The 57,671-nt window shown below is 60.7% G+C and carries 47 protein-coding genes and 1 pseudogene (1 of these 48 only partly in view); 19 read left to right on the plus strand and 29 right to left on the minus strand.

The window, feature by feature from the left end; all coding sequences use genetic code 11:
* Positions 1-108: 108 nt before the first annotated feature.
* A complete protein-coding gene (locus AAEZ10_RS11540) occupies positions 109-357 on the plus strand; it encodes a helix-turn-helix domain-containing protein (RefSeq protein WP_016772238.1) in 249 nt (82 codons plus the stop codon).
* Entirely contained in the window at positions 350-1,573 is a 1,224-nt protein-coding gene (locus AAEZ10_RS11545) for a type II toxin-antitoxin system HipA family toxin (RefSeq protein ID WP_350569264.1), read from the plus strand. The genes AAEZ10_RS11540 and AAEZ10_RS11545 overlap by 8 nt, the downstream gene beginning before the upstream one ends.
* Before the next feature lie 3 nt (positions 1,574-1,576).
* On the opposite strand, the gene AAEZ10_RS11550 is transcribed toward AAEZ10_RS11545, so the two are convergent.
* Positions 1,577-2,581 carry an AraC family transcriptional regulator gene (locus AAEZ10_RS11550; protein ID WP_350569266.1) on the minus strand — a complete coding sequence of 335 codons (1,005 nt, stop codon included), beginning with the start codon at positions 2,579-2,581 and terminating at the stop codon, positions 1,577-1,579.
* Between the two features lie 100 nt (positions 2,582-2,681).
* On the opposite strand from AAEZ10_RS11550, the gene AAEZ10_RS11555 reads away from it, so the two are divergent.
* Entirely contained in the window at positions 2,682-3,752 is a 1,071-nt protein-coding gene (locus AAEZ10_RS11555) for a fatty acid desaturase (protein WP_350569268.1), read from the plus strand.
* Between the two features lie 178 nt (positions 3,753-3,930).
* Here AAEZ10_RS11555 and AAEZ10_RS11560 read toward each other — a convergent pair whose 3' ends face one another.
* Genes AAEZ10_RS11560 through AAEZ10_RS11570 form a run of 3 tightly spaced genes read right to left on the minus strand, consistent with a single transcriptional unit; the run spans position 3,931 to position 7,966 of the window.
* Positions 3,931-5,541 carry an arylsulfatase gene (locus AAEZ10_RS11560; protein ID WP_073471494.1) on the minus strand — a complete coding sequence of 537 codons (1,611 nt, stop codon included), beginning with the start codon at positions 5,539-5,541 and terminating at the stop codon, positions 3,931-3,933.
* A 14-nt stretch (positions 5,542-5,555) separates the two neighbouring features.
* Entirely contained in the window at positions 5,556-6,371 is an 816-nt protein-coding gene (locus AAEZ10_RS11565) for an ABC transporter ATP-binding protein (protein WP_071174032.1), read from the minus strand.
* Complete coding sequence (locus tag AAEZ10_RS11570; RefSeq protein WP_130929099.1) at positions 6,368-7,966, minus strand: ABC transporter permease; 1,599 nt, start codon at positions 7,964-7,966, stop codon at positions 6,368-6,370. The genes AAEZ10_RS11565 and AAEZ10_RS11570 overlap by 4 nt, the downstream gene beginning before the upstream one ends.
* A 396-nt stretch (positions 7,967-8,362) precedes the next feature.
* Here AAEZ10_RS11570 and AAEZ10_RS11575 point away from each other — a divergent pair, with 396 nt between their 5' ends.
* Positions 8,363-9,376 carry an ABC transporter substrate-binding protein gene (locus AAEZ10_RS11575; RefSeq protein WP_350569271.1) on the plus strand — a complete coding sequence of 338 codons (1,014 nt, stop codon included), beginning with the start codon at positions 8,363-8,365 and terminating at the stop codon, positions 9,374-9,376.
* Between the two features lie 131 nt (positions 9,377-9,507).
* Here the strand turns inward: AAEZ10_RS11575 and AAEZ10_RS11580 are convergent, their stop codons facing one another.
* Positions 9,508-10,428: a LysR family transcriptional regulator gene (locus tag AAEZ10_RS11580; RefSeq protein ID WP_350569273.1), complete on the minus strand. Its 921-nt coding sequence runs from the start codon at positions 10,426-10,428 to the stop codon at positions 9,508-9,510.
* 182 nt (positions 10,429-10,610) lie between these two features.
* On the opposite strand from AAEZ10_RS11580, the gene AAEZ10_RS11585 reads away from it, so the two are divergent.
* Positions 10,611-11,531: a TauD/TfdA dioxygenase family protein gene (locus AAEZ10_RS11585; RefSeq protein WP_071174035.1), complete on the plus strand. Its 921-nt coding sequence runs from the start codon at positions 10,611-10,613 to the stop codon at positions 11,529-11,531.
* Between the two features lie 154 nt (positions 11,532-11,685).
* Here the strand turns inward: AAEZ10_RS11585 and AAEZ10_RS11590 are convergent, their stop codons facing one another.
* Both AAEZ10_RS11590 and AAEZ10_RS11595 read right to left on the minus strand, forming a co-directional pair.
* A complete protein-coding gene (locus AAEZ10_RS11590; protein WP_350569275.1) occupies positions 11,686-13,302 on the minus strand; it encodes an alkaline phosphatase family protein in 1,617 nt (538 codons plus the stop codon).
* A 178-nt stretch (positions 13,303-13,480) separates the two neighbouring features.
* A complete protein-coding gene (locus AAEZ10_RS11595; protein WP_350569277.1) occupies positions 13,481-14,425 on the minus strand; it encodes a LysR family transcriptional regulator in 945 nt (314 codons plus the stop codon).
* 165 nt (positions 14,426-14,590) lie between these two features.
* Here AAEZ10_RS11595 and AAEZ10_RS11600 point away from each other — a divergent pair, with 165 nt between their 5' ends.
* The 7 genes from AAEZ10_RS11600 to AAEZ10_RS11630 all read left to right on the plus strand — a co-directional run bounded on the left by AAEZ10_RS11600 (position 14,591) and on the right by AAEZ10_RS11630 (position 22,246).
* Positions 14,591-16,951, plus strand: a complete 2,361-nt coding sequence (locus AAEZ10_RS11600) for a TonB-dependent receptor (protein ID WP_350569279.1) — start codon at positions 14,591-14,593, stop codon at positions 16,949-16,951.
* Positions 16,952-17,359: 408 nt separating this feature from the next.
* Complete coding sequence (locus AAEZ10_RS11605) at positions 17,360-18,175, plus strand: energy transducer TonB (RefSeq protein WP_122508389.1); 816 nt, start codon at positions 17,360-17,362, stop codon at positions 18,173-18,175.
* A gap of 45 nt (positions 18,176-18,220) precedes the next feature.
* On the plus strand, positions 18,221-18,946 hold the full coding sequence (locus tag AAEZ10_RS11610) for a MotA/TolQ/ExbB proton channel family protein (RefSeq protein WP_041477454.1): 726 nt from the start codon (positions 18,221-18,223) through the stop codon (positions 18,944-18,946).
* 1 nt (position 18,947) lies between these two features.
* The gene (locus AAEZ10_RS11615) at positions 18,948-19,349 is read left to right on the plus strand and encodes an ExbD/TolR family protein (protein ID WP_008045412.1); all 402 of its coding nucleotides are present in this window, start codon (positions 18,948-18,950) and stop codon (positions 19,347-19,349) included.
* A gap of 366 nt (positions 19,350-19,715) precedes the next feature.
* Positions 19,716-20,297, plus strand: coding sequence for an alpha/beta hydrolase (locus AAEZ10_RS11620; protein ID WP_122508391.1), 582 nt, complete (start codon positions 19,716-19,718; stop codon positions 20,295-20,297).
* 51 nt (positions 20,298-20,348) lie between these two features.
* The gene (locus tag AAEZ10_RS11625; protein ID WP_016772223.1) at positions 20,349-21,281 is read left to right on the plus strand and encodes a sigma 54-interacting transcriptional regulator; all 933 of its coding nucleotides are present in this window, start codon (positions 20,349-20,351) and stop codon (positions 21,279-21,281) included.
* A gap of 167 nt (positions 21,282-21,448) precedes the next feature.
* Positions 21,449-22,246, plus strand: coding sequence for a MetQ/NlpA family ABC transporter substrate-binding protein (locus AAEZ10_RS11630; RefSeq protein ID WP_016772222.1), 798 nt, complete (start codon positions 21,449-21,451; stop codon positions 22,244-22,246).
* 775 nt (positions 22,247-23,021) lie between these two features.
* Here the strand turns inward: AAEZ10_RS11630 and AAEZ10_RS11635 are convergent.
* Positions 23,022-24,182 carry an AAA family ATPase gene (locus tag AAEZ10_RS11635; protein ID WP_350569283.1) on the minus strand — a complete coding sequence of 387 codons (1,161 nt, stop codon included), beginning with the start codon at positions 24,180-24,182 and terminating at the stop codon, positions 23,022-23,024.
* Positions 24,183-24,328: 146 nt separating this feature from the next.
* On the opposite strand from AAEZ10_RS11635, the gene AAEZ10_RS11640 reads away from it, so the two are divergent.
* From AAEZ10_RS11640 to AAEZ10_RS11655, 4 genes are all read left to right on the plus strand, one after another.
* Positions 24,329-25,432 carry an efflux RND transporter periplasmic adaptor subunit gene (locus tag AAEZ10_RS11640; RefSeq protein WP_024011162.1) on the plus strand — a complete coding sequence of 368 codons (1,104 nt, stop codon included), beginning with the start codon at positions 24,329-24,331 and terminating at the stop codon, positions 25,430-25,432.
* Complete coding sequence (locus AAEZ10_RS11645; RefSeq protein WP_243241535.1) at positions 25,429-26,493, plus strand: efflux RND transporter periplasmic adaptor subunit; 1,065 nt, start codon at positions 25,429-25,431, stop codon at positions 26,491-26,493. Before AAEZ10_RS11640 ends, AAEZ10_RS11645 begins: the two co-directional genes overlap by 4 nt.
* The gene (locus AAEZ10_RS11650) at positions 26,490-29,552 is read left to right on the plus strand and encodes an efflux RND transporter permease subunit (protein WP_071174048.1); all 3,063 of its coding nucleotides are present in this window, start codon (positions 26,490-26,492) and stop codon (positions 29,550-29,552) included. The genes AAEZ10_RS11645 and AAEZ10_RS11650 overlap by 4 nt, the downstream gene beginning before the upstream one ends.
* A gap of 89 nt (positions 29,553-29,641) precedes the next feature.
* Positions 29,642-31,894, plus strand: coding sequence for a glycoside hydrolase (locus tag AAEZ10_RS11655; RefSeq protein WP_350569285.1), 2,253 nt, complete (start codon positions 29,642-29,644; stop codon positions 31,892-31,894).
* A gap of 1 nt (position 31,895) precedes the next feature.
* Here AAEZ10_RS11655 and AAEZ10_RS11660 read toward each other — a convergent pair whose 3' ends face one another.
* From AAEZ10_RS11660 to AAEZ10_RS11720, 13 genes are all read right to left on the minus strand, one after another.
* Entirely contained in the window at positions 31,896-32,522 is a 627-nt protein-coding gene (locus AAEZ10_RS11660) for a class I SAM-dependent methyltransferase (protein ID WP_039756397.1), read from the minus strand.
* 104 nt (positions 32,523-32,626) lie between these two features.
* Complete coding sequence (locus AAEZ10_RS11665) at positions 32,627-32,983, minus strand: DUF6124 family protein (RefSeq protein ID WP_016772210.1); 357 nt, start codon at positions 32,981-32,983, stop codon at positions 32,627-32,629.
* Positions 32,984-33,296: 313 nt separating this feature from the next.
* Positions 33,297-33,941, minus strand: a complete 645-nt coding sequence (locus AAEZ10_RS11670) for a methionine ABC transporter permease (RefSeq protein WP_122611154.1) — start codon at positions 33,939-33,941, stop codon at positions 33,297-33,299.
* Entirely contained in the window at positions 33,931-35,052 is a 1,122-nt protein-coding gene (locus AAEZ10_RS11675) for a methionine ABC transporter ATP-binding protein (protein ID WP_350569288.1), read from the minus strand. The genes AAEZ10_RS11670 and AAEZ10_RS11675 overlap by 11 nt, the downstream gene beginning before the upstream one ends.
* A 2-nt stretch (positions 35,053-35,054) precedes the next feature.
* Positions 35,055-35,864 (minus strand): MetQ/NlpA family ABC transporter substrate-binding protein, encoded by an 810-nt coding sequence (locus tag AAEZ10_RS11680; protein WP_110644773.1) that lies wholly within the window; start codon positions 35,862-35,864, stop codon positions 35,055-35,057.
* A 126-nt stretch (positions 35,865-35,990) separates the two neighbouring features.
* Positions 35,991-37,349: an LLM class flavin-dependent oxidoreductase gene (locus tag AAEZ10_RS11685; protein ID WP_350569290.1), complete on the minus strand. Its 1,359-nt coding sequence runs from the start codon at positions 37,347-37,349 to the stop codon at positions 35,991-35,993.
* Positions 37,349-38,542 carry an SfnB family sulfur acquisition oxidoreductase gene (locus AAEZ10_RS11690; protein ID WP_350569292.1) on the minus strand — a complete coding sequence of 398 codons (1,194 nt, stop codon included), beginning with the start codon at positions 38,540-38,542 and terminating at the stop codon, positions 37,349-37,351. Before AAEZ10_RS11690 ends, AAEZ10_RS11685 begins: the two co-directional genes overlap by 1 nt.
* Positions 38,543-38,569: 27 nt before the next feature.
* Positions 38,570-39,811: an SfnB family sulfur acquisition oxidoreductase gene (locus AAEZ10_RS11695; RefSeq protein ID WP_350569294.1), complete on the minus strand. Its 1,242-nt coding sequence runs from the start codon at positions 39,809-39,811 to the stop codon at positions 38,570-38,572.
* Positions 39,812-40,075: 264 nt separating this feature from the next.
* Complete coding sequence (locus AAEZ10_RS11700) at positions 40,076-40,840, minus strand: hypothetical protein (RefSeq protein WP_243241528.1); 765 nt, start codon at positions 40,838-40,840, stop codon at positions 40,076-40,078.
* A 462-nt stretch (positions 40,841-41,302) separates the two neighbouring features.
* Positions 41,303-42,052, minus strand: a complete 750-nt coding sequence (gene tcyN, locus AAEZ10_RS11705) for an L-cystine ABC transporter ATP-binding protein TcyN (RefSeq protein ID WP_071174057.1) — start codon at positions 42,050-42,052, stop codon at positions 41,303-41,305.
* A gap of 4 nt (positions 42,053-42,056) precedes the next feature.
* Complete coding sequence (tcyL, locus tag AAEZ10_RS11710; RefSeq protein ID WP_016772200.1) at positions 42,057-42,722, minus strand: cystine ABC transporter permease; 666 nt, start codon at positions 42,720-42,722, stop codon at positions 42,057-42,059.
* Entirely contained in the window at positions 42,722-43,522 is an 801-nt protein-coding gene (tcyJ, locus tag AAEZ10_RS11715) for a cystine ABC transporter substrate-binding protein (RefSeq protein WP_016772199.1), read from the minus strand. The genes tcyL and tcyJ overlap by 1 nt, the downstream gene beginning before the upstream one ends.
* Positions 43,523-43,869: 347 nt before the next feature.
* Positions 43,870-44,868: a D-cysteine desulfhydrase gene (locus tag AAEZ10_RS11720; protein WP_350569297.1), complete on the minus strand. Its 999-nt coding sequence runs from the start codon at positions 44,866-44,868 to the stop codon at positions 43,870-43,872.
* Positions 44,869-45,059: 191 nt separating this feature from the next.
* Between AAEZ10_RS11720 and epsC the strand changes: the two genes are divergently transcribed.
* Together epsC and betT are read left to right on the plus strand one after the other, a co-directional pair.
* A complete protein-coding gene (epsC, locus tag AAEZ10_RS11725) occupies positions 45,060-45,986 on the plus strand; it encodes a serine O-acetyltransferase EpsC (RefSeq protein WP_073471516.1) in 927 nt (308 codons plus the stop codon).
* Positions 45,987-46,459: 473 nt separating this feature from the next.
* Positions 46,460-48,421, plus strand: coding sequence for a choline transporter BetT (gene betT, locus AAEZ10_RS11730; protein ID WP_160768576.1), 1,962 nt, complete (start codon positions 46,460-46,462; stop codon positions 48,419-48,421).
* A 24-nt stretch (positions 48,422-48,445) separates the two neighbouring features.
* Here the strand turns inward: betT and AAEZ10_RS11735 are convergent.
* A pseudogene (locus AAEZ10_RS11735) lies at positions 48,446-48,705 on the minus strand (hypothetical protein).
* A gap of 540 nt (positions 48,706-49,245) precedes the next feature.
* On the opposite strand from AAEZ10_RS11735, the gene mgrA reads away from it, so the two are divergent.
* Positions 49,246-50,283, plus strand: a complete 1,038-nt coding sequence (gene mgrA / locus AAEZ10_RS11740; protein WP_016772192.1) for an L-glyceraldehyde 3-phosphate reductase — start codon at positions 49,246-49,248, stop codon at positions 50,281-50,283.
* A gap of 130 nt (positions 50,284-50,413) precedes the next feature.
* Here the strand turns inward: mgrA and tauD are convergent, their stop codons facing one another.
* The 7 genes from tauD to AAEZ10_RS11775 all read right to left on the minus strand — a co-directional run.
* On the minus strand, positions 50,414-51,256 hold the full coding sequence (gene tauD / locus AAEZ10_RS11745; RefSeq protein ID WP_323167887.1) for a taurine dioxygenase: 843 nt from the start codon (positions 51,254-51,256) through the stop codon (positions 50,414-50,416).
* Positions 51,257-51,400: 144 nt separating this feature from the next.
* A complete protein-coding gene (gene tauC / locus AAEZ10_RS11750) occupies positions 51,401-52,234 on the minus strand; it encodes a taurine ABC transporter permease TauC (protein WP_350569300.1) in 834 nt (277 codons plus the stop codon).
* The gene (gene tauB, locus AAEZ10_RS11755) at positions 52,231-53,025 is read right to left on the minus strand and encodes a taurine ABC transporter ATP-binding subunit (protein ID WP_350569302.1); all 795 of its coding nucleotides are present in this window, start codon (positions 53,023-53,025) and stop codon (positions 52,231-52,233) included. Before tauB ends, tauC begins: the two co-directional genes overlap by 4 nt.
* 15 nt (positions 53,026-53,040) lie before the next feature.
* Entirely contained in the window at positions 53,041-54,018 is a 978-nt protein-coding gene (gene tauA / locus AAEZ10_RS11760) for a taurine ABC transporter substrate-binding protein (protein WP_350569304.1), read from the minus strand.
* Positions 54,019-54,347: 329 nt separating this feature from the next.
* Complete coding sequence (gene gshA, locus AAEZ10_RS11765; protein ID WP_073471520.1) at positions 54,348-55,931, minus strand: glutamate--cysteine ligase; 1,584 nt, start codon at positions 55,929-55,931, stop codon at positions 54,348-54,350.
* 304 nt (positions 55,932-56,235) lie between these two features.
* The gene (locus tag AAEZ10_RS11770; RefSeq protein ID WP_071174065.1) at positions 56,236-56,619 is read right to left on the minus strand and encodes a PaaI family thioesterase; all 384 of its coding nucleotides are present in this window, start codon (positions 56,617-56,619) and stop codon (positions 56,236-56,238) included.
* On the minus strand, positions 56,619-57,671 hold the final stretch of the coding sequence (locus tag AAEZ10_RS11775) for a Tex family protein (RefSeq protein WP_110644785.1). It continues 1,272 nt past the right edge of the window; the window shows 1,053 of its 2,325 coding nt (coding positions 1,273-2,325); its start codon lies beyond the right edge, outside the window; its stop codon occupies positions 56,619-56,621. The genes AAEZ10_RS11770 and AAEZ10_RS11775 overlap by 1 nt, the downstream gene beginning before the upstream one ends.

Consider the following 57,671-nt stretch of genomic DNA (forward strand, 5'->3'; position numbering starts at 1 on the left):
GTTAGCGATGGCTGACCATCTACGCTAAGCTCATTCAATTGCATTGTTTATAATGCAATTAATTTTTTTTGGTGGATTTGCATTGTAAAAAATGCATTTGGGGCGGTGATGGAAAAAATCGGCGAGTTGATCAGAAGCTTGCGTAAGGCTGAAAAGCTGTCCCAGCAAGCTTTGGCGCAGCAATACGGCATGAGCCGCGCAACAATCTCGGGGATTGAAAACAACACAATCTCGGAAATCGGTTTGCGCAAAGTCGAAGCCATTCTTAACGGATTCGGCTACGAATTGGCCGCAATCCCCCGCGCCTCTCGACGGCCGACACTCGACACGCTGCGCAAGGTGAACTTCCATGACTGAGGCATTGGACCGCTTGCAGGTCTGCGTCGGCGGCCATGAGGTTGGAAGATTGGGGCGCGGGCAAGCAGATGTCGACAGCGTGTTCAGCTATCGGGACGATGCGATTGATGAAAATGCCGTTTCGCTGACCATGCCGACACGCCTGGAAAGTTATGGTTGTGAACGCGGCATTCATCCGATATTCGAGATGAATCTTCCTGAAGGTGCGTTGCGCGATGAGTTGGTCCGGCGTTTCAGCAAAGCCGTGCGCGGCTTCGATGACTTCGCTTTACTAAGTATCGTCGGCCCGCATCAACTGGGGCGTCTTTCGATCGCGAGCGCATCGACAACTGATCGTCCACCTGAAACCTCGCTCGCTGAGTTGTTGGTTCATGACGGTGCGCAAGGTTTGTTCGAGGATCTTTTGCAGACTTACGGGCAGTATTCCGGAGTTTCAGGCGTGCAGCCCAAAGTGTTGGTGCGTGACAGTGCCGCTGCAATAGACCGACTGACGCACCGAGGCTCGACTCATCTGGTCAAAGCCTTCCGTGCCGAAGAGTATCCCGAGCTGGCAACCAACGAATATTTCTGCATGCGCGCTGCGCAACTTTGTGGCCTCGACGTGCCGCATTTCGAACTCAGCGAGCATGGCAAATTTCTCGTCATCGAGCGTTTTGACTTGAGCGACACCGGATACCTCGGTTTCGAAGACTTTTGCGTGCTCAACGGCTGGCCGTCGAAGGCCAAATACGATGGGTCTTACGAAGGAGTCGCACGGCAGATCAAGGCGTTTGTTTCGCCCTCATTACTCAAGCACGCACTGGAAGCTTTCTTCAAGATTGTCGCTTTATCGGCGGCATTGAAAAACGGCGATGCCCACCTGAAAAACTTTGGCGTGCTCTATGAGGATTGTGGCGAGCACTCATTGATCAGGCTGGCTCCGGCGTACGACATCATCACCACGTCGGTGTACATCAAGAGCGATAGCATGGCACTGCAGTTGGGCGGTTCGAAGGCGTGGCCCAAGCATAAAATGCTTACCAGGTTTGGTCGTACGGCCTGCAATCTAAGTGAAGCGCGTTGCAACCAGTTACTGCAAATGGTCGCGCAGGGTGTACAGCAAGCGCTGGGCGAAATGGCGGAGTACAGCGCAAATCATCCTGCCTTCGCAGAGGTGGGCGCTGCAATGATCGAACAATGGTCGGCCGGTCTGGCGCGCAGCCTGCGCAACAGTTGAAACTCAGCGCAACTGATCCCGAAACTGCCCCGGCGTCATCCCTGTCCAGCGCTTGAACGCGCGGCTGAAGCTGCTGGTGTCGGCGAATCCCAGCAGATAGCTGACTTCACTCAACGAGCACTGCGGGTCACGCAGGTGCAGCAGCGCGAGATTTTCGCGGCTTTCGTTGAGCAGGGTGTCGAAGCGACAACCCTCATCCGCCAGATGCCGTTGCAGGCTGCGCAGGCTCAAGTGCAAGGCCTGGGCGATGCGTTCGGCGCTCGGTTCGCCTTCGGGCAGTTGTTCTTCAATGGCATCGCGCACCTTGCGCTCCCAGGTCAGCGGTTTGAGCTGGGCGAGGGTGCGTTTGAGTACGGCTTCGTTGTGTTCGGCCAGTTCCGGGTTGGCGTCGTCGAGGTGGCTGTCGAAGTCGCCGAGGGCGAATTCCAGGCGGTCTTCGGTGGCGGAAAAATACACTGGCGCGCGGAAGACTTTGTGCCATTGCTGGGCATCGCTCGGTTCGGGGCGGCGCAAGTACACCGCCAGCGGTGCGTAGTCACGGCCGAGGCGATTGCGGCAGGTGCGCACGTAGATCGCCGCGAAGGCGTCGATGGCTTCGACGGCCGGTGCCGGGTTGCCGGGCGGGATTTTCAGGCGGAATTGATAGCGGTCTTCGCTGCGGCTCAGCTCCAGTTCCAGCGCATCGCTGACCACCGGGTGATAGCGCACGATGCGCTCGAACACCTCGCGCAAGCTGCCGCTGGCCACCAATGCATAACCGAGCGCGTGGAAGGTGGTCGGGCTGACGAAACGCGACACGCGCAAGCCCAGCGCCGGGTCGCCGCTGGCCTGCACGGCGAGCGCCCACAAGCGCGTGGTGCCGGACAGCGGATAGCGCGCGTTGGGGTCGTCCATCAACGTCGGGTCGAGCCCGGCCTGTTGGCACAAGGCAAGGCTGTCCAGCCCGAGCGCGTCGAGTTGTTTGCGCAAGGCGCGGGTCCAGCTGGCGAGGGAGGTCGGTTCCTTCATGCGGATTGGCGCGTCCGGTCAACAGGTTGGCGTTCTTGGCTAGCGCGGATCGAACCCCGGCAAGGCACGATGCATTCATCTTAGACCCGAGGATGGAAGCATGGACGGTACTTCTGCAAGCCCTGAACGACTGAATGCGGCGCAGCGCTCGGCACATATTCGCCAAGTGGTGCTGGCCAAAGGTGCGCAATTGCGTGAGCGCTACCCGATTCTTCAGCATCAGGATGCCCTCGGTGCGGGGATTCTGGCGTTCGCGCTGGCCGGGATGATCGGCTCGGCGGCGCTGTACATCACTGGCCATATGGCTTGGTGGGTGTGCCTGCTGATCAATGCTTTTTTCGCCTCGCTGACCCATGAGCTGGAGCACGACCTGATCCACAGCATGTACTTCCGCAAACAGCGCGTACCGCACAACCTGATGATGGGCCTGGTCTGGCTGGCGCGGCCGAGCACGATCAATCCGTGGATCCGTCGTCATCTGCACCTCAACCATCACAAGGTTTCCGGCACTGAAGCCGACATGGAAGAGCGCGCAATCACCAACGGCGAGCCGTGGGGTTTTGCCCGTCTGCTGATGGTTGGCGATAACGTCATGTCGGCGTTTATCCGCCTGCTCCGCGCCAGGACCTGGGCACACAAGTGGAGCATCGGCAAGCGCGTGCTCAAGGTCTACGCACCGCTGGCGCTGCTGCATTGGGGCGCGTGGTATGTGTTTCTCGGCTTTCACGCGGCCAACGGCATCGCGCATTTGCTCGGCTCGCCCATCGAGTGGTCGGCCACCACGCTTTCGGTGATGCAGGTGATCGATATCGCCGCCGTGGTGATCATCGGGCCCAACGTACTGCGCACTTTTTGCCTGCACTTCATCAGCTCGAACATGCATTACTACGGCGACGTCGAACCGGGCAATGTGCTGCAGCAATGTCAGGTGCTGAACCCTTGGTGGCTGTGGCCGTTGCAAGCGTTCTGCTTCAACTTCGGCAGCAGTCACGGGATTCATCATTTCGTGGTCAAGGAGCCGTTTTACATTCGTCAGATGACTGTGCCGGTGGCGCACAAGGTCATGCGCGAGATGGGTGTGCGCTTCAATGACTTCGGCACGTTTGGCCGGGCGAACCGGTTTGTGCGCGGAGATGAGGAAGTGGTGTCCGGGGAGGCGGTGGAGGCCTGACAGATGCCCCTCACCCTAACCCTCTCCCAGGGGAGAGGGGACTGATCTAGCTGTTTATGCTGGATACATCGACCTGAAATTTCGAGCCGACCTCAGGTTGGAAAAGCATGAAGATCTGCTCCCTTTCCCCCTCTCCCTCAGGGAGAGGGCTGGGGTGAGGGGGGCTTTTGATCTTGGTTCAATCAGGCTGAAACGGCGAAGCACTGAGGATCACCCCGGTCTCTTCCACATACCGCTGCCAATGTCCGATCAAGTCAGTGAGTTTCTGCGGCTGACTCAACGCCAGATCATGAATCTCCCCTGGATCGCTCGCCAGATCATAAAGCTGCCAGGTCGCTGGCCCTACCGGTCCGGGAATCCACACCGCCTTCCACGAGCCCTGGCGAATCGCCCGGCGTCCGAACAATTCCCACCCTGTCACGGTGTGCTCGTCATGCACCTGCGCGGTTTCGCCGGACAGGAAGCCCAGCCACGACTTGCCGCGCAGTGGCGCCACCGCTTTGCCTTTCCACTGTTTGCCCGGATGCCGCACGCCAGCCAGATCGAGAATGGTCGGGGTGATGTCCATCACCGTGCCGAAACCATGGCTGATCTGCCCTTTGAGCGGCAGTTGCGGATAGTGCAGCAGCGCCGGCACGCGGATCCCGCCCTCGGTGGTGAAAGCCTTGAACAAGCGTGACGGCGCGGTTGCCACTTGCGCCCAGTTCGGCCCGTACCAGACATAGGAATTGGCCCGGCCGATGTTGTTGAGGCTGTTGTCGTAATGCTGGTTGAGGTAGGTCATCAGCTCCGGGCCGAACTTGGGGAACGCTTCCAGCAGCGCGCCTTCGGCCCCGTTGTCGGACATGAACAGGATAAACGTGTTGTCGAGCTGTCCCTGCTGGCGCAGGTAATCGACGACCCGGCCGATGTTCCAGTCCATGCGCTCGACCATCGCCGCGTAGACCTCCATGGCTCGTGCGGAAATCTGCTTTTGCTCATCGCTCAAGGCGTCCCACTGCGCGCTGAGCTGAATCAGCGGGTGCGGCTCGACGTCCGCGTCGATCAGGCCCAGCGCCTTGAGTTTTTCCAGGCGTTCGAGGCGCAGCACTTGCGGGCCGGCGTCATAACGGCCACGGTATTTCTCGACGATCTCGGCCGGTGCCTGCAGCGGCCAGTGCGGCGCGGAGAAGGGCAGGTAAGCGAAGAACGGCCGGGTCTGATCGCGTTCCTTGAGGTACTGCAGCAGCTTGTCGCCGAAGGCATCGGAGGAATAGAAGTCCTTCGGCAACTCGTCAACAAACTGATCGTCCTCGATGTACAGCGCCGGGGTGGATTTCAGCAGGCCCGGCGTTTGCTCATCGTAGGTCGGCTCGAAACCATAGTGGTTGGCAGCGCCCGGCAACAGTGAAAACGAGCGCTCGAAACCGCGCGCATGGGGCGCCAGTTCAGCCTTCAGACCCAAGTGCCATTTGCCGCTCATCAACGTTTGATAGCCGGCCTCGCGCAGCAGTTCGGGCAGGGCGACGACGCGGTCGTTGAGGTAGCCCTCGTAGCCGGGTTTGCCGATCAGTTCCGGGGTCAACGCTTCGGCCATTGTGCCGATGCCGGCGATGTGGTGATCGGTGCCGGTCAGCAGCATCGAGCGCGTCGGCGAGCAGGTCGGTGCGGTGTGGAAATCGGTCAGACGCAGACCGTTGTGGGCCAGCGCATCGAGGTTCGGCGTAGCGATTTCGCCGCCGAACGCACCGATGTCGGAAAAGCCTAGGTCGTCGGCCAGAATCACTAGAAAGTTGGGACGTTGCGGCATCGCGAAACTCCTGTTCAGCAGGCAATGAACGTCAGCGGCAGATCGCGGATCTGCACCGCTGCGCTCGGTTGGTAATGGTCATCACTGGTCAGCTCGTGCAGCAGTTCTTCGCGCAGCTGATGAAAGTCGTAACTGCTGCGCTGGCGTGGGTGCGGCAGGGCGATGTCGACCACTTGCTTGATCCGCCCCGGACGCGGCTCCATCACCACCACGCGATCGGCCAGAAAAATCGCTTCCTCGACATCGTGGGTCACCAGAATCGTGGTGATCTGTGCCCGCTCGCGGATCGCCAGCAGCTCGTCCTGCATTTGCTGGCGGGTCAGTGCGTCGAGGGCGCCGAAGGGTTCGTCGAGCAACAGGATTCGCGGGCTGGCGACGAGACCGCGAGCAATCGCCACGCGCTGCGCCATGCCGCCGGAGAGTTGATGCGGATAGGCCGCGGTGAAATCGCTGAGGCCGACCAGCTCGATAAAGTCTTTGATGCGTTGTTGCTTCTGCGCTCCGCTCAGCGGTTCATTGACCAGACCCAGGCCGATGTTGTCGGCGACCGTCAGCCACGGAAACAGACGATGTTCCTGAAAGACGATGCCGCGCTCGCCGCCGATGCCGCTGACGGCCTTGCCATCGACACTGATCTGTCCGCGAAACTCGGTGTCGAGGCCGACCAGCAAACGCAGCAAAGTGGATTTGCCGCAGCCGCTGGAGCCGACGATGGCGACGAATTCGCCCTCGGCAATGTCCAGGTTGAATTCGCGAATCGCCTCCAGTTCGAAACCGTTGACGGCGAAGGATTTGCCTACGTGGTTGAAGCTGACAATCGGTGCGTTCATGCGTGTCTCCAGCGGGTCGCGCGAATTTCCAGGCGTTGGCCGATCAGGTTGAGCAGGGCGCCGGTGAGGCCGACCAGCAGCATGCCGGCCATGATCAGATCCATGCGCAGCAGCTGCTGCGCGCCGATCATCTGACTGCCGATGCCGCCATTGGACGGCATGAAATATTCAGCGCCGATAGTGCCGAGCCAGGCGTAGATCAGGCTCAATCGCAGCCCGGCGAAGATCCCCGGCGCAGCGCCGGGCAGGACCAGTCGACGCAGGCGCTGGCCGAGGCTCAGGCGCAGCACTTGCGCGGCTTCGTTGAGTTGCGGCGAGAGGTTGGCGACGCTGCGCTGGGTGGCGATGAACAGCGGGAAGAAGGCGGCGAGAGCGACGAACACCCACTTGGCCAGTTCGCCGAGACCGAACCACGCGGTGAGCAGCGGCACCCAGGCGAAAATCGCAATCTGCCGCAGTGCGGCGAGTGTCGGGCCGAGCAGGCGTTCGCTGAAACGCGACAGGCCGAGGAGCAAGCCCAGGGCGAAACCGAGGCCGCCACCGATCAGCAAGCCGCCCAGGGTGCGGCTCAGGCTCAGCGTCATGCCGTTGACCAGCGTGCCGTCGAGCAGTCCGTCCCATGTCGTGCTCAGCACAGCCGCAGGGCTGATCAGAATATTCGCGTCGACCCACTGCTGATCATTGGCCGTTTGCCAAAGCGCCAACAAGCCCAGCGGCAACAGCCACGGTTGCAGGCGTTGCCAGCCCTGATAGCGCGGGCCGCGAGTGATGTGCGCGGTGGCCGGGTGCGGCCAGTGCAAGAGTCTGCGGTCGAGCAGACCGATGCCGCGATCCATCGCCACACCGATCACACCGATCACCACGATGCACACGAACACGATGTCGAGCATGAACAGCTGCCGCGCCCAGACCATCAGATAGCCGATGCCTTCACTGGAGGCCAGCAGCTCGACCGCCAGCAACGAGGTCCAGCCGGCGGCGAGTGCCAGGCGCACGCCAGCCATGAACGCCGGCAGCGCAGCGGGAAGCACCAGACGACGAATCAGCAGATGCGGCGGCAGGCGCAACACGGCGGCGGCTTCGCGCAGTTTCGGTTGCGCATCGCGCACACCGACCAGTGTGTGCAAGGTCACCGGCACCACAATGGCCTTGATCAGCACCACCAGTTTCAGCAGTTCGCCGATGCCGAAGAACACCATGAACAGCGGAATCCACGCCAGCGTCGGCACCTGCGCCAATCCAGCGAATGTCGGAAAAACCAGGCGCTCCAGACGTCGACTGAAACCCAGTGCGGCGCCAAGCACCGCGCCGGTCGAAACGCCTGCCAACAAACCCCAGATCAACCGTTGCAGGCTGATCCACAAATGACTCCACAACTCGCCTTGGGCCAGTTCCACAGCGCTGCTCCACACCAGCGATGGCGCCGGCAGAATCTGCTCGCTCATCCACTGATTGCGCGCGGCCAGCCACCACAGGACGAACAGGCTGACGGGCAACAGCCAAGGCAGCAGGCGTTGATTCAGGCTCGGCCAGGTGCGACGGCTTTTCAGCGGCGGCGCGGCCAGCGGCAGGCTGAGCAGAGATTGACGGGCCATGGGTGACCTCCGTTGTCGGGTTGCATGGCGAACCGCTTTTCATGTGGCAGCGAGCCTGCTCGCGAAATGGCTGTTTAAGGCAGCATCGATGGCGGCTGGCATGGCCTCTTCGCGAGCAGGCTCGCTTCCACATTGGGTTTCGTCATATATGAAACTGATCTAACAAACTTGCGTTAGATGCTATCGGGAAATAAGCGAATCCATTTAAGGCTTGCCTGCTGACGCGCATCCAATGCATTCGAAGAATATTTTCGATGCTGTTAATGCATATCGCGCTGCAAGCCGCACACGCCCTCACTTAGGTCATATAGATATAAAAATGTGCATTTATAGTATTTAAGTGAAGGTATGCATCCAGCCTACTTTCGGCTCCTCAGCGATCAAGGAGCCGCACCCATGAACCTTCCCTTCAAACGAATCATCAGCCTGCTGGCCGCCCCGGCGCTTGCAGGCTTTCTTGCGCTTGGCGCCCAAGCCGAAGAACTCAAGGAAATCCGCATCGCCGTGCCTGACCTCAGCGCCGGCACTCAACACAGCGGCGGCGGCATCGTCGATGTGCTGCGCGATCAGCAGATCTTCGAAAAGGCCTTCGCCGAGCAGGGCATCAAGATCCAGTGGAGTTTTTTCAAGGGCGCCGGGCCGGTGATCAATGAGGCGTTTGCCAATGGGCAGGTCGATCTGGCCTATCTTGGCGATCTGGCCGCGATCATCGGCAAATCCAATGGTCTGGACACGCGCCTGCTCAGCGCCACGGCGCGTGGGGTCAAGCAATACCTCGGCGTGGTGCCCGGCTCGGGAATCAAGACCCTGCAGGATCTCAAGGGCAAACGCGTGGCGATCTTTCGCGGAACGGCAACGCAACTGTCGTTCGATGCGGCGCTGGCCAGTCAGGGCCTGAGCGAGAAGGATCTGAAGGTGATCAATCTGGATTTCAACGCGGCGGTCTCGGCGCTCGCGGCCAAGCAGATTGATGCCTCGTGGGGCAGCTCCGCGCTGAGTGCGTTGCAAGCCAAAGGCCTGGCGGAATTGCCGCTCAACACCAAGGACCTTGGCGGCGCTGGCAGCGTGCAGGCGATGTTGCTGGGTAGTGGCAAGTTTGTCGACGCCCACCCTGAGGTCATTGCGAAACTGCTCAAGGCGCAGCAGCAAGCGGTCGAGTGGCTGACTCAGGACAGCAACAAGGATGCGTATGTGCAGCTGGTATCAGGGCTGGCCAGTTATCCGCCGGTGATTCTGGCTCAGGATCTGAAGGACCAGAATCTCAGCGAGATTTTCCCGTCGACACTGGATCCGGTGTTCTTGAGCGGCCTGCAGGACAAGGTCGACCTGGCGGCGCAGCAGAAGCTGATTCGCAAGCCGTTCAAGGTCAGCGATTGGGTGGCGCCAGAGCTTTCTGCAGCCAGGCTTTAGCTTCCAGATCGTTCCCACGCTCCGCGTGGGAATGCAGCCGAGGGCGCTCCGCGTCCTTTGTGACGCAGAGCGTCACGGGATTCATTCCCACGCAGAGCGTGGGAACGATCGGCGTGTGTCACGAAGGGGTTTCAGACAGCGACGCTGACGTCCTGCCGATCCACCGCGACCAACGTCTCGATCATTGCCCTCGCCGCCGGCGACAACCGAAACCCGGTGCGGCTGACGATGCCGCAGCGGGCGTTCATGCTTTCGAGGTTCTGCGGCAGGTTGCGCCAATGCAGCAGCACCAGCGAACCCTTGGCGACATCCTCAATAAACGCCTCCTCCGTGCCGACGCCGATCGCGTTGGATTGCAGTACCACTTTGACCAGCGCCGGAAAGTGCTCGGTCTCGATGGTCGGTGAGAAATCGATGCGCCCGCTGAGGTTCGCCAGCAGCTTGCGAATGCCTGGCGGGATCAGGGTGGCGGCCAGGGGAAAGTCGAACATGTCGTTGGTCGACAGGCTTTCCTTGGCCAGCAACGGATGCCCCGGCCGGCAGAAAAACACCCCGCGCTTGGGCGTCAGCGGTTGCGTCTGGAAATTAGGGTCGGACTCGAAATGGCGGATATCGGCGATGAAGAATTCGATCTCTTCGCGGCTCAGCGCGCGGCTGAGTTTTTCCCAGTTATCCACCTGAAAACAGGTGCGCACTTTCGGATGCGCATTGATGAACTGCGCCACCGCATCGGGCACCAGTTTCACCGCTGGCGCCGGCCCGCAACCAAAATGCACTTCGCCGGCGTCGAGCTTGGTCATTTGCGTCACTTCAGCGCTGAGCAACGCTGCGCCCTGCACCAGGCTCAAGGCATGTTGCAGCACCACCTGGCCCTCGGGCGTCGGACGCAGATCCTTGTTGCCGCGATCGACCAGCACGCAACCGAACTCCTGCTCCAGTCCCTGAATGCTGCGGCTGAACGCCGGTTGAGTGATGCCCATGGCGTCTGCCGCACGGACAAAACTGCGGTATTCGTTGAGGGCGATGAAGTAGCGCAACTGGCGAAGATCCATATGCTTTTCCGGCATCCTAAAAATAGCTCGAAGGCATTTGCGACGAGGGTTGCTTGAGGTTTTAAATGCAAGCTCTTATTCCGTCAACGAAGCATATGAATATCTATTAGATGCAATTGGAATATAGATAGAGCGTTGTTTCGCTGCCGCCAAAACCGCAAACCGTCGATGAGGGTCTTCCCATGAGCAATGCCGCACTCGCCGTAAAACCCGTTTCTCACGCGCTGGAAATTCACCCGGTAGCCGGTCGTATCGGTGCCGAAATCCGCGGCGTGCATCTGTCCGGTGAGCTGGACGCCGCCACTGTCGAAGCCATCCAGCAAGCCTTGGTCGAATACAAAGTGCTGTTCTTCCGCGAGCAGACGCAACTCGACGATCAGCGTCAGGAAGCCTTCGCCCATCTGCTTGGCGAACCGGTGGCGCACCCGACCGTGCCATCGCGCGAAGGCACCCGTTACCTGCTCGAGCTGGACGGCGCCGAAGGTCAGCGCGCCAACTCCTGGCACACCGACGTGACTTTCGTCGACGCTTACCCGAAAGCCTCGATCCTGCGCTCGGTGGTCGCCCCGGCCTTCGGCGGCGATACGCTGTGGGCCAACACCGCGACCGCTTACCGCGGCTTGCCGAGCGAGCTGCGTGAGCTGGCCGACAAACTGACCGCTGTGCACAGCAACGAGTACGACTACGCCGGTGCGAAGCCGGACGTCTCGGCAGAGAAGCTGGAGCGCTATCGCAAAGTCTTCACCTCGACCGTCTACGAAACCGAGCACCCGGTGGTGCGCGTGCACCCGATCAGCGGCGAGAAGAGCTTGCTGCTGGGGCATTTCGTCAAACGCATCAAAGGTTATTCACAGGCCGATTCGGCACACCTGTTCGGCTTGCTGCAGAGCCATGTGATCCGCCAGGAAAACACCGTGCGCTGGCGCTGGCAGGCTGGAGATGTGGCGATCTGGGACAACCGCTCGACGCAGCATTACGCGATTGATGATTACGGCACCCAGGATCGCGTGGTGCGCCGGGTGACGCTCAAGGGCGAGGTGCCAGTGGGGGTAAGTGGGCAGCGCAGCCAGACCATCAAAGGTCCGGATATCGTCGGCGTCTGATCGGGCCTCTTCGCGAGCTGGCTCGCTCCCACATTGATCGTTCCCACGCTCTGCGTGGGAATGCCTCAACGGACGCTCTGCGTCCGGTTTTGGGACGCGGAGCGTCCCGGGCTGCATTCCCACGCGGAGCGTGGGAACGATCATTTGATCACAGCTACCACACACCAATCTGAACAACCTTCTCGGTTTCCGGTTCGCCATAACGAAACCGCTGCCCGCGCAAATCGATCTCCGGATGGCTGATCGTCGTCCGCCGCTTCAATCCACGCATCCACTCAAACAGATACCCCGCATGCTCCTCGCGCACCGCCGCGTACGCCGGGTCCTCGCCCAGATCATTCAGTTCCTGCGGATCATTCAACAGATCAAACAGCTGCGGTCTAAACCCGTCGTACGCCAGGTATTTCCAGCGCTTGCTGCGCACCATGGTCATGCGGCAACGGTCGATCGGCTGGCCGAGGCGTTCCCGCGCCGGGGCCTGGAAGGCGTAGTCGTATTCGCTGATCGCATAGCGGCGCCAATCGGGATATTCCCCGTGCAGCAACGGGATCAAGGAACGCCCTTCCAGCCGGTGTTCCGCGCCCGCTAATCCCAACGCTTGAAGAAACGTCGGCAGCGCATCGATGGTTTCCGCCAGCCGCTCATCGACAGTGCCGCGAGTGACATCCGCCGCCGCCCGAGGGTCGCGCACGATCAACGGCACGCCCACCGCCTGCTCGAGCAAAAACTCCTTCTCACCGAGCCAATGATCGCCAAGGAAATCGCCGTGATCGCTGGTGAACACGATCAACGTGTCATCCCAGCGCCCGTTGCTCTGCAGAAAATCGAACAGCCGCCCCAACTGATCATCCACTTGCTTGATCAGGCCCATGTAGGTGGGGATTACATTCAATCGTACTGAGTCGCGGGAGAAGTTGAGGCTTTCCTCATGCTGGCGAAAGGCAATGTATACGGGGTGTTTGCTGGCTACGGAGGGCGTCGCGCGGACCGGATGAAGAATCGATTTCGTACTGTACAAGGCGTGGTATGGCGCCGGTACGATATAAGGCCAATGTGGTTTGATGTACGAGAGGTGTAAACACCAGGATTTCTCGCCTTGCTCGGTGATGAAGTCGATGGCGCGATTTGTAGTGTAGACAGTCTCTGAGTGTTGCTCGGGAATTCGTGCTGGCAAATTCGCATGACGCATTTTCCAGCCGCTGAGGATTTCACCGTTCTCGCCTTCGGCGGCATTCGCCCAGTCGTGCCAGGGATTCTTGCCATCGAAGCCCTGCGCGCGCAGGTATTGGGTATAGGGCGCGGATTCGCGCTTGTCGTCGAATGACGGATCGTCGGGGTAGATACCGTCGTGGCGCAGGTACGGTTCGAAGCCGACCTCATTGAGCAACTCGGCTTGCGCGCTTTGCGGGTTGATCGCCAGACGCTGCAAGGCGTCGACGTTGGCCGTCGCATGGGTCTTGCCGACCAGCGCAGTGCGGATGCCGTGGGGTCGCAGGTAATCGCCGATCGTCAATTCATCCAGCGGCAACGGCACCGAGTTCCAGGCCACTTGATGACTGCTGACATAGCGCCCGGTGTAGGCCGACATCCGCGAAGGGCCGCAGATCGTGCCTTGGGTGTAGGCACGGCTGAAACGAACGCCTTCGGCGGCGAGGCGATCGATGTTCGGTGTGTGCAGATGCGGGTGGCCGTAGCAGGACAGATAATCGCGGCGCAGTTGATCGCACATGATGTACAGCACGTTGCGCACTGGGTTGGGAGGAGTGGGCATGGAGTTCACCGGTCAGTGGGACAGGTGAGGGTTTTCGCTGTCGGTGGGGGTTTTCGGCAAGTGCATTTGGGGAGTGGTTTTTATGCAGCGATTGCATCAGCCTCTTCGCGAGCAGGCTCGCTCCCACATTTGAAATGCGTATTCCTGTGGGAGCGAGCCTGCTCGCGAAGGGGCCAGCTCAGACAGCAAAATTCTCCAGCGAACACACTTCCTGATCCTCCACATCAACCACTTTGATCTGCTCAATCATCGCTTCGGCCAACGGTGACAACCGATACCCGGCGCGGCTGACGATGCCATAGCGGGTGTACAGCTCCTCCAGATCATCGGCCAGGCCTTCGATCTTCAAACAGACCAGCTCACCCTTGGCCAGATGCAGCGCATCGGAATACGCGCCGACAATTCCGATCGCCTCCGAGCGCAACACCACACTCAATAGACTCGAGCCGTTTTCGCATTCCACATTCGGGGTGAAATCCGGACGACCGCTGAGGTCGACGATGACCTTGCGCAGGTTCGGCGGGCGGATGCTGACCGCCAGTGGATAACTCAGCAATTGCTCGGCAGTGATGCGTTCAAACGCTGTCAGTGGATGCCCGGCGCGGCAGCAGAAATGCCATTTGCGTGCCCGCAGGCGGTAGGTCTGGTAATCCGGATCGGCCTCGAATTGCCGGGTATCGGCGACGAAGAATTCGAACTCTTCGCTGAGCAGGCGTTTGCTCAGGCTCTGCCAGTCATCGACTTGAAATTGCACCCGCGCTTTCGGGTAGCGGCCGATGAACGCGCCGATCGCGCGTGGGATCAATCCAGCGGCTGGCGCCGGCCCGCAGCCAAAGCGCAATTCCCCGGCCTCGAGGCCATTGAACTGGCTGATCTCATTGGCCATCTGCTGCGCACCGCTGACCAGTCGCCGCGCATGTTCGAGCAGCACATGGCCCTGTTTGGTAGGCGGCAATTCCTTGCGCCCACGGTCGACCAACTGGCAGCCGACGCTGTGTTCCAGTGCTTGGATGCTGCGGCTGAATGCCGACTGCGACAGGTTCACCGCCTGCGCTCCAGCGACGAAGCTGCGTTGCTCAACCAGAGCAATGAAGTGACGCAATTGGCGCAAGTCGATATGCATTTTTCACATAAAAAATATCCGGGAAATGCATTGGATATGCATTAGGTCGACTCCTTATAAAGGCAATCTCTTATGCAGTAAATATTTCTAAATCCATAAATAAATAACTGAAAAGAATATGCAGCACTGAAGATGTCTGTGTGTTTTTTGACCAGGAGCCGCGCCATGAGTCCGTTGAATCTCGCGTTACCCCCATCACCCCGACGGCTCAAACGCCTGCCTTTGGCGCTGTTGCTGGCAGGCAGCGCCAGCTGGACTCACGGCTATGCCGCCGAAGCCGAAACCCCTCCGCCCGTCCCCGCAGGCACAGCGGCGGCCAACGGTTCGCAGCTGGAAACCGTGACCGTCACCACCCGCCGCCGCGAAGAAAGTTCGCAAGACGTGCCGACGCCAATGAGCGTGGTCAGTGGGCAGAATCTGGAGACGCAACGGGTTTACCGGATTCAGGACTTGCAGCAACTGGTGCCCAGCGTCAACGTCGCTTACATGCATGCGCGCCAGTCCAGCGTGTCGATCCGTGGCCTGGGTAACAACCCGGCCAGTGATGGCCTGGAAGGCAGCGTTGGCCTGTACATCGACAACGTTTATCTGGGCCGTCCGGGGATGGCGGTGTTCGACCTGATGGACATCGAACAGCTCGAGGTCTTGCGCGGTCCGCAAGGCACGCTGTTCGGCAAGAACACCACCGCCGGGGTCATCAACATCAGCACCCGCGCCCCCAGTTTCACACCGGAACGCAGTATCGAAACCTCGGTCGGCGAGGACGGTTACTTCCAGACCAAGGGCACGATTTCCGGGCCGCTCAACGATCAACTGGCCGGGCGCTTCTCGGCGTATCGCACGCGCAGCGACGGCGACATCAAGAACGAATACGACGGCCACGACCTCAACGGCGGCTCCCGCGAGGGCTTCCGCGCGCAGCTGTTGTTCAAGCCCAATGAAGATTTCAATCTGCGCTGGATCGGCGATTACAACGAAGAAGATTCCAGCGCCGGCACTCGCGTGTTGTACAACACCGGGCCGACCATCAACGGCGTCAACCTGTATGAATCGCGGGCCAGTGCGGCCGGGGCGACGCTGGTCAACGGCCGGCATCGCAAGGTCAATCTCGACAACGACCAGCACGTCACCGTGCATCAGGGCGGCACGTCGGTGGAAGCCAACTGGACGTTGCCGAGCGACTTCACCCTGACGTCGGTCAGCTCTTATCGTTTCTGGAATTTCACCCCGCGCAACGACGATGGCCTCAACGTGCCGGCCAGCTACAACGCCGGCGTGTCGGTGGAAGACAAACAGTATTCGCAGGAATTTCGTCTGGCCTCGCCCAAGGGTGAATTCTTCGATTATGTGGTCGGCGCCTACTATTTCGGCTCGGATCTGGACAACAAATCCTTCTCCTATTACGGCCCGCAGGCCGACATCTGGAATGGCACACCGGCGGGCAGCCTGGCCAACGTCACCAGCGTCGGCAACGGCCATATTCAGACCGACAGTTTCGCCCTGTTTGCCCAAGGCACCTGGCACCTGAGTGAACGTCTCGATTTTACCGCCGGGGTGCGTGGCACCTACGAAGAGAAAAACGCTTCGGTCAGCCGCAACGCGCCGGTCGGCGGCGTGGCGGTGGCGGGTGCGGCAGCCAATGCGCGTCGGGGGCGTGCCGGCGTCTACGATTCCGGTGATTTGAATCAGTACAGCTCCAGCCCCTCGGGACTGCTCAACCTGAGCTATCGCATTACCGACGACGTGCTCGGTTACGCCACGCTGTCCCACGGCGAGAAATCCGGCGGGGTCAACCTCGCGGTCGGCTCCGCACCAACCGCTGGCGCCGACTCGTTACTGATCGGCACCGAGCGCGCCAACAACGCCGAACTCGGCTTCAAAAGCACCCTGTGGGATCGCCGCCTGCAACTCAACGCCAACGTATTCTGGACCCAGGTCAACGCCTACCAGACCAACGCCTATGACGCCGCCAACCGCGTGCAATACCTGACCAACGCAGGCTCGGTGCGCTCGCGTGGCATCGAGTTCGAAAGCACCGTGGTGCCGCTGCGTGGCCTGACCCTGAATTTCAACGGCTCGTACAACGACGTCAGCTACCTCTCGTACAAGGATGCGCCGTGCGCGCCGGAAGTCAGCCAGGCCCCGGGTGCGCCGGCCTCGTGCGACCTCAGCGGCCATCAAGTGGTCGGCGCGTCGAAATGGATCGGCAACGCCAACGGCGAATACAAATGGAATCTGGCTAACGGCTTCGAACCCTACGTCACCGGCAGCTACGCGTTCCGCTCCAAAGCGGTGGGCACGGTGGAGGATTCCGACTACGGGCAGATCCCCAGTTACGCGGTGGTCAACTTTTCTACTGGCCTGCGCGGTGATTTCAATCAGGGCCAGTGGGATGTCTCGCTGTGGCTGAAAAACGCCTTCGACAAAACCTACTATACGACTCTGTGGACCGGCGGCAACGGCGGCTATGAAGGCCTGCTCGGCACCCCGCGAACCCTCGGCGTTACCGGTCGCTACGACTTTTAATTGAGCTTTCAAGGCGCTGACCTGGACATGGCCGTTCAACCAATCCTCAGCGGCGCCGGCAAGCAGACGCAGCTGATCGACAGCGACGGCGGCAATCGCGCCTAACGTCGGCATTCAGCGAACCAAAACCAGCCTTTTAAGGCGTTAACGGATGCCGTATCCGGATACTTTTCATGCCGCAAAAGCATGGGGTTTATGGCAGATCGCTGCAGCCCTTGTGGTGCGCGGCTTCGGTGAAACGGACGATTTGCATATTCCTTGAAGGCCTATGCATAACGTCAAAGATTACTTTCGGTGATAAGCGACCACAGCCAATGATTGCCCCATCGACTACGCCGTGGGGGCGTCAGGATTGGCGGGTCGATCGCTTTGGCTCGTAGAACGAAAGAGACCGCAGGGAGTTGAACAATGGGCAATGTCCAGACCGCCGCCAGCGCAGGGGAATTGCTGTGGCGGCATACGCCGAGTGGCGAACTGGTCGATCTTGGCCGGCCGCACCGGGTGCCGTTGGGGCAGTTGCGTTTGCAGCGAGCGCCCAAGGGTATTTTGAATCGGCGCGAAACCCTTCTGCTCGGTGTCCTCGCGCTGGTGGTGCATGGCGCGGTGATTTACTGGGTCAGCCAGAAACCGACGCCGGTGCTGCCGGTGGTGCCGCCGGAAATTCCGCCGATGACCATCGAGTTTTCGCGCCCGGCTCCGCCAGCGCCGCCGGTTGTTGCGCCGCCACCACCGGCGCCCGTGGTCGAACCGCCACCGCCAGCGGAGGATGAGTTGGCGGTGAAACCGCCGCCGCCCAAGCCGATCGCCAAACCCAAACCGGTGGTGAAACCGCCGCCCAAACCGGCGCCGAAGGCAGTAGAGCAGCCGCCAGCGCCAGCGCCAGCGAAACCGATAGCGCCCGTCGCCGCACCAGCGCCGGCTGCGCCACCGGCACCGGCGCCCGTTACCCCGGCTTCAGCCAATGCTGCATACCTGAAAAACCCGGCGCCGGAATACCCGTCGCTGGCCCAGCGGCGCGGTTGGGAAGGCACGGTGTTGTTACGGGTGCATGTGTTGGCCAGCGGCAAACCGGGCGAGATTCAGATTGCCAAAAGCAGTGGCCGGCAGCAGCTCGACGATGCGGCGCTGAATGCCGTCAAGCGCTGGAGTTTCGTCCCGGCCAAGCAGGGTGATGTCGCCCAGGACGGCTGGGTCAGCGTGCCCATCGATTTCAAGATTCATTAAACCGAAACCAAATTCGCGCGAAATGTTTATACGAGGGAACACATCATGACGTTACTGGCATCTCCCCTGGAATCCATCGAAAGCGCGGTGATCTGGCTGCTGGTGGTTTTTTCCGTTGCCACTTGGGGCCTGGCGTTGCTCAAGGCTGTGCAGTTCGGTCGTCTGAAAGCGCAGGATCGGCGCTTTCATAAACGCTTCTGGGCAGCGTCGAGTCTGGATGCCGCCGCCGAGTTGAGCGAAACCCAGCCCGGCGCCGCAGCGCGAGTGGCGCAGGCTGGCTATGCAGCGATCCAGGTGGGCGAGGCGCCGCAGGCGAATGATCTGAGCCAGGCGATCAACCATCAGGATCGCCTCGAGCGTGCCTTGCGCCAGCAGATCGTCCGCGAGCGGCGTTCGCTGGAAACCGGTCTGGCGGTTGTCGCGAGTATCGGCAGCACCTCGCCGTTCATTGGTCTGTTTGGCACGGTGTGGGGAATCATGGAGGCCTTGAAAGGCATCAGCGCCGCCGGTTCGGCGAGCCTGGAAACGGTGGCCGGGCCGATCGGTGCGGCACTCGTCGCGACCGGCGTGGGTATCGCCGTCGCGGTGCCGGCGGTGCTGGTTTACAACTACTTTCTGCGCCGTCTGAAATTGACCGCGGCGGATCTCGATGACTTCGCCCACGACTTCTACAGCTTGGCGCAGAAGAGCGCGTTCCGCGTGCTGATCCACCCGACCGCACACAAGGTGGCAACGTCGGGCAACGCGGCAAAAGTGAAGGAGGCTTCCTGACATGGCCTTCTCCACGCAAGACACCGATGAGGTGCTCAGCGAAATCAACGTGACGCCGCTGGTAGATGTGATGCTGGTGCTGCTGGTGGTGTTTATCGTCACCGCGCCGCTGCTGACCAACGCGATCCCGATCAACCTGCCGAAGACCGAAGCGGTGGCACCGGTCGAGCAGAAGGATCCGCTGGTGGTGAGCATCGACGGCGCCGGCAAGCTGTTTATCAACAAGGACGAGATTCAGCCCGACTTGCTGGAATTCAACCTCAAGTCGGCCAAGGCCAAGGACCCGGAAGTGCGCGTGCAATTGCAGGCCGATGACGGGGTGAACTACGGCGAAGTGGCGCGAGCCATGGCTTCGATCGAACGGGCGGGGATTACCAGGTTGTCGGTGATCACCGCGCGGTAACAGACTTTCGTTTTTCCGGGGCCGTCTCCTTGGCAGGGTGCGGCCCTTTTTTTTGCGTTCGGTATTTGAAAAAGCCCCTCACCCTAGCCCTCTCCCGGAGGGAGAGGGGACTGACCGGGGTGTCTGGCGGCTATACACCGATATGAGAAATCCAGTCGAACTCAAGATTTGAAGAACCTGAAGATCGGCTCCCTTTCCCCCTCGCCCCCTTGGGGGAGAGGGTTGGGGTGAGGGGGAGGAATCTTATGCCCTACACAAATCTCATATTCGATACGGGTCTTAATAAATAGCTTCTTATTCCTTAACGAATATAACTCCTCTCCCTATACTCGACACGGAACAGACACGCCGCAGGAGAGCTTCCCCATGCGCAACGAATCAATCCGCTACCTGATTGTGCCGGGCTGGCAAGGATCGCCAGAAGATCATTGGCAAAGCCATTGGCAGAACAGCCTGCCGAACAGCGCGCGGGTCGAGCAGGCCGATTGGCTGACGCCGCGCCGTGAAGACTGGGTCGCCGCGCTGGCCGAAGCGATTGCCGCGGACAGCACGCCGGTCATTCTCATCGCTCACAGTCTCGGCTGCATCACCGTCGCTCACTGGGCGGCGACTGCGCCGTTGCAGTACCTGCGTCAGGTGCGCGGGGCGTTGCTGGTCGCGCCGGCCGATGTCGAGCGTCCTGCCTGCGCGCCAGCGCTGCGCAACTTCGCACCGATTCCGACGAACCTGTTGCCATTCCCCAGTCAGGTCGTCAGCTCCGACAACGACGCCGCCGTCAGTGCCCCGCGCGCGCTCGAACTGGCGCGCAACTGGGGTGCGGAGGCGGGGATTCTCGCCGGGGCCGGGCACATCAACGTCAAGTCCGGGCATCAGCGTTGGGAGCAGGGTTTCGCCTATCTCTATCGCCTGCAAAACCGTCTGGAACATCACGCCCGCCGTCGCGCCTGACCTTACTATTCAACGCCCCCGTCGGCTGGCGGTTTTGGGCGGGAGCCTGCCATGAGTTTGGAAACCTTCGGTCAGCCCTTGTTGACCTTTCCCGATGCGGAAAAAAGCCCCCTGAGCATTCGCGCCAAGGCGTTGGTGTTCGTCGACCCACGCTCGCGGCAATTGCGCGAGGAGTTGGAACAGTTGGCTCCACGTGCGATTTCAGTGCTGATTCGCGGTGAGACTGGCACCGGTAAAGAGCTGCTCGCCCGGCATATCCACCGCGCCAGTGATCGCAGCGGGCTGTTCGTTTCGGTGAACTGCGGCGCGATCAGCCCGACCTACGCCGACGCCGAACTGTTCGGCTACGCCGCCGGCAGCTACAGCGGTTCGGCCAGCAGCCGCGCCGGCTGGTTCGGTTCGGCCAACGGCGGCACCTTGTACCTGGATGAAATCGGCGATCTGCCGCTGCCGATCCAGATCAAGTTGCTCGCGGCATTGGAAAACCACGAAGTCACTCGCGTCGGTGCGCATCAGCCGAGCCCGGTGGATGTGCGCCTGGTGGCGGCGACCAGCATCGATCTGGCCCAGGCCGTGGATGCCGGAAAATTCCACGAGCGGCTCTATCACTACCTCAGCGAGGGTCATCTGGAGCTGCCGGCGTTGCGCGCGCGCACCGGCGACATCCTCTCGCTGGCCGAGTATTTCCTTGGCATCTACAGCCAGCGTCTCGACTTGCCCGTGCCGCTGATCAGCGAAGCCGCGCAACATGTGCTCGAACAACACAGCTGGCCGGGCAACACTCGCGAACTGGAAAACGTCATCCACTTTGCCCTGCTGGTCAGCACCGGCGACGAAATCCTGCCGGAACATCTGAACCTGCCTGACGCGTCTGCGCCGCAGGTTCAGATCGAACGTCTGGTCAGGCAGACCCATATAGGTGGTAGCAGTGCAGAGCGTAAGGCCTTGAAAGATTGGCTGATTCGCTTGAGCGAGGCGGTGTGAGCATTTTCTTCAACATGAACAAAATGGAATATGAAGCTGAATAAACGTTATTGTCCGGGAATAAAAAATCCGGGTATTGTCCGCCTCACGCCAGCGATATCACTTCACTGGCACACGTATTAAATGCCGTCGTCGATGACGACCGTGATTTTCGATAAGGACACTGCATGAAAAAGGTTCTGTTGTTTACCGCATTGGCGGCTGCACTGACGGCTTCTTTCGCCAACGCCGGCGAGAAACTGGTGGTTGCCGCAACGCCGGTGCCCCACGCTGAAATCCTTGAGCTGATCAAACCGACCCTGGCCAAAGAAGGCGTGGATCTGGAAATCAAGGTCTTCACCGACTACGTGCAACCGAACGTGCAGGTCGGCGAGAAGCGTCTCGACGCCAACTACTTCCAGACCCTGCCGTACCTGAACAGCTTCAACCAGGGTAAATACAAGGATGACAAGTCCAAGTATCTGGTCACCGTGCAGGGCGTCCACGTTGAACCGTTCGGTGGCTACTCGAGCAAGTACAAGACTCTGGCTGAGCTGCCGGACGGCGCGACCATCGCCATCCCCAACGAAGGCAGCAACAGCGGTCGCGCCCTGATCCTGCTGCAGAAGGCCGGCCTGATTGAACTGAAAGATCCGAAAAACGCTCTGGCAACGCCGAAAGACATCGCCAAGAACCCGCACAACTTCAAGTTCAAGGAACTGGAATCGGCCCTGCTGCCGCGCGTGCTGAAGGAAGTTGATCTGGACATGATCAACACCAACTACGCGCTGGAAGCCAAGCTCAACCCGCAGAAAGATGCGCTGGTGATCGAAGGCGCTGACTCGCCGTACGTGAACTTCCTGGTTGCCCGTGAGGACAACAAGAACAGCGACGCGATCCAGAAACTGGCCAAGGCCCTGACCAGCCCGGAAGTCAAAGCCTTCATCGAGAAGAAGTACAGCGGCGCGGTATTGCCGGCGTTCTGATCTGACGCTTGAGCAAATCCGCTTCAGACGTGAAAACGCCGATGGCCAGTGATGGTCATCGGCGTTTTTGTGTGTGCGTTTCAAGCCGTTGAAAAGATCGTTCCCACGCTCTGCGTGGGAATGCCTCATCGGACGCTCCGCGTTCGGCTCTTAATGGGACGCGGAGCGTCCCGGGCTGCATTCCTTTGCTGCGCGTGGGAACGATCAAAGGCTCAGGCCACCTGCGTCTTCAACGCCCGACGCAACGCCCTCAACAATTTCACGATGTCCTGCGGATCCAGCCGCTGCGGCACTTTTACGTCCATGTTGTTCTTCCTTGTGGTGGATGGGCCGGAGAGTCTGGCCAAAAGCTGTGGGTCCTTGGAGGTCTTTCGTGAAAAAAAGATCCGTCCTACAGCGCAAAGAAAAATAGCCGTCTTATTCCTTCCCGGCAAACTCACAGAATAATGTTTAAGCGATATGAATGTGGGCAGCCCAAATGGGCCAAGCAAAATTCGGTCACCCAATATGTGCGCAAAGAGCTGAGTGATGACACCCGGCCTGAGAGTGTGATTGGTGAAAGGGGCAAGTGGTTGGGGTGATTGCCCGTTGGATCAGCGGTGAGGCTCGCCCCTCACCCCAGCCCTCTCCCAAGGGAGAGGGAGCCGATGTCTGGGTTTTTCAAAATCAGGTTCGACTTCAGGCTTTCGGGTCGGCGTAACTCTCGCAAACAACTCGGTGAAGTCCCCTCTCCCTCTGGGAGAGGGTTAGGGTGAGGGGTTTTTCGCTGGCACCCTCAATCCGGCCACTGCCACGCCGGCTCATCCAGCACCCGCTGCCCGACAATCCCGGTCTGGCCCAGCGTCTTCTCCAGCACGATGCAATTGCATTCCGGGTCTTCCTGCAACGCCGAGATCAATCGCCGTGCATGTGACACCACCCACACCTGACACTGCTCCGAAGCGCGAATGATCAGCCTTGCCAGCGCCGGCAGCAGGTCCGGGTGCAGGCTGGTTTCCGGTTCGTTGAGCACCATTAGTGTAGGCGGTCGCGGTGTCAGCAGGGCGGCGATCAGCAGCAGATAGCGCAAGGTGCCGTCGGAGAGTTCTGCCGCTGACAGCGGTCGCAACAAGCCTTCCTGATAAAACTCGATAGCGAAACGGCCACCGGCCAACAATGCGATATTCAGCCGCGCGCCGGGAAACGCATCGCTGATCGCCGCGCTCAGTGCTTGCGGATCGCCGATCTCGATGATCGTCTGCAAGGCCGCCGCCAGATCGCGGCCGTCGTGGTGCAGCACCGGCGTGCGAGTGCCCAGTTGCGGCTGCCGCACCGGCGCGTCGGCATCGCTGCGAAAGTGATCATAAAAGCGCCAACGCCGGATGAATTCGCGCATCTGGAACACTTCCGGCGAGCTGCGCAGATTGCCGACCTGATCGAACAGGCTGTCGAAATTCGGCGTGTGTTGTGCCAGCACATCCCAGGCGCGACCTTCGCGGGCACGGATCATCGGACCGTTGCGATCGACCAGCAGGCTCGCCGGGCGGAACACCGGGCCGGCCCAGATGCACTCACGCTTGATTTCCGGGTCGAGGGCAAAGCATGAAGTGCTCGGCTCCGGCAGGCCCAGGCCGATGGCGTAACTGAAATCCTCGCCGGCGAATCCCAGGCGCAACCTTTTCACGCCGTGGCGCACCGTCGGCTCGATCGCCACCTCACCGTTGCGCATGCGTCGGCTGATGGTTTCCGGCCCGGCCCAGAACGTCGATTCCAGCCCGCCCTCACGCGCCAGCGCATTGACCACGCCGCCCTGTGCGGTTTCCGCCAGCAGGCGCAAGGCGCGGTAGAGGTTGGACTTGCCGCTGCCGTTGGGCCCGGTAATCAGGTTCAGGCGCCCGAGCGGAATCACCAGTTTGTTGATCGAGCGGTAATTGGCCACCGCCAGGGTGTTGAGCATGAAATCCTTCTCCGGGTCACTGCGATACGCGGGCAGCATACCTTTAATGAGATAAATCTGGTGTTGGCGTCCGCAACCGTGGAACCCTGTTCTAAGCTCTGAAGTCGTATCGTCTCGACAGCAGCATTTAAGGCCAAGGAGTGTGCATGGCGGGTCCCGGATTGAAAGTGCTGATGGCCGTGAGCGCCATGGCGTTGCTCACCGCATGCGGCGACAAGAAACCTGCTCAGGAATACTTGCCACGGGTCTTTGTGCAAGAGGTCGAACCGGCCAACTACGCCGCCGCGGTGACCCTCACCGGTGATGTGCAGGCGCGGGTGCAGACCCAGCTGTCATTTCGCGTCGGCGGCAAGATCATCCAGCGCATGGTCGATGTCGGCGACCGCGTCACCGCCAAGCAGGTGCTGGCCAAACTCGATCCGAAAGATCTGCAGACCAACGTCGATTCCGCTCAGGCTCAGGTCGTCGCCGAACAGGCCCGCGTGAAGCAAGCGGCAGCCGCTTTCGTGCGTCAGCAAAAACTCCTGCCCAAGGGCTACACCAGCCAGAGCGAATACGATTCGGCACAAGCCGCGCTGCGCAGTAGCCAGAGCGCATTGAGCGCGGCGCAGGCGCAGCTGGCCAACGCCAAGGACCAGCTCAGCTACACCGCGCTGATCGCCGATGCACCCGGGGTGATCACCGAGCGCCAGGCCGAAGTCGGCCAAGTGGTGCAGGCCACCGCGCCGATTTTCAGCCTCGCCCGCGATGGCGACCGCGACGCGGTATTCAACGTCTACGAATCGCTGCTGGCCGAGCGTCCGTCCGATCGTTCGATCGTGGTCAGCCTGCTCGACAATCCCGAGATCAAAACCACCGGCACCGTGCGTGAGATCACGCCGTCGGTGTCGGCGCAATCGGGCACCGTGCAGGTCAAGGTCAGCCTCGACAAGTTGCCGCCGGGCATGCAGCTCGGTTCGGTGGTCAGTGCCACCGCCAAGGGCACCGGCAAATCGGCGGTGGAACTGCCCTGGTCGGCGCTGACAAAAAACATCAGCGACCCGGCGGTGTGGCTGGTCGATGACAAAGGCGAAGCGCAGTTGCATACGGTCACGGTCGGTCGCTACCTGACCGGCAAAGTGATCATTAGCGAAGGCCTCAAGGGCGGTGAGAAAGTCATTGTCGCCGGCGGCCAGTTGCTGCACCCCGGCATGAAAGTCGAGATTGCCGAAAACACCTACAAGGATCTGCAACCGGGAGCGCAGCCATGAAGCGCCTCGGCCTGTTGTGCATGGCGCTGCTGCTGGGCGCCTGCTCGGAAAAGGAAACCCCGCCGGAACCGGTACGCCCGGTGCTGTCGGTCACGGTCAAAACGCTCAACGAAGAAAGCCTCGGACGCTTTGCCGGCAGCATTCAGGCGCGCTACGAGAGCAACACCGGTTTCCGCGTCGGTGGACGTATCGCCAGTCGCAACGTCGATGTCGGCGCCGAGGTGCAGAAGGGCACGTTACTTGCCACCCTCGATCCGTCCGACCAGCAGAACCAGTTGCGCTCTGCCCAGGGCGATCTGGCGAGAATCCAGGCGCAACTGATCAACGCCCAGGCCAATGCACGTCGTCAGCAAGCGCTGTTTGATCGCGGCGTCGGTGCCCAGGCGCAACTGGACGTCGCCAATACCGATCTGAAAACCACCCAGGCCTCGCTTGATCAGGCACGCGCGGCGGTCAGCCAGAGCAAGGATCAACTGAGTTACACCGAGCTGCGCTCCGATCACAAAGCCGTGGTCACTGCGTGGAACGCCGAAGCCGGGCAAGTGGTGACCGCTGGGCAACAAGTGGTGACTCTGGCGCAACCGGACATCAAGGAAGCGGTGATCGATCTGCCGGATACCCTGGTCGATCAGTTGCCCAGCGACGTGGTGTTCTCGGTGGCTGCGCAACTCGACCCGAGCATCAACACCACGGCGATCATCCGCGAGATCGAACCCCAGGCACAAAGCGCCACACGCACCCGTCGCGCGCGCCTGACCCTGTCGGAAACGCCGGACGGTTTCCGCCTCGGCACCGCGATCAGCGTGACCCTCAGCTCGGCGATCAAGCCGCGCATCGAACTGCCGCTGACGGCGTTGCAGGAAGCCGACGGTAAAACCCGCATCTGGGTGATCGACACGCAGAACAAAACCGTCAACCCGCGCGACGTCAGCGTGGTCAGCCGTGGCGACAACAGCGTGGTGCTGGCCGGTGGCGTGCAGAATGGCGAGCGCGTGGTCAGCGCCGGCGTCAACAGTCTCAAACCCGGACAACCGGTAAAACTTGACGAGGACAGTCAATGAAAGGCTCTTTCAACCTCTCCGAATGGGCCTTGAAGCACCAGTCATTCGTCTGGTACCTGATGTTCGTCGGGCTGCTGATGGGGGTGTTTTCGTACTTCAATCTCGGCCGCGAAGAAGACCCGTCGTTCACCATCAAGACCATGGTGATCCAGACCAAATGGCCGGGCGCGACCCAGGAAGAAACCCTCAAGCAGGTCACCGACCGCATCGAGAAAAAACTCGAAGAGCTCGATTCCCTCGACTACGTGAAAAGCTACACCCGCCCCGGCGAGTCGACGGTTTACGTGTACCTGCGCGACACCACCGGCGCTGAGGACATTCCGCAAATCTGGTACCAGGTGCGCAAGAAGATCGACGATATTCGCGGCCAGTTTCCCCAGGGCATTCAGGGGCCGGGGTTCAACGATGAGTTCGGTGACGTGTACGGCTCGGTCTACGCCTTCACCGCCGACGGCCTGACCATGCGCCAGTTGCGCGATTACGTGGAACAGGCGCGCGCAGAAATCCGCAGCGTGCCGGGGCTGGGCAAGATCGAAATGGTCGGCCAGCAGGACGAAACGATTTACCTGAACTTCTCCACGCGCAAACTTGCCGCGTTAGGTATCGACCAGCGCCAGGTGGTGCAGAGCCTGCAATCGCAGAACGCGGTGACTCCGGCCGGGGTGATCGAGGCGGGGCCGGAGCGGATCTCCGTGCGCACCTCGGGCCAGTTCGAGTCGGAGAAAGATCTGGCCGAGGTCAATCTCAAACTCAACGATCGCTTCTATCGTCTGGCCGACATCGCCGAGATCAGCCGTGGCTACGTCGACCCGGCGACACCGGAGTTCCGCTTCGACGGCAAACCGGCGATCGGCCTGGCGATTGCCATGCAGAAGGGCGGCAACGTTCAGGAATTCGGTAAAGCGCTGCACGAGCGCATCGACCAGCTCACCGCTGACTTGCCGGTCGGCGTCGGCGTGCACACCGTTTCCGATCAGGCGGTGGTGGTGGAAGAGGCCGTCGGCGGTTTCACCAGCGCCCTGTTCGAAGCGGTCATCATCGTGCTGGTGGTGAGTTTCATCAGCCTCGGCGTGCGCGCCGGTCTGGTGGTGGCCTGCTCGATTCCGCTGGTGCTGGCCATGGTCTTCGTGTTCATGGAATACAGCGGCATCACCATGCAGCGGATTTCCCTCGGCGCGCTGATCATCGCCCTCGGTCTGCTGGTGGACGATGCGATGATCACCGTGGAAATGATGGTTACGCGCCTGGAAATGGGCGAGAGCAAGGAGCAGGCGGCGACGTTCGCCTACACCTCGACGGCATTCCCGATGCTCACCGGTACGCTGGTGACTGTCGCCGGTTTTGTGCCCATCGGCCTCAACGCCAGTTCGGCGGGTGAATATACGTTCACGCTGTTCGCGGTGATTGCCGTGGCGATGATCGTCTCGTGGGTGGTCGCGGTGTTCTTCGCACCAGTGATCGGCGTGCACATCCTCAGTGACAAGGTGAAGGCCCACGATGCCGAGCCGGGTCGCGTTGGCCGGGCGTTCAATGGCGGTCTGTTGTGGGCCATGCGTAATCGCTGGTGGGCGATCGGCGTCACCGTGCTGCTGTTCGTACTGGCGGTGTTCTGCATGCGTTTCGTGCAGAACCAGTTCTTCCCCGCTTCCGACCGCCCGGAAATTCTCGTCGACCTGAACCTGCCGCAAAACGCCTCGATCGACGAAACCCGCAAAGCGGTGGACAAGCTCGAAGCGACGCTCAAGGGCGACCCGGACATCGTGCGCTGGAGCACTTACATCGGTCAGGGCGCGATCCGTTTCTACCTGCCCCTTGATCAGCAATTGCAGAACCCGTACTACGCGCAGCTGGTGATCGTCAGCAAGGATTTCGAAGCCCGCGAGGCGTTGAGTCAGCGCTTGCGCGAGCGGCTGCACAAGGACTTCGTCGGCATCGGCAGCTACGTGCAGGCCCTGGAAATGGGCCCGCCGGTGGGGCGTCCGATTCAGTATCGAGTCAGCGGCAAAGATGTCGATCAGGTGCGCAAACACGCCATCGACCTGGCCACCGAACTGGACAAGAACCCGCACATCGGCGAGATCATTTACGACTGGAACGAGCCCGGCAAAGTCCTGCGCATCGACATCGCCCAAGACAAGGCGCGGCAACTGGGACTGTCGTCAGAAGATGTGGCCAACCTGATGAACAGCATTGTCAGCGGCTCACCGTTGACCCAGGTCGATGACGATATCTACCTGATCAACGTGGTCGGTCGCGCCGTGGATTCCGAGCGCGGTACCCCGGAAACCCTGCAGAACCTGCAGATCGTCACGCCGAGCGGCACCTCGATTCCGCTGCTGGCGTTCGCCACCGTGCGCTATGAACTGGAACAGCCGCTGGTGTGGCGTCGTGACCGCTTGCCGACCATCACCATCAAGGCCTCGGTGCGTGACGAGATTCAGCCGACCGATCTGGTGAAACTGCTCAAGCCGTCGATCGATGCTTTTGCCTCGAAACTGCCGGTCGGCTACAAAGTCGCTACCGGCGGTACGGTCGAGGAAAGCGGCAAGGCCCAGGGGCCGATTGCCAAGGTGCTGCCGCTGATGCTGTTCCTCATGGCGACGTTCCTGATGATTCAGTTGCACAGCGTGCAGAAGATGTTCCTGGTCGCCAGTGTCGCGCCGCTGGGGTTGATCGGCGTGGTCCTGGCGCTGGTGCCGACTGGCACGCCGATGGGCTTCGTGGCGATCCTCGGGATTCTCGCGCTGATCGGCATCATCATCCGCAACTCGGTGATTCTGGTGACGCAGATCGATGAGTTCGAGCAGAAAGGCTATGCGCCGTGGGACGCGGTGGTCGAAGCCACCGAACACCGGCGCCGACCGATTCTGCTGACCGCAGCGGCGGCGAGCATGGGCATGATCCCGATCGCCCGCGAAGTGTTCTGGGGGCCGATGGCCTACGCGATGATTGGTGGCATCGTCGTGGCGACGCTGCTGACGCTGCTGTTTCTGCCGGCGCTGTATGTGGCCTGGTACAAGATTCGCGAACCGCAGAAGGATGAAAAGCCGGCGCAGTGAGCTAGCCCCTGCGATCTTTGGGAAAGGTCTGACTTACAGGGTGAGTGGACTGCGCTAACGTCCCTTCTTCATTCGAAGAGGGACGTGCCATGTCGACTGTTTCCGGCTTGTTACGCGGATGGTTGCTGCTCGCTGGCTTGAGCCTGTCGCCGGCAGTACTGGCCGAAGTGCTGCTGGAAAACCAGCTTTGGCGGGTGCAGGTCGATCCTGCGACGCTGGCGGTGCGCGTTGAAGCCGCCGGCGCTGCGCCGGTGCAGGCCTCGGCCGGTTTGCTGCGGCACAAGGTCAGCGACATTGTCAGGCGCGGCAATCGCATCGATTGGCAATGGGACGATGGGCGCTGGTTGCTCAGTGTTGACCTGGACCAGCGTGACCTGACGTTTTCGATTACGGCTAACTCGCCCTCGCAAATCGAGTTTATTCATCAGCCCGCCAGTGCAATGGGCCAGGCGCTGATCTGGCCGCTTGCCGAAGGGCGCTACGTGCCGCGCGGTGACCGGGTGTGGCAGAAGTTCCTGCTCGCGCAGGGCGCGCTCGATACCACCCAGGACTTGAGCCTGCCGCTTTGGGGGATGGAGTACGAGAATTTCAGCCTGCACTGGCTGCTGACCAACCCTTACAACAACCAACTGCGCTTCAAGACCAATGGTGATGCACTGGGGCTGTCGGCCCGGCATCGATTCACATCGCTTGAACCCTCAAAACCGCTGACCTTCAGCCTGTTTCTCGGCGATGTCGATCCCTTGGCCGGGGCCAAGCGCTACAAGCAGTGGCTCATTGAAAGCGATCAATATGAAACCTTGGCGAACAAGCTGATCAAGACCCCGCAAGCCGCCAAGCTGATCGGTGCCGCGCATGTCTATCTATGGGGCAACGACCTGCTCGGCCCTGACGATGTGCGCAACTGGCCGCTGCTGATTGCCCGGTTGCGCGGCTCGGGTGTGCTGGTCAGTGAACTTCGGGCAGCAATGGATGCTGAAGCGCTGCGGTTGCTCGCCAGCGAGACCGTACTCAATCGCTATCAACAGACTGTGATGCTGCGCAGTCTCAATCGCGCGCTGAACGTTCAGGCGCGCAAAACCTGGCAGGCGCGTGCGGTGCCGGACATGCAGGCGCTGGCCAACGGGTACGCTGAGGTGCGCGAGCAGCTGGCCGATGTTCTGAAGGGTACGCTGGCGCCTGATCCTTCGCGCTGGGGGCGCACCTTGTCGCGACGAACCACTGAACGCTTGCAGAGCGCTGGACTTTCGCGTTTATGGCTTGGGCTCGGCGAGGGCTGGGAAGGTGGACTCTGGCACCCGGAGGCGGTGCGCGCCGCCGTCTCTGCGGGGTATCTGATTGCCCCCTATGACTCCTATGAAACCGCGCTGCGCGAGGACGAAAATCCGGACTGGACCACCGCGCACCTCGGCGATCGGGCCAATACCGAGTGCGCGATCGTGGAGGAAAACGGTGCGCTGAAAAGCGGGTTTCAGCAGTCCGGTCACTATACCGATCCGCGATGTGTGCGACCGTTGCTTGAGCGGCGCATCCATGCAATCCAGAAGGTTGTCGGGTTCAACAGCTGGTTTCTCGATGCCTACGCCGCTGGCATGCTCTTCGACAGTTATCGTCCCGGCGCACCGATGACCCAGGCGCAGAATGCCGCGGGCAATGTTGCAGCATCGCGCTGGATCAACGAGGTGTTGCAGCTGCCGAGCGGCTCCGAGGATGGCAATGCCGCCACCGCTCAGGGGGTCTTGTTCGCACATGGCATGCAGACGCCAGTGATCGGTTGGGGCGATCGCGACATGCAGCAGCCGGGCACAGCGGACTTTTTCGTCGGCCAATGGTACCCACCGGAGCAGCCTGCGGTGTTCTTCAAACCGACCCGATTGAAGGCTGACTACCGACGCGTTCATTTCGCCCCCGTCAGCCGTTTACCGCTGTATCAGGCGGTGTTCCACGGCTCTGTCATCACCAGTCATCACTGGTTGTTCGATAATCTGAAACTCAGCGACGTGCGGGTGGAAAACGAGCTCACCCAGTTGCTCTACAACGTACCGCCGCTGTACCACCTGAGTGCGGCCAGCCTTGATCAGCGCTTGCCGTTGATCGTGCGTCAGGATCGATTCTTTCGTCCGCTGCACGAACGTCTCGCGACGCAAGCGCTGACCGCTTTTGACTGGTTGAGCGAGGATCGCCTGGTCCAGCAGACGACGTTTGCCGACGGCACGCGACTGCTGGCCAATTTCGACGCCGCTCCACGCAACTGGCAGGGCCGGACGTTACCGGGACACAGCATGACTGCACTGTTAGCGGACGGCAGCGACAGCCAGTATCAGGTACAAGCGGCGCCCTGATTCAGACTTTGCGCCACACGCTCGCCAGCCACGGCTGCTGTTCGCGCGGCAACCCCGCTGGCCGGTAGTAATGCTCCAGCTCGACAAACCCCGCCGCCGTCAGCAACCCGCGCCAGGCCTCGAGATCGTGATACGAGCCGTAGCGCGGCCCATTCCAGCCTTCTTGGTTGTCGCCACGCGGATTGGAACTGAACAGCACGCCACCCGGTTTCAAGGTGCCGTGCAGTTGCCGTAGCACTTGCGGCAACACCTGCAACGGCACATGAAACAGCACGGCATTGGCGAAGATGCCGTCGAAGCGCTCGGCCGGCAGATCAAGCTTGAGAAAGTCCTGCTGCCAGACTTCACAACCGCTGTCCTGGCGGGCCATGCGCGCGAATTCCTGTGAGCCATCAAGGCCGATCGCGACGTGGCCCATGCGCGTGAAGGTTTGCAAATCCCGGCCCGGCCCGCAGCCGAAATCGAGAATTGTCAACGGCGACTCAGCCTGAATGTGGCGCAGCAAGGCCTCTATGTTCTGGCTGACATCGTGGTCGCGAGTGCCTTCACGGAAATCCTCGGCCACCGAGTTGTAGTGACCGAGGGTAGTGGCGGTGATCTGTTCGAGGTCGCTGGGCGTTTGCTTCATGTTCGATGCTGTATTGGCGGTGTGAGGGCGGACTATAAGCTTTTTCACCGGCAAAAAACGCCGCCTGCGCTGGGGCCAGTGCAGGCGGCGATGGGTGCCAGGCTTCAGTGCTGCTTGGCTCCCAGACAATCGATCGAGCGGTCCATCATCGCCTTGGCCATTTCCAGCAGATGCCAGACCGAGAACACCATGGCCCGATCCGCGCCCCCGAGCTGGTCACCGCATTGATGGACGGTCACCGAAGCGCAGCGCAGCAGATCGGCAACATACAGTTGGGCGTCCTCCAGCGTCACATCTTCGCTGATGCTGTAGACGCGTTTCTGTCCAGCCAACGTGACCTGATTGCCGGCCAGATGTGAGTCGACGGCGCGGCACAGTGCAGAGCGATCCTTGAGCAAATCCTCGGTGAACCGCTTGCTTGAGGTAAGGCTGAGTGGCGGATCGGCAAGTTTCTTTTCCATGGGTAAACTCCTGACTTCAAGTGGGAGCCAACCATTTCGCGACTAAACGAGCAGGACGGCGGCTGCACGCGGATCAGTTGCCGGCCGGACAACTGAATCCAGTCACCGCAAAACAGTGACGACCGGAGATTAGCTACAGGATATTTCGGGTACAAGCGGGCAAATTATTCTAGGAATCGTCCTGCAAACCCGCGTGCTTCAGGCTGGCGAAACGACAAAAGTGGTGTAGGAAGCATCTGATTTTAACGAAGGGCATCGCCCAAAATAACGCGATCAGATGGGCGTGGTTGATGGCCACCTGCCGCTATCGACCTTAGCGCTTATTCAGCCCCCGCGCCAGCCTGTCGCCACCCAACTGAATCACCGCCACCAGCGCCACCAGCAAGACGATCACCGTCAACATGATCTGGCTGTCGAAGCGCTGATAACCGTAGCGGTAAGCGATATCCCCCAGCCCACCAGCACCAATTGCCCCAGCCATGGCTGACGAATTGATCATCGTCACCAGGGTGATGGTGAAGCCGCCGACAATCCCCGGCAGCGCCTCGGGCAGCAGCACATGCCAGACGATGTGCCAGCGCCGGCAACCCATGGCCTGTGCGGCTTCGATCAGACCATGATCGACCTCGCGCAGACTCACTTCGGCAATCCGTGCGAAGAACGGCGTTGCGGCGATTGTCAGCGGCACCACAGCGGCCCACACGCCATAGGTAGTGCCGACGATCAGGCGGGTGAACGGAATCAGCGCGACCATCAGGATCAGGAACGGGATCGAGCGGAACAGATTGACGAAGGCGCCCAGCGCACGGTTCAACAGCGGCGCCTCATAGATCCCGCTCTTGTCGCTGGTGACCAGAATCACCGCCATGGGAATCCCCACCAGCAGCGCGATCAACGAGGACACGCCAACCATTAAAAAGGTGTCGATAAAACCCTGCAGCAAGCGATCAAACCACATAGCCCAATACCTCCACTCGTTGCGCCCACTGCCCGGCGCGTTCGCGCAATTGCTCGGCGCTGAACGCCGAGCCGCTGACGGCCAGCAACAGCTGCCCCAGCGCATGACCCTGAATCCTTTCCACGCCGCCCTGAAGCAGCTTCACTCGGCCACCCAATGCCGCGAACAACGCGGCCAGATCCGGCTCATCAGCGGCACTGCCGGTGAACTGCAAACGCAACACCACCGCTGCATTTGAAGCCGTGGATTGCGCCTGCAAGCGGCTTTGCAGTTCTTCCGGCAAGGCGTGTCGCAGCGGCGCGAGCAAAGTCTGGCTGACTGCGTGTTGCGGATTGCCGAACACTTGCCACACCGGGCCTTGCTCGACCACATGGCCATGCTCAAGCACGACGACGCGATCGCAGATCTCGCGGATCACTGCCATTTCGTGAGTGATCAGCACAATGGTCAGGCCGAGGCGTTTGTTGATCTCGCGCAACAGGCCGAGGATCGACTGCGTGGTTTCCGGGTCGAGCGCCGATGTCGCTTCATCGCAGAGCAGAATGTCCGGGTCATGCACCAGCGCACGGGCGATGCCGACACGCTGTTTCTGCCCACCGGAGAGTTGCGCCGGGTACGCCTTGTGCTTGCCTTGCAGGCCGACCAGTTCGAGCAGTTCGCGAACCTTGTTGTCGCGCTGCTCCTTCGGCACGCCGGCGACTTTCAGCGGCAACTCGACGTTCTGCCAGACGGTCTTGGCCGACATCAGATTGAAGTGCTGGAAGATCATGCCGATGCGCCGGCGCAGGGCGACGAGGCGGTCTTCATCGAACTCGCCGATATCCACCTGATCGATCAACACCCGCCCCGACGTTGGCTGTTCCAGGCGATTGATCGTGCGGATCAGCGACGACTTGCCGGCGCCGCTGCGGCCGATGATGCCGAACACTTCACCACGCTGAATCGCCAGGTCGATGCCCTGCAAGGCCGCGACCGGACCTTGTCGGCCGTTGTAGGTTTTGCCCACGCCAATAAAGCGTACGTGGGCGCGATTCAACTCGGGATGCAGCTCGGTTTTTTCAGCATTGTGTGGCTCTGGAAGCTCCAGTCGCCGTTGGATCGCCGCAGTCATGTTCAGCTTTCCCAACCGGCCTGGTAGAGCTTGCCGTGGGCCTTGTCCAGCGCCGCGCGAACGGCCGGTGAATGCTGATAGATGTCGACGAACTTGATCAGGCGCGGGTCGGTTTTGCTCTTGGGCTGGATGACGAACTGGATCACGTATTCCTTGTGATCGAGACCGTCGAACAGCAGCGCCGAGCCGGCATCGAAGGTCTTCGCCAGACGGATGTAGGCTGGATAACCTTGGACCAGGTCGGCGTCGTCATAGGCGCGCACCAGTTGCACGGCTTCGACCTGCAGGATCCTGATGTTCTTCGGATTGGCGACGATGTCGTCCTCGGTGGCTTTGTAGCCGACGCCCGGTTTCAGGGTGATCAACCCGGCCTTGGCGAGCAATTGCAGACCGCGACCGCTGTTGATCGGGTCATTGGCGATGGCGACGCTGGCGCCTTCGGGCAGTTCATCGAAGCTTTTGTATTTCTTCGAATACAGGCCCACGTTGTTGATGATCCCAGGAGCGAATGGCACCAGATCGAAACCGGACGCGGCTTTGGCGTTTTCCAGGAACGGGATGTGCTGGAAGTAATTCACATCAATGTCGCCAGCGGCGAGGCTGACGTTGGGCGCGATCCAGTCGGTGAATTCCACCAGCTCGACTTTCAGGCCTTGTTTGGAGGCTTCCTCGACGGCGGCTTCCAGCGGGATGGCAAAAGCGGCGGTGGTGCCGATTTTCAACGGGGCGTCGGCGGCGAAGATAGCCGAGCTGAACAGGCCGAAGGCCAAGGCCAGTGCTTTGACTGGGTGGGACAGGGTTTTTTTGGTCATGGTGGTTTTTCCAGTCAGTGCATAAGATTTGTGGTGTCTGTTGTGGCCTCATCGCTGGCAAGCCAGCTCCCACAGGTTTTGTGTGCGCCGCAGACCCTTGTGGGAGCTGGCTTGCCAGCGATGCTTTTAGCGTCGGTACGAAGAGCCGGTATGTTGCTCAGGCAACTGCGCCTCACCGTGAAACAATTTCTCGCGCAAGGTCCCGCTGTCATACGCAGTCTTGTACGAGCCGCGCCGCTGCAACTCGGGAATCACCAGTTCGATGAAATCGACATAGCTTTCCGGGGTGACGATGCGGGTCAGGTTGAAGCCGTCCAGACCGGTTTCGGCGATCCACGACTCCAGCTCATCTGCGACTTTTTCAGGCGAACCGACCACGGTGATGTAGCGGCCACCGAGGGCGTGCTGGTCGAGCAATTTGCGCCGGGTCCAGTCGTTGTTCTGCAGGTTTTTCGTCGCCGACTGAATCGCATTGCTCTTCAGGTACTGGATCGGTTCGTCGATTTCGTACTGGGCAAAGTCGATACCGGTGGACGCGGAAAAGTGCGCCACGCCGGCCTCGGCGCTGGCGTAGCTGAGATACTCGGCATGCTTGGCCCACGCCGCTTCTGCGGTGGCGCCGACGATCACATTGAGGCCCATGAACACCTTGATGTCTTGAGGATTGCGCCCGGCTTCGACGGCGCTGGCGCGGACCTTGTCGACCTGCACTTTGGTCGATGGTTTGTTCTGGCCGCTGATGAACACGCACTCGGCATGACGCCCGGCAAACAGCAAGCCGCGATCGGAGCTGCCGGCCTGAAACAGCACCGGCGTGCGCTGCGGCGACGGCTCGCAGAGGTGATAACCCTCGACCTGATAGAACTCGCCCTGGTGCACGACCTTGTGCACTTTGTCCGGGTCGGCGTAGATGCGCTGCTCGCGATCGTTGCGCACCGCGCCGTTCTCCCAGCTGCCTTCCCAGAGCTTGTACAAGACCTGCAGATATTCTTCGGCCTGGTCGTAGCGGCGGTCATGTTCGACCTGCTCGTTGAGACCCATGGCTTTGGCGGCGCTGTCCAGATAACCGGTGACGATGTTCCAGCCAACGCGGCCGCGACTCAAATGATCGAGCGTCGACATGCGTCGGGCGAACAGATACGGCGGCTCGTAAGTGAGATTGGCGGTGAGGCCAAAGCCGAGGTTTCTGGTGACGGCGGCCATCGCTGAAACCAGCAGCAGCGGATCGTTGACCGGCAACTGGATCGACTCTTTCAGCGTGACGTCGACCGAGTTCTGGTAGACGTCGTAGACGCCGACGATGTCAGCGATGAACAAGCCATCGAACAATCCACGCTCAAGCAACTGCGCCAGTTCGGTCCAGTACTCGATCGTGTTGTAGCGGGTCGAGGTGTCGCGCGGATGCGTCCACAGGCCGTGATTGATGTGGCCGATGCAGTTCATGTTGAACGCGTTGAGCAGAATCTTCTTTTTCGCAGCGCTCATCAGATCGTCCCTCGCAGCGGAGGGTTTTCATCGTTGAGGTAGTAATTGCCCACGGCGTGATATTTCCAGCGCACCGGGTCGTGCAGGGTGTGCACGCGCGCGTTGCGCCAGTGCCGGTCGAGGCCGTGTTCACTCAGCGTCGCCTGGCTGCCGGCCAGTTCGAACAGCGTGCTGCCGGCGGCGAGGGAAATTTCCGTGCTGATCGCCCGCGCTTCGGCGACTGCGATCGATGCGGCGGCGACGGTTTCCGCGTTGGTTTCGGCTTGCGCGGCGTCGAGGAATTCACCGGCACGCTCAAGCAATGCTTCAGTGGCGTGCAGGCGGATGCTCAAGTGGCCAAAGCTCTTCAATGTCAGCGGATCTTCGGTGGCCTTGTCGTTGCCGGAATCGATCCACGGACGGGTCTTGCTGCGCACGAAATGCAAGGCATCTTCGAAAGCGGCGCGGGCAATGCCAGTGTCGATGGCGGCGTGGAGAATCTGCGCCAGCGGGCCGACCGTGGTCGGGCGTTCGAAAGCGCTCTGGAACGGCAGCACCTCTTCCGCCGCTACATACACATCTTCAAACACTACCGAGCCGCTGCCAGTGGTGCGCTGGCCGAAGCCGCTCCAGTCGTCGATCACCGTCAGGCCCTTGCTCTCGCGCGGGACGAAGGCCAGTTGCTGTACGCCGTTTTCATCGACCACGGAGGTCGGGATGCGCTGCGCGTAAATCGCCCCGGTCGAGTAGAACTTGCGACCGTTGATGCGATAACCAGCGCCGTCGCGTTCGAGGCTGGTGACGCGGTCGTGAGCGGTTTTAGTGCCCAATTCCGCCAGCGCATTGCCGAAGCGTTGACCGGCGAGGACCTCGGCGTACAGACGCTGTTTCTGTTCATCGCTGCCATTCACGCGCAGCACTTCCAGTGCGTAGAAATGGTTCTGCGGAATCTGCCCGAGCGAGCCGTCGGCCTGAGCGATGAGTGCGATGACTTTGGCCAGGGTGACGTTGGATACGCCCGCGCCGCCATATTCTTTCGGCACGCTGATGCCCCACAGGCCGGAGCGGGAAAACACTTCCAGCTCGGCCAATGGCAGGCGGCGTTCGCGGTCGCGCAGGGCGCTGTCGCGTTGGAAATCTTCGGCCAGGTCGCTGGCGACGATCAGGGCTTGCTCATCGCTGGTGATGAGCGCGACGTGATGGGAAAGCGTCATAGGGGGTTCTCCAGATGACTGGTCGTCTCAGATCCAGGAATGGCGAGCCGGCAAAGTGCCGTTCAGGCGATAGGCGCCGACCGCGTGATATTTCCAGCGCACCGGGTCGTGCAGGGTGTGCACGCGGGCGTTGCGCCAGTGGCGGTCGAGATTGAATTCGGCAAGGGTCGCGCGGCTGCCGGCCAGTTCGAAGAGCTTTTCGCTGGCCAGCAGCGAAATCTCGGTGGTCAGCGCTTTCGCTTCGGCCACGGCGATCGAAGCGCGTGCCGCCGATTCGGCAGTCAGCGGCGCGGCGTGGACGTCATCGAGCACTTTTCCGGCCTTGCGCAGCAGCGCTTCGGCGGCGTGCAGTTCGATTTTCAGTTTGCCGATATCGGCGATCACGTAGAGGTCATCGCTGGCGCGCTCGACCTTGGCGTCGATCCATGGCCGTGCGCGGGTTTTGACGAAGTCGATGGCGTCGTCGATGGCGCCACGGGCGATGCCGGCGTCAATGGCCGCTTGAATCAGCTGCGACACTGCGCCCTGGGTGTTCGGCTTGTCGTTGATCTTCCAGTTGTCGATGACCAGGCTCGACTCGACGCGCACGTTGTTCAGCAGGATCGTGCCGCTGGCGGTGGTGCGCTGACCGAAGCCCGACCAGTCATCGACGATGCGCAACCCCGGCGTGCCGCGACGGACGAAGGCCAGCACTTGCTTGCCGTCATCGTTGAGCGCTTTCACCGCGACCCAATGCGCAAACAGCGCGCCGGTGGAGTAGAACTTCTGGCCGTTGATTACGTAATCGTCGCCGTCAGCGGTGATCCGCGCCTTCAGTTCCAGGGTGTTTTTCGTGCCGCGTTCCGGGCCGGCATTGCCGATGCGCCAGCCTTCCAGAACACTCTGGAACAGCTGCTTTTTCTGCGCTTGGGTGGCGGTGCCGAGCAGCAGATGGATGATGCCGAACTGGTTCTGCGGGATCTGTCCGAGCGCCGGGTCGGCGGCAGAAATGATCGCAAATACTTCGGCCAATGTGACGAAGGAAACCTGCGGGCCACCGTATTCGCGCGGGATGGCAATACTGCCCAGACCGCTGCGGGTGAACTGTTCGATTTCCGACCATGGCAGCTTGCGCTGACGGTCGCGTTTGGCCGCCTGCACACGGGCGGCTTGCGCCAGCTCGTGGGCGGCCTTGATCGCTTGAGCGTCGTTGCGCAGTACTTGCGCGGGCAACAACAGCGGGGCGATGTCCAGATCGGACTGCACGTTGGCATCTGCAAGACTGGACATCAGTGCCGCTCCCTGGCTGCACGCAATGCCCTGGCGATATGCACTGGGGTGATTGTGTTCCGGACCATACCTACCTCACATCTCATGAAAAACGCCGCGAAGTGCGACGATTGAAAGAATGTCCGGTGGTCCGGTGTATATACCCTAAGCGTGTATAAAAATTAAATAAACTAACTTTTAGGAATATGCATAGAAGGGGGGGATGTTCGGCTTGGTTAACGAGTTTCAGGTGAGAGGTTACTGACCTCCCACCTTGGGCAGGTATCACTTGGTACGCGATTCGGCAGCCTTGAATTCGGGTTTCAACGGGACTTTTACGTACGGATTCACGCAACCGATTTTCAACGTGCGCGGCGGTGCCCAGCGCGAGTTGTTACCGACCCGGTCGAGGATGCAGTAGGTCACGTCCAGCCGCAGGTCTTCGCCCGCTTCGACAATGACCGCCGGTGGCACCCAGACCTGAATCGGCAGCCCGACATCGGCCGCAGTGAGCGCCGCCAGATCCATGCGCACATCGCCCCAGCGCAATGTGATGGCGTCGTCTTCTGCCATGTTCAGATAAGGCTCGATGGTCAGCGGCACGCCGCGTTTGATCTGGCTGGGGTTCACGCCCTGACGGCGAATCGCTTCGGGGATGATCACTGGTGCCAGTTGCTGGTTTTCGTCTTCGCACTGCCCAGTGGGCTGACCACCGGGGCAATCGAGTTTGACCTGCACCCGGGTCGCCGCCGACAGTGCCGGACCCTGGCCGACCTGCATCACGCGGTAGTGAATGCGCGCGGTGCCATTGGTGATGAAACTCTCCGGCACCCGCAGGCTCACTGACTCGCCCACATCGGCCGCGCTGAGGACTTTTGACGCGACATAGCATTTGTTCCAGAACAGTTCGATCAGATCGCCAACGTCCATGTCGCGGTAGGGCGGTACATCGATCAGCAGATGGGCCGCTGTCGCCTGGTTGATGCCGGTTTTTTGTGCGCATGCCAGCGTTGGCGCTGCAAGTTCGGGGGTGTGCGAAGTGCGGGTCATCGGTTTCTCTCCTTGAAGTCTTGCAGCGAAATCCGTTTCTGGACAACAAAAAAGACGCGAATCAACTGGCAATAAGAGCGAAAACTATTTGTTCGATTTTAGTGCGAGTTGTTTGAACTAATTGGCGCCGGTTGCCGACTAGATAAAAGTCTGCGGAGAGGGGTGTCAATAGAGGGGCTTAGTTAATGCGTGAATTACAAGTTAATCAGAAAGCTCCTACGTCACCTAGGCAATATACCTAGTGGTACGCGCGAAACCAGCTACAGATAAACGGCTATTGCGCAGGGTTTTGCGCGGGTTTGTTCGCAGGCAAACGTATGAAAATATGACGAGTCGAAGATGCGCGTAACCGTTGCGCAATATATATCTGCGCTCGCAAGTAACAAATGTAGAGAAGATTGAAATGCCGGGAGAGAGGTAACTTCCATCCGTGGAAGTGGAGGGGTATTACTGAGGAAGTTGTCAGGCGTGATTCAGAAACTTGCTGAGAAACTGTTTGGTGCGTTCTTCTTTCGGGTCGGCAAACAGTGCCTTGGCTTCACCCTGTTCAACAATTACGCCCTTGTCGAAAAACACCACGCGATTGGCCACGTCACGGGCAAAACCCATTTCGTGGGTGACAATCACCATCGTGCGATTTTCTTCGGCAAGACCGCGAATGGTCGCCAGCACTTCACCGACCAGTTCCGGGTCGAGCGCTGAAGTCGGTTCGTCGAACAGAATCACTTCCGGCTCCATCGCCAGCGCCCGGGCAATCGCCACGCGCTGTTGCTGGCCACCGGAGAGACGGCGCGGGTAGGCGTCCTCTTTGCCGGCAAGCCCCACTTTGGTCAGCAGCTTTTTACCCAGAGCAACTGCCTGGTCGCGCGGCATCTTCTTGACCACGATCGGGCCTTCGATGACGTTTTCCAAAGCAGTGCGGTGGGGGAACAGGTTGAAGTTCTGGAACACGAAGCCGACGTGCTGGCGCAGGTTGCGCACCAGACTCTGCTGCTGGTTCAGCGGGCGGCTGGTATCGATTTCGATATCGCCGACCTTGATCCGGCCGCTGGTGGGTTCTTCAAGGAAATTCAGGCAACGCAGGAACGTCGTTTTCCCCGAGCCACTGGGGCCGATGATCGCGACGACTTCGCCTTCCTTTACCTCAAGGTCGATGCCGTTGAGCACGACCTGACCCTTGAATTGCTTGGTCAGTTTTTCCACGACAATCATCGCGTCAGGACTCCTGGTCGTGCCGATTGACCCGCTCTTCCAACTTGTTCTGCAAGTGCGAAAGCACCGTGGCCAGAATCCAGTAGATCAGCGCGGCGGCAAGATACATGGTGAAGACTTCGAAAGTCCGGGCGGTAATCAGCTGCGCCTGACGGAACAGCTCCGGCACCTGAATGGTCGCGGCCAGCGCCGTGTCCTTGACCAGCGAAATGAAGCTGTTGCCCAGCGGCGGCAATGCCGTGCGCATCGCTTGCGGCAGGATGGCCCGGCGCAGGGTCTGCGCGCGGGTCATGCCGATACTCGCAGCGGCTTCCCACTGACCGCGTTCGATCGAACCGATCGCGGCACGGAGGATTTCACAGGCGTAGGCGGCCATGTTCAGCGAGAAACCGATCAGTGCTGCCGGCAGCGGATCAAGCTCCATGCCCAGTTGCGGCAAGCCGTAATAGATCACGAACAGCTGCACCAGCAATGGCGTACCGCGAAAGAACGACACGTAGATGCGGGCCAGCCAACTGACCGATTTGAAGCGCGACAGGCGCATCAGCGCAAGGCCGAAGCCCAGCAGCAGACCGAAGAACATCCCGCCGAGGCTGAGGACTACCGTGTAGTACGCGCCCTTCAACAGAAAGGGCGCGGAATCCAGCGCGAGTTGGAAAGCCTCTTCCATTATTTAGTGACGTCTGCGTTGAAGTATTTCTTCGACAGTTTCTCGAGAGTGCCGTCAGCACGCAGTTCGTCGAGCGCCTTGTTCACCGCAGCCAGCAGTTCAGGCTCGCCTTTGCGCAGGGCGATACCGGATTCCTGACGCGAGAAGGCCTCGCCGGCAGCCACGGTTTTCGGGGCTTTCTTGGCGTATTCGAGGGCAGCCAGACGGTCGATCAGGATGGCATCGGTACGACCGTTGTTGAGGTCGGCGAACTTGGTCGGATCATCATCGTAGGTGCGCACGTCAGCACCCGGCACGTTGGCGCGAACCCACTGCTCGTAGTTGGTGCCCAGGCCGACACCGACTTTCTTGCCGGACAGGTCAGCGGCAGTCTTGATGTTCAGCGCCGACTCTTTGCTTTTCAGCACGAGGGCCTGGATGCCAGAGACGGTATACGGTTCGGAGAAGTCGTACTTCTTCTTGCGCTCGTCGGAGATGGTCACTTGGTTGACCACCAGATCCAGACGTTTGGATTCAAGTGCGGCGAGGATGCCGTCCCATTTGGTCGGCTGGATCTTGGCTTTGACGCCGAGCTTTTGCGCCAGCGCTTCGGACAGCTCCACTTCGAAACCGGACAGCTTGCCGTTCTCGTCGACGTAGCTGAACGGTGGGTAAGTGCCTTCCAGGCCGACGTTGAGCACGCCTTTGTCCTTGATCTGTTGCAACTGCTCACCGGCCACTGCCTGACCGATCAGGCCAGCGCTGAGCGCAAGACCCAGCGAACCGACCAGCAGAGTGCGACGTAGTGCGGAAAAATTCATGACAAGCCCCTGTGTTTTCTTATGGAAGACGCTTAAGGAATGTAGGCAAATTGGTGATTTGAACGACAGCGCTATCCTGCCTTAAAGCAGCTTAAGCGTCTCGCCCGAAATTCGCCTGCGGCGAGACTATAAGATGTCTGTTTTAGACTTGAAAATACTAGATTGTGTTTCTTTTAGGGTTTTTTGGAATATGCGTCCATTCAGTTGTGGCGAGGGGATTTATCCCCGTTCGGCTGCACTACAGTTGCAAAGTCCTGCGACGTGTACTCACTTGCGAAAGCAAGGGGCCGCTCCGCGACCCAACGGGGATAAATCCCCTCGCCACAGGTAACTGCAATCTGGCGTGATCATCTTGTCAGAAAATCCTTGTAGGCAAACAACGCCGGGGCGCCGCCGGTGTGCAGGAAGATGATCGGGCCGTCATCGAAGCGCTGCCGGCCGATCCCGTCGAGCAGACCGGCCATGGCCTTGCCGGTGTAGACCGGGTCAAGCAACAGACCTTCCTGTGCGGCCAACAGTTTCACCGCCGCCAGCGTTCCGGCATTCGGCTCGCCATAACGCGGGGCGAAATATTCGTCCCACAGCTCGACCTTGAAGCTGGCCGGCAACTTGACGCCCAGCAGCTCAGCGGTGCGTTCGGCCAAACCCTGGACCTTCGGCCGCTGGTCTTCTTCACTGCGCGAAACGGTCACGCCGATCACCGGCAGTTGCGGCAGCGCCTCACTCAGCGCCAGTCCGAGACCACTGTGAGTACCGGCGCTGCCTGAAGCCAGCACCACCGCGGCGAAATCGAGGCCGCTGTCCTTGATCTGCTCAGCCAGCTCCAGCCCGGCGCGCACATAACCCAGAGCACCAAGGGCGTTGGAGCCGCCAATAGGCACCAGATACGGCTTTTTGCCGTTGCTGCGCAGGCGCACGGCCAGGGCGGCCAGTTGTTCGTCGGCATTGTCGAGGTTGTCGACCAGTTCGACTTTGGTGTCGAACAGATCGAGCAGCAAGCGGTTGCCGTTGCCGGTGTAATTTCCGTCATCAGTGCCCAGCGGGTTTTCCAGCAGCGCCACACAACCGAGGCCGAGTTTCGCCGCCAGTGCGGCGGTCTGGCGCACGTGGTTCGATTGCAGCGCACCGGCAGTGATCAGCGTGTCAGCACCTTGCGCGAGCGCGTCGGCGGCGAGGTATTCGAGTTTGCGCAGCTTGTTGCCGCCCATCGCCAGCGGCGTCAGGTCATCGCGCTTGATGTACACCTCGCGACCAAGCCAGGTGGACAGGCGTTCGAGTTTTTCCAGCGGAGTAGGGTGGCTCAGCAGTTCGAGACGGGGGAAACGTTGCAGCTGTTGTTTGATCATGAGTCCGTACTGGCGCAGAAGAATGAAAGGGACTATAGGCACGCGTTTTTGCCCGGGCAACCGCCAATCGCTTATAGCCAAATGGACTGAGGCCAGCACTATCGGTTCTTAATTCGTCGGCAAAGGCATGCCGTAAAGTAGGCGCCGATGACGCGGCCAGACAGTCCGGCCGCCCGTGAGGAGTCTTTACCGTGAGCGAGCGTTCCAGCCATTGGCAATTGCACACCATCGTCAGCCAGCTGCGCAGCGCGCGGGATCAGTGGCGCGCACAGAATGGTCGCGCTTCAGGGGAGCAGGGCGGCCGCGAATTGCCATCGCGAGCGGCGATGGCGGAAATCCTTGAGGCGCTGTGTGGTGCGCTGTTCCCGATGCGTCTGGGGCCGGTCGATCTGCGTGAAGAAAGTGAAGATTTCTACGTCGGCCACACGCTTGATGTAGCTCTGAACGCATTGCTGGCGCAGACGCGCCTGGAGCTGCGTTACGTCGCTCGCCACAGCGCGCAGGACGACAGTGAAGTCGAGACCCGCGCCATTCAGATCGTGCAGGATTTCGCCTTGGCTTTGCCGGGCCTGCGCACGCTGCTCGACACCGATGTGCTGGCGGCCTATCACGGCGACCCGGCGGCACGCAGCGTTGATGAAGTGCTGCTGTGCTATCCGGGCATTCTTGCGGTGATTCACCATCGCCTCGCGCACCATTTATACCGTGCCGGGCTGCCGCTGCTGGCGCGGATCAGCGCGGAAATCGCCCACTCGGCGACGGGCATCGATATCCACCCGGGCGCGCAGATCGGCCGCAGTTTCTTTATCGATCACGGCACCGGTGTAGTGATTGGCGAAACCGCGATCATTGGTGAGCGAGTGCGGATTTATCAGGCGGTGACCCTGGGGGCCAAGCGCTTCCCGGCGGATGAGGACGGCCAGTTGCAGAAGGGCCATCCGCGTCACCCGATCGTTGAGGATGACGTGGTGATTTACGCCGGGGCGACGATTCTCGGACGGATCACCATCGGCAAGGGCTCGACCATTGGCGGCAACGTCTGGCTGACGCGCAGTGTGCCGGCGGGGGCGAATCTGACGCAGGCAAATCTGCAGCATGATGACGGGACGCAGAAGTAGGCCGTGGAATCCTTTTCCCCTCACCCCAGCCCTCTCCCGGAGGGAGAGGGGGCCGACCGAGGTGTTTTGCGTCATACATCGACCTGAAATACCGGGTCGATTATGGATTCGGCACGGTTTCCTCAGGTTGGCGCACATTCTGAACATCCCCCAATCAGTCCCCTCTCCCTCTGGGAGAGGGTTAGGGTGAGGGGCTTTTGATTCTTGTTTGGCGCAGTGAACGAATCTCACAAAACCCGCGTCATAAACCTCCTCGGGCGCTGTAGGAAACCTACCGCCCAGCCCTGCGATTAGTCCTTACCACCCCATTCATGTTTAACTTGAACGTTCATTCAAGTTAAACCGGTGGTTCGCTGCCCGCTCACAACAGGAGGCTTGCCTTTGCTGAGTCCGATCATTTCAGCCACGTTTCAACCCTTCGAGGTGCACGTTTCATGAGTGCATCGTCTACCCCCGCCAGCGGTCTGGTACGCATGAATCCGCCGGTGTTCTACTTCGCCGCGACGGTCATTCTGCTGTTTGGTCTTGTCGTCATCGCCATCCCCGAACAGGCCGGCGCCTGGTTGCTGGAAGCGCAAAACTGGGCGGCTAATACGGTCGGCTGGTACTACATGCTCGCGATGACTCTGTATCTGGTCTTCGTGGTGGTCACCGCGTTATCCGGCTACGGCAAGATAAAACTCGGTGCCGACCACGACGAGCCCGAATTCAGTTACCTGTCCTGGGCCGGCATGCTGTTCGCCGCCGGGATCAGCATCACGCTGTTTTTCTTCTGCGTTTCCGAACCGCTGACCCACATGCTGCAGCCACCGCAAGGCGAGGCCGGCACGGCGGATGCGGCACGCCAGGCGATGCAGATCCTGTTCCTGCACTGGGGCCTGCATGGCTGGGGCGTGTTTGCCTTTGTCGGCATGGCACTGGCCTATTTCGCTTATCGGCACAATCTGCCGCTGGCCCTGCGTTCGGCGCTGTATCCGCTGATCGGCAAACGCATCAACGGCCCGATCGGCTACGCAGTCGATGGCTTCGGCATCATCGCCACGGTGTTCGGCCTTGGGGCCGACATGGGCTTCGGTGTGCTGCACCTCAATTCGGGCCTGGATTATCTGTTCGGCATCGCCCATACCCAGTGGATTCAGGTCGGCCTGATCACGCTGATGATGGGCGCGGCGATCATCGTTGCGGTCTCCGGTGTCGATAAAGGCGTGCGGGTGATGTCCGACATCAACATGCTGCTGGCCTGCGGGCTGCTGCTGTTCGTGTTGTTTGCCGGGCCGACACAGCACCTGCTCAACACCCTGATCCAGAACGTCGGCGACTACCTCGGCGCCCTGCCGATGAAGAGTTTCGACCTCTACGCCTACGACAAACCGAGCGACTGGCTGGGTGGCTGGACGGTGTTCTACTGGGCGTGGTGGATTGCATGGTCGCCGTTTGTGGGCCTGTTCATTGCGCGGATTTCCCGTGGTCGCACCATCCGTGAATTCGTCTTCGGCGTGCTGTTGATCCCGCTCGGTTTCACCCTGGCGTGGATGTCGATCTTCGGCAACAGCGCCCTCGATCAGGTGCTCAATCACGGCATGAGCGCGCTGGGCATGTCGGCCATCGACAATCCGTCGATGAGCATTTATCTGCTGCTGGAAACCTATCCGTGGAGCAAGACCGTCATCGCCGTGACGGTGTTCATCAGCTTCGTGTTCTTCGTGACCTCGGCGGACTCTGGCACCGTGGTCCTCTCGACCCTGTCGGCGAAGGGCGGCAATCCGGATGAAGACGGGCCGAAATGGCTGCGGGTGTTCTGGGGCGCGATGACCGCGCTGATCACCAGTGCGCTGCTGTTCTCCGGCAGCATCGATGCGCTGAAGTCGGCGGTGGTGCTGACCTCGTTGCCGTTCTCGTTGATTCTGCTGCTGATGATGTGGGGCCTGCACAAGGCGTTCTATCTGGAATCGCAGAAGCAGATCGCGCAGTTGCATTCGCTGGCGCCGGTCTCCGGTTCGCGGCGTGGCACCGGTGGATGGCGTCAGCGTCTGAGCCAGGCCGTGCACTTCCCGTCCCGCGATGAGGTGTACCGCTTCATGGAAAGCACGGTGCGTCCGGCAATCGAGGAAGTGACCGCCGTGTTCGTCGAAAAAGGTCTGCACGTCGTCACCCAGCCGGATCCGGCGCATGACAACGTCAGTCTGGAAATCGGCCATGGCGAGCAGCATCCGTTCATCTATCAGGTGCAGATGCGCGGCTACTTCACGCCATCGTTCGCGCGCGGCGGCATGGGTTCCAAGCAACTCAACAATCGTCGCTACTACCGCGCCGAAGTGCACTTGAGCGAGGGCAGTCAGGACTACGATCTGGTCGGCTACACCAAAGAGCAGATCATCAACGACATCCTCGACCAGTACGAACGGCACATGCAGTTCCTGCATCTGGTGCGTTGATCGACGGCTGCGCGCCGGGTCTGCTCAGGACTCGGCGCTCAGCAGCATGAACAACACCATTGCTGCTGCCGGCATGCCGAATACCCCGCTGCCAAGCGCTATTTACGAACCCAGCGGCCGCCCGCATGAACTACGCCGACTGCGCCATTGATCAGGGTCATCGCAAGCCATAGCGCTGCGAAGCGGTAGGCCATGGTCTGGCGGCTGAAGCCAATGGGGTCGCCGATGTAAAGCATCAGTGCGAGCAGGACCAGGCCGGAGAAAGTGATGATGGTGATGTGCATGGCAGTTTTGGCCTGGTGAATGGGTGTTGCCTGCTCGGCCGCCTTCGCGAGCAGGCTCGCTCCTACAATGGATCTCGGCTGGACATGAATTTCATGTTCACAGGAGAACTCTGTGGGAGCGAGCCTGCTCGCGAAGGGGCCAACTCGGTGTCACTTTGAGCATCGCCAATCCAGCGAGGCTGAAGCGCAGGAAAAAATGTGAAACGTTTCAGCAATTGGTCCAACCCGAGGTCGGCGTCGCGCCGCTTGGGCGTATGCTGGGCGGGTTGTTCAGAATTGGATATGAAGGCCGGACGTTGCGGCAGAACCTGGGGCTGGTTCGACCTGCAAATCGCTTTGCCTGATTGATGGGGCTTTTGTGGCGAGGGGATTCATCCCCGTTCGGCTGCGAAGCAGTCGTAAAACCAGCGCGCCCGGTACAGCTGATTCACCGAGGTTTCAGGTTTTGGGGCGGCTTCGCCACCCATCGGGGATAAATCCCCTCGCCACATAGTTTGGTTTCACCCTCAATCTGCTGTTAATCAAACAAGAGAGGATTCGATGACTTACACCGCTGCCGAAAACCGCTACGACTCCATTCCTTACCGCCGCGTCGGCCGCAGCGGTCTGGTGCTGCCGGCATTGTCGCTGGGCCTGTGGCACAACTTTGGCGACAGCACTCCGATCGAGACCCAGCGTGCCTTGCTGCGCACCGCGTTCGATCTGGGCATCAACCATTTCGATCTGGCCAACAACTACGGCCCGCCATACGGCAGCGCCGAGATCAATTTCGGTCGCCTGCTGCGTGAAGACTTCAAGCAGTATCGTGACGAGCTGATCATCTCCAGCAAGGCCGGTTGGGACATGTGGCCCGGCCCGTACGGCCAGGGCGGCGGTTCGCGCAAATACGTGCTGGCGAGCCTCGACCAGAGCCTGCAACGCCTCGGTCTGGACTATGTGGACATCTTCTATTCGCACCGCTTCGACCCGGACACCCCGCTGGAAGAAACCGCCAGCGCCCTCGCCACCGCCGTGCAGCAGGGCAAGGCGCTGTACATCGGTATCTCGTCCTATTCCGGGGTGAAAACCCGAGAAATGGCCGCGCTGCTGAAAGAGTGGAAAGTGCCGCTGCTGATTCATCAGCCGGCGTACAACCTGCTCAATCGCTGGGTGGAAAAGGATCTGCTCGATACCACTGACGAACTCGGCACGGGCGTCATCGCCTTCACGCCGCTGGCGCAGGGTTTGCTCACCGACAAATACCTCAACGGCGTGCCGGCCGATGCGCGAGTCAATCGTCCCGGCGGTGGTTCGTTGCAGGCTTCGCACTTGTCCGAGGCCAACATCGCTCACGTGCGAGCGTTGAACGAGATCGCCCAGCGTCGCGGCCAGAGTCTGGCGCAACTGGCATTGGCGTGGACCCTGCGTGATCCACGAGTGACCTCGGCACTGATCGGCGCGAGCCGGCCGGAGCAGATCATCGAGAACGTCGGCGCGCTGAAGAATCTGAATTTCAGTGCTGAAGAGCTGGCGGAGATTGATCGGTTTGCCCAGGAGGGCGGGATCAATCTTTGGGAGAAGCCTTCAACAGCCGAATAAGCCGCTGAGAGGATCGTTCCCACGCTCTGCGTGGGAATGCCGCCCGGGACGTTCTGCGTCCCATCTAAAGCCGAACGCGGAGCGTCCGTTGATGCATTCCCACGCAGAGCGAGGGAACGATCATCAGCTATCACTTGAAGAACGGCACATCCCCCAACACCGTCGCCCGCTGCATCACCCGCCGCGCCGGTCGATAATCATCCACCGCGTAATGCTGCGTCACGCGGTTATCCCAGAAGGCGATGTCGTCCTTCTGCCAGCGCCAGCGAATGGTGAATTCCGGCCGTGTCGCGTGGGCGAACAGATACTTCAGAATCGCCTCACTCTCGGTTTCCGACAGCTCGTTGATCTTCGAGGTAAACCCTTCATTGACGAACAGTGAGCGCCGGCCGCTCACCGGGTGCGTACGGATCACCGGGTGCGACAGCGGCGGATTCTTGCGCCGCGCTTCTTCCCACTGCGCCAGCGCTTCAGGCGTGTTGCCGTAGCGCTCGAGTGGAAACGATCGGGTGAAATCGTGGGTGGCGCTCAGACCTTCGAGCAGGGTTTTCATCGGCGCCGACAACGCTTCATATGCCGCGATTCCGCTGGCCCACAACGTGTCGCCACCGAACTCCGGCAGCAACTTGGCGCTGAGCACCGCGCCCATTGCCGGCGTCGGCAGGAAGGTCACGTCGGTGTGCCAGATCGCGTTATCGCGCACGTCGGTGACGGCGGTGTCGAGGATCAGCACTTCCGGTTGTTCCGGCACGTTCGGGTAGATCGGATGAATGTGCAGGTCGCCGAAATAATGCGCGAAGCGTGCCTGTTGCGCTGGCTCGATCGGCTGGTTGCGGAAGAACAGCACCTGATATTTGAGCAACGCCTGTTCGATGGCGTCGCGGTGTTCCAGGCTTAGCGGCTGGCTAATGTCGACGCCACTGATCTGCGCGCCGAGGGCCGAGCTTAATGGGGTGATGCTGAGGGTGCTCATGGTCGTTCTCTTCGAATTCGGAGTGTCATGCTTTTGTGGGAGCGAGCCTGCTCGCGAATGCAGAGTGTCAGGCGACAGTGCAGTGACCGATCTGACGCTTTCGCGAGCAGGCTCGCTCTCACAGGGGAATTTTCACAAGGCGATTTAGTGCGTCTGGCCGTGCCACGGCACCAGTCTGCGCTGCAACGCGCGCAGGCCCATTTCCATGGCGAAGGCGATCAGGGCGATGACCAGAATTCCCAGCACCACCACATCGGTGACCAGGAATTGCGCGGCCGACTGCACCATGAAACCCAAGCCGCTGGTGGCAGCAATCAGTTCGGCCGCAACCAGCGTCGACCAGCCGACGCCCAGACCAATACGCACGCCAGTGAGAATGTCCGGCAGAGCGCTCGGCAAAATCACATGGCGAATCAACTGCGAGCGCGTCGCGCCCAACGACTGCGCCGCGCGCAGTTTTGCCGGATCAACCGTGCGCACACCCGTCGCGGTGGCGATGGCAATCGGGGCGAAAATCGCCAGATAGATCAGCAGCACTTTCGACAACTCGCCGATGCCGCACCAAATCACGATCAGCGGCAGATAGGCCAGCGGCGGGATCGGGCGGTAGAACTCGATCAGCGGATCGAGCACACCACGGGCGATGCGGTTGGCGCCGATGGCAATGCCCACCGGCACGGCGGTCAGAATCGCAAAAGCGAGACCCAGACCGATGCGGCTGAGGCTGGCACCGAGGTGCTGCCACAAAGTCGAATCCATGTATCCGGAGGTCGCCAGCAACCAGCCCTTTTGCAGGACGGCGGAGGGTGGCGGCAGGAACAGCGGCTCGATCAGGCCGGTAGCGGTCACCGCCCACCAGACCGCCAACAGGCCGAACAAGGTCAGCAGGCTGATCCAGCGAGTGCTGAGGCTGCGACGCACCTGGATGCTCACCGAAGGTGTTTTCACCGCCGCAGCGGAAACGTCGTAACTGCTCATGCGTGCTCCTGCCGGGGTACGGCGCTGCGTTGCGAGAAGACTTTGCTCAGCACGTGCTCGCGGGTTTCGATAAAACGCGGATCGGACTTGATCGCGCGGGCCGACTCGCCAGCGGCATAGCGCTGACCAAAATCCAATTGCAGGCGCTCGACGATCTGCCCTGGATTCGGTGCCAGCAGAATCAGGTCCGTGGCGAGGAACACCGCTTCTTCAATGTCGTGGGTAATCAGAAAAACCGGTTTGGCAGTGCGTTGCCAGACTTGCAGCAACAGCTCCTGCATCTGCTCGCGAGTGAATGCATCAAGCGCACCGAACGGCTCGTCCATCAGCAACACGCGCGGGTCGGCGGCGAGGGCACGGGCGAGGCCGACGCGTTGTTTCTGACCACCGGACAATTGCCAGATGCGCCGGTCTTCGAAGCCGGCGAGATCGACCAGCGCGAGCATTTCACGGGCGATTTTTTCCCGCTTGTCCTTGCCGACACCGGCCAGTTCGAGGCCGAAGGCGACGTTGGCCAGCACGTCCTGCCAAGGCAGTAAAGCGTCGTCCTGAAACACCACGCCACGTTCGGCGCTCGGGCCTTTGACCGGCACGCCGTCGAGGGTGATACGCCCGGCACTCGGTTCGACGAAACCGGCAATCAGGTTCAACAGCGAAGTCTTGCCACTGCCGGACGGGCCGAGGGCGACCAGCAACTGCTGCGGCCCCAGGGTCAGAGAAATATCCGCCAGCACCGGCTCCGGGCTGCCCGGGTACTGTGCGCTGATGCGCTCCAGCTGTAGCAAGGCCATCGCTGTATCTCCCGATCAGTTGGTGATGTATTTGGCGCTGACGTAAGGCGCGTAGTCCGGCAGGACGGCGTCGACCTTGCCTTGCTCCTTGAGGAACGCGGCGGTGTCAGTGATGGCTTTGGTGGTCGGCGCGCCGAGGTCACTGACCTGATCCGCCGCCAGCGAGTAGACGTTGCCCTGCAGCAGCAATGGGATGTCGCTGGCCTTGGCGCCGGAGAGTTTGACCAGTTTGTCTACGTTGCTCTGATTGGCCAGCCAGGCCTGCGGATCCTTGCGGTAATCGGCGTAGGCGTCGAGGGTGACCTTGGCGAACGCGGTGACGATTTCCGGGTGCTTTTCGGCGAAGTCTTTGCGCACGATCCAAGCATCGAACGTAGGCGCGCCGAACTTGGCCAGCTCGCCGGAGGTGATCAGCACTTTGCCGTTTTCCTTGGCCACGCCCAGTGCCGGATCCCACACGTAAGTGGCGTCGATGTCGCCGCGTTTCCACGCCGCGATGATGGCTGGCGGCGCGAGGTTGAGCACGGTGACTTTCGACGGGTCGATGTTCCAGTGCTTGAGCGCGGCGAGCAGGCTGTAGTGCCCGGTGGACACGAACGGCACGGCGATTTTCTTGCCGATCAGATCCTGCGGAGTCTTGATGCCGGAGCCGTCGCGCGCGACCAGTGCTTCAGCGGCGCCGATCTGCGTGGCGATGAGGAAGGTTTCGACCGGCACTTTGCGGGTGATCGCGGCGGTCAACGGACTCGAACCGAGATAGCCGATCTGCACATCGCCGGACGCGATGGCGGCAATGATATCGGCACCGTTATCGAATTTGCGCCAACTGATGTCAGCCTTGGTGGCTTTCTCGTAGGCGCCGTCGGCCTGCGCGACTTTGGCCGGGTCGACGGTGGTCTGGTAGGCGACGGTGAGATCGGCCGCCTGGGCCAGGAAGCTTGCAGCGGCCAGTGAGGCGGCGGCGAGCAGACGAAGCGGGGAATTCAGTTTCAATTGAGAGCTCCAGATCAGGCGACCGAATGTCGGCGTGAGTGGAGACTAAATGATCTAATAATCCCGAAATAAATAACTTTTTCGAATGAGCTTATGAGCGGAAAAATCTAAGGATAGGAGAGGGTGTGGGGATTTCGGATGATTCGTTCGACGTCAGAACTTTGCCCCCTCACCCCAGCCCTCTCCCCCAAGGGGGCGAGGGGGAAAGGGAGCTGATCTTCATGCTTTTCAAGGCCTGAGTTCGGCCCGGTATTTCAGGTCGGTGTAGCTCGCAAGAACAACGCGGTCAGTCCCCTCTCCCTTTGGGAGAGGGTTAGGGTGAGGGGCTTTTAATTGCTGATGGCGAGGATGCTCGCCTGATACGCGCCGACAAACACATCGAAATCGCCGACTTCGTTCTGCTCAAGCTCGGTCTGCTGCGCCAGCGATGCGCGCGCCAGTTGTTCAAACTTCGCTTGCTCGTCAGCTGCCAGCGGCTCGCTGCGGAAGAACTCGGCATGGGCCTGGCTCTGGCGCAGGGAGAATTGGGCAAAGCTTTCCTTGTGCTCGGCCATGGCCGCCAGCACCTGCGCCGATGGTGTCAGCGACGGGTCGTTGACCTTGGCCAGTTGCGCATCCAGGGCCTTGCTGTGGGCATCGCCGCCGACGCTCTGGTCGAGCATCGCCGCCAGCGGAGCAATCTGTTCCAGCAGTTCGGCCGCCCATTGCTTCATCTCGACCGGCTGACCGTCACGCTGCAATTGCAGGCCCGGACGGCGACCTTCCTTGACCACGCTGAGGAAGTTCGAGGTGGCGTTGCCGCACGAAGTGTTGGTCAGCAGCGGACTGTCGTTCAACGCGCAATACAGCAGGAAGGCGTCGATGAAGCGCGACTCGGTGAGGTCGATGCCCATCGGCAGGAACGGGTTGATGTCCAGGCAGCGCACTTCGACGTACTGGATGCCGCGCGCCATCAACGCCTGGATCGGCCGCTCGCCGGTGTAGGTCACGCGTTTCGGGCGGATGTTGGAGTAGTACTCGTTTTCGATCTGCAGGATGTTGGTGTTGAGCTGCACCCACTCGCCATCCTTGTGCGTGCCGACTTCCACGTATGGCGCGTAGGGCGTGGCCACCGCTTCGCGCAGGCTGTCGGTGTAGCTGGTGAGATCGTTGTAGCACGGTGTCAGGCCGGCCTGGGCGTTGCTCTGATAACCGAGATCGCTCATGCGCAGGCTGGTCGCGTATGGCAGATACAGCGTGTCCGGATCGAGCTGTTCGAGCTGATGCGAACGCCCACGCAGGAAACCGGCGTCCAGCGCCGGCGAGGCACCGAACAGGTACATCAGCAGCCAGCTGTAGCGACGGAAGTTGCGGATCAGCGCGATGTAGGACACCGACTGGAAATCGCGATCGGTGCCGACGAAACCTTCGGCCTCGCGCAGCAATGGCCAGAGTTGTTCCGGCAGGGAAAAGTTGTAGTGAATACCGGCAATGCACTGCATGGTCTTGCCGTAACGCAGGGCCAGGCCCTTGCGATAGACGTACTTGAGCTGACCGATGTTGGAGGTGCCGTAATAGGCAATCGGGATGTCTTCCTCGGCCGGCAGCGGGCACGGCATCGATGGACTCCACAGGTACTCGTTGCCGAGTTTGCTGTAGGCAAAACGATGAATCTTGTCCAGGCTCGCCAGCGTGTCGGCCGGATCCGGCAGGGCAGGCGTGATGAATTCCAGCAGCGACTCGGAGTAGTCGGTGGTGATCTGTTCGTTGGTCAGCGCGGAACCCAGGGCTTCGGGGTGCGGCGTTTGCGCCAGGCGACCTTCACTGGTCACGCGCAGGCATTCACGTTCGATACCGTGCAGGCACTGCTTGAGCAGAGAGAGGTTAGCGCGCTCGCCGAGCAGAGCCAGGCGGCGGTTGAGAAGTTCGCTCAATTTGGATTCCTTCACGCGTCAGTCGCCCCAATATGGGGGTGGGCAAGACGGTCTACAAGGGTGAAGTTGAAACTGGCGTTATCGCCTGGTTTTTCGGGCCTGTCAGCCCCCGTTGAATCGCCAACTCCATTCCCTGAATCTGGCGGATGCACGCGAACTGTGGGAGCGAGCTTGCTCGCGAAGGCGGATTGTCAGGCGACTTGAGGCTGACTGAAATGCCCTCTTCGCGAGCAAGCTCGCTCCCACAGAAAAGCTCGACGCTGCGATCACAGCGCCGAAATTAACTCAAAATGATGAGCAACATCTACAGGACAGCGAAGGTGCCTTGCGCTTTTGCGACCAGTTTGTCGCCCTGCATCACCTCGGCTTCGACCACCAGCGTGCGCCGGCCCGGGTGGATCACCCGCGCCGTGCACAGCACCTCGCCCTCGGAAACGGCGCGGATGTAGTTGATCTTGCATTCGATGGTCGCGCTCTGCTGATCGAAACCATGGCTGCTGGAGCAAGCCAGGCCCATGGCAATGTCGACCAGACTGAACAGCGCGCCGCCGTGCAGTTTGCCGCCGCGGTTGCGCAGTTCGGGCTCAAGCGCCAGGGCGACCTGCGCCACCCCGGTTTCGAGACTGTGCAGGCGACAGCCCAACAACTTGAAAAACGCGCTCTCGACGAGCCCGGCCGGCATGTCCATCAGCGTTTCTTCAACTGCTTGGCGTTGGCGAACAGCGAGGCCATCGCATTGTTCACCGGCGCGGCGGTGGCGGTTTCCTTGCGCGGCGCGTTGCCCGAAGACTGGCGCGGTGCCGAGCCCGGACGCGAGCCACGGGCGCCATCGATTTTCTCGCCGGGAGTGTCACTCATGCGCATCGACAGGCCGACGCGTTTGCGCGGAATGTCGACTTCCATGACCTTCACTTTCACCACGTCACCGGCCTTTACCGCTTCGCGCGGGTCCTTGATGAACTTCTCCGACAGCGCCGAGATGTGCACCAGACCATCCTGATGCACGCCGATGTCGACGAACGCACCGAACGCCGTCACGTTGGTCACCACGCCTTCAAGGATCATCCCCAGTTGCAGATCCTTGAGGTCCTCGACGCCTTCCTGGAACTCGGCGGTCTTGAACTCCGGGCGCGGATCGCGACCGGGTTTTTCCAGTTCTTGCAGGATGTCCGTGACGGTCGGCAGACCGAAGGTTTCGTCGGTGAATTTCTTCGGATCCAGGCGCTTGAGGAACGCGGCATCGCCGATCAGCGAACGGATGTCGCGGTCGGTTTCAGCGGCAATGCGCTGCACCAGCGGATAGGCTTCCGGGTGCACCGCCGACGAATCCAGCGGGTTGTCGCCGTTCATCACGCGCAAGAAACCGGCGGCCTGTTCGAAGGTTTTTTCGCCCAGACGCGCGACTTTCTTCAGCGCTGCACGGGTCTTGAACGCGCCGTGTTCGTCACGGTGAGCAACGATGTTCTGCGCCAGCGTTGCATTGAGGCCGGAAATCCGCGCCAGCAATGCCACGGAGGCAGTGTTCACATCCACGCCCACGGCGTTCACGCAGTCCTCGACCACGGCATCCAGACCGCGCGCCAGTTTCAGCTGCGAGACATCGTGCTGGTACTGGCCGACACCGATGGATTTCGGATCGATTTTCACCAGTTCGGCCAGCGGATCCTGCAAGCGACGGGCGATCGACACGGCGCCGCGGATCGACACGTCCAGATCCGGGAATTCCTTGGCCGCCAGTTC

Source organism: Pseudomonas sp. H26/SER47-MNA-CIBAN-0231 (assembly GCF_040310465.1).
GTDB lineage: Bacteria > Pseudomonadota > Gammaproteobacteria > Pseudomonadales > Pseudomonadaceae > Aquipseudomonas > Aquipseudomonas atacamensis.

Excerpts from the sequence above, each read along its gene's own strand:
- tcyJ (WP_016772199.1), bottom strand. The coding sequence starts at position 43,522 with ATGAATTTTTCCGCACTACGTCGCACTCTGCTGGTCGGTTCGCTGGGT.
- AAEZ10_RS11695 (WP_350569294.1), bottom strand. The coding sequence starts at position 39,811 with ATGTCCAGTCTTGCAGATGCCAACGTGCAGTCCGATCTGGACATCGCC.
- mgrA (WP_016772192.1), top strand. The coding sequence starts at position 49,246 with ATGACTTACACCGCTGCCGAAAACCGCTACGACTCCATTCCTTACCGC.
- AAEZ10_RS11635 (WP_350569283.1), bottom strand. The coding sequence starts at position 24,182 with ATGCTCAACACCCTGGCGGTGGCCAATTACCGCTCGATCAACAAACTG.
- AAEZ10_RS11680 (WP_110644773.1), bottom strand. The coding sequence starts at position 35,864 with ATGACCAAAAAAACCCTGTCCCACCCAGTCAAAGCACTGGCCTTGGCC.
- AAEZ10_RS11555 (WP_350569268.1), top strand. The coding sequence starts at position 2,682 with ATGGACGGTACTTCTGCAAGCCCTGAACGACTGAATGCGGCGCAGCGC.
- AAEZ10_RS11545 (WP_350569264.1), top strand. The coding sequence starts at position 350 with ATGACTGAGGCATTGGACCGCTTGCAGGTCTGCGTCGGCGGCCATGAG.
- AAEZ10_RS11575 (WP_350569271.1), top strand. The coding sequence starts at position 8,363 with ATGAACCTTCCCTTCAAACGAATCATCAGCCTGCTGGCCGCCCCGGCG.
- AAEZ10_RS11620 (WP_122508391.1), top strand. The coding sequence starts at position 19,716 with ATGCGCAACGAATCAATCCGCTACCTGATTGTGCCGGGCTGGCAAGGA.
- AAEZ10_RS11570 (WP_130929099.1), bottom strand. The coding sequence starts at position 7,966 with ATGGCCCGTCAATCTCTGCTCAGCCTGCCGCTGGCCGCGCCGCCGCTG.
- AAEZ10_RS11540 (WP_016772238.1), top strand. The coding sequence starts at position 109 with ATGGAAAAAATCGGCGAGTTGATCAGAAGCTTGCGTAAGGCTGAAAAG.
- AAEZ10_RS11650 (WP_071174048.1), top strand. The coding sequence starts at position 26,490 with ATGAAAGGCTCTTTCAACCTCTCCGAATGGGCCTTGAAGCACCAGTCA.
- AAEZ10_RS11685 (WP_350569290.1), bottom strand. The coding sequence starts at position 37,349 with ATGAGCGCTGCGAAAAAGAAGATTCTGCTCAACGCGTTCAACATGAAC.
- AAEZ10_RS11670 (WP_122611154.1), bottom strand. The coding sequence starts at position 33,941 with ATGTGGTTTGATCGCTTGCTGCAGGGTTTTATCGACACCTTTTTAATG.
- AAEZ10_RS11665 (WP_016772210.1), bottom strand. The coding sequence starts at position 32,983 with ATGGAAAAGAAACTTGCCGATCCGCCACTCAGCCTTACCTCAAGCAAG.
- AAEZ10_RS11600 (WP_350569279.1), top strand. The coding sequence starts at position 14,591 with ATGAGTCCGTTGAATCTCGCGTTACCCCCATCACCCCGACGGCTCAAA.
- AAEZ10_RS11770 (WP_071174065.1), bottom strand. The coding sequence starts at position 56,619 with ATGGACATGCCGGCCGGGCTCGTCGAGAGCGCGTTTTTCAAGTTGTTG.
- AAEZ10_RS11580 (WP_350569273.1), bottom strand. The coding sequence starts at position 10,428 with ATGGATCTTCGCCAGTTGCGCTACTTCATCGCCCTCAACGAATACCGC.
- AAEZ10_RS11655 (WP_350569285.1), top strand. The coding sequence starts at position 29,642 with ATGTCGACTGTTTCCGGCTTGTTACGCGGATGGTTGCTGCTCGCTGGC.
- AAEZ10_RS11595 (WP_350569277.1), bottom strand. The coding sequence starts at position 14,425 with ATGCATATCGACTTGCGCCAATTGCGTCACTTCATTGCTCTGGTTGAG.
- AAEZ10_RS11585 (WP_071174035.1), top strand. The coding sequence starts at position 10,611 with ATGAGCAATGCCGCACTCGCCGTAAAACCCGTTTCTCACGCGCTGGAA.
- AAEZ10_RS11645 (WP_243241535.1), top strand. The coding sequence starts at position 25,429 with ATGAAGCGCCTCGGCCTGTTGTGCATGGCGCTGCTGCTGGGCGCCTGC.
- AAEZ10_RS11625 (WP_016772223.1), top strand. The coding sequence starts at position 20,349 with ATGAGTTTGGAAACCTTCGGTCAGCCCTTGTTGACCTTTCCCGATGCG.
- AAEZ10_RS11720 (WP_350569297.1), bottom strand. The coding sequence starts at position 44,868 with ATGATCAAACAACAGCTGCAACGTTTCCCCCGTCTCGAACTGCTGAGC.
- tauC (WP_350569300.1), bottom strand. The coding sequence starts at position 52,234 with ATGAGCAGTTACGACGTTTCCGCTGCGGCGGTGAAAACACCTTCGGTG.
- AAEZ10_RS11675 (WP_350569288.1), bottom strand. The coding sequence starts at position 35,052 with ATGACTGCGGCGATCCAACGGCGACTGGAGCTTCCAGAGCCACACAAT.
- AAEZ10_RS11640 (WP_024011162.1), top strand. The coding sequence starts at position 24,329 with ATGGCGGGTCCCGGATTGAAAGTGCTGATGGCCGTGAGCGCCATGGCG.
- tcyL (WP_016772200.1), bottom strand. The coding sequence starts at position 42,722 with ATGGAAGAGGCTTTCCAACTCGCGCTGGATTCCGCGCCCTTTCTGTTG.
- AAEZ10_RS11610 (WP_041477454.1), top strand. The coding sequence starts at position 18,221 with ATGACGTTACTGGCATCTCCCCTGGAATCCATCGAAAGCGCGGTGATC.
- betT (WP_160768576.1), top strand. The coding sequence starts at position 46,460 with ATGAATCCGCCGGTGTTCTACTTCGCCGCGACGGTCATTCTGCTGTTT.
- AAEZ10_RS11590 (WP_350569275.1), bottom strand. The coding sequence starts at position 13,302 with ATGCCCACTCCTCCCAACCCAGTGCGCAACGTGCTGTACATCATGTGC.
- AAEZ10_RS11690 (WP_350569292.1), bottom strand. The coding sequence starts at position 38,542 with ATGACGCTTTCCCATCACGTCGCGCTCATCACCAGCGATGAGCAAGCC.
- AAEZ10_RS11615 (WP_008045412.1), top strand. The coding sequence starts at position 18,948 with ATGGCCTTCTCCACGCAAGACACCGATGAGGTGCTCAGCGAAATCAAC.
- AAEZ10_RS11560 (WP_073471494.1), bottom strand. The coding sequence starts at position 5,541 with ATGCCGCAACGTCCCAACTTTCTAGTGATTCTGGCCGACGACCTAGGC.
- tauB (WP_350569302.1), bottom strand. The coding sequence starts at position 53,025 with ATGGCCTTGCTACAGCTGGAGCGCATCAGCGCACAGTACCCGGGCAGC.
- AAEZ10_RS11700 (WP_243241528.1), bottom strand. The coding sequence starts at position 40,840 with ATGACCCGCACTTCGCACACCCCCGAACTTGCAGCGCCAACGCTGGCA.
- tcyN (WP_071174057.1), bottom strand. The coding sequence starts at position 42,052 with ATGATTGTCGTGGAAAAACTGACCAAGCAATTCAAGGGTCAGGTCGTG.
- AAEZ10_RS11565 (WP_071174032.1), bottom strand. The coding sequence starts at position 6,371 with ATGAACGCACCGATTGTCAGCTTCAACCACGTAGGCAAATCCTTCGCC.
- AAEZ10_RS11605 (WP_122508389.1), top strand. The coding sequence starts at position 17,360 with ATGGGCAATGTCCAGACCGCCGCCAGCGCAGGGGAATTGCTGTGGCGG.
- AAEZ10_RS11550 (WP_350569266.1), bottom strand. The coding sequence starts at position 2,581 with ATGAAGGAACCGACCTCCCTCGCCAGCTGGACCCGCGCCTTGCGCAAA.
- AAEZ10_RS11660 (WP_039756397.1), bottom strand. The coding sequence starts at position 32,522 with ATGAAGCAAACGCCCAGCGACCTCGAACAGATCACCGCCACTACCCTC.
- tauD (WP_323167887.1), bottom strand. The coding sequence starts at position 51,256 with ATGAGCACCCTCAGCATCACCCCATTAAGCTCGGCCCTCGGCGCGCAG.
- AAEZ10_RS11630 (WP_016772222.1), top strand. The coding sequence starts at position 21,449 with ATGAAAAAGGTTCTGTTGTTTACCGCATTGGCGGCTGCACTGACGGCT.